Below are 56,530 nucleotides of genomic sequence, written 5' to 3' on the forward strand. Positions count from 1 at the left end.
CCCCTTCTGTATCTTCCCCCCAAAATCTTCGATTTTAGGGGGAAGAATGGCCTGTACGGGAAGAGGGATCGGGCCGGGAGGGCGAGCGTCCTCGCGAGCCGAAAGAACGTGCCAGGCAGGAGCCTGGCGTTCCGATACAGCGGGCGTGGAGGAAGCGAAGAGGGCCGGCGGGGACGCCGGCGGTACTTTGGGGGCGCTAGGCAGGCACGAGGCTTGACCTTACGATGAAAGCCCGGTCAGCTGCACGATCAGCACGGTCGCGTTGTCGCTGCCGCCGTTGGCCAGGGCGCGGTCGATCAACTTCCAGGCGGCTTCGGACGGGCCGTATTCGGTCAGCGTTTGCGCCAGTTCTGTATCCTCTATGTGTTCGTTGACCCCATCGGAGCAGAGAAGGAAGGTCTCCGCGCCCGTCAACTCATAGGTTGCGACGTGAGGTTCGACGCCGGCTTGGACGCCCAGGGCTTGGTGCAGCGCGTTGCGATAGGGGTGGGTTTTGGCCTGTTCCTCGGTGATCGTGCCTTGTTTGACCCATTCGTGCACGATGGTGTGGTCCTCGGTCAGCATTTCGAACGCCCCGTCCAAAAGGCGGTAGCATCGGCTGTCGCCGACGTGGGCGATAATCGCTTTGTCTTGGCACAGGATGAGGGCGGTCAGCGTGGTGCCCATGCCGTTGCGAGAGGGGATGGTTTGCCCCATGCGGTAAATCTGGCTGTTGGCTTCCAGCACGGCTTGTCGGGCGGCGGTTTCGGGCGATCCGGAGCCGTGATAGTATTGGTAGAGGAAGGTTTTGCAGGCCAGTTCGCTCGCTATCTGTCCGGCTTCGTGCCCGCCCATGCCGTCGCACACTACAAAGACCGATCCTCGCGCCGCGAGCGCGGGCTCTTCTGTCGGAATGAAGAACTCGTACTTGTCTTCGTTGTTCTCGCGGGCTTTGCCGATGTCGGTTTTGGCGGCTATTTGGAAGATGGGCACAACGCGGAGCGGCGGCGCCTCGATCGGGTCGATCTCGGGTCGTGCAAGCTCCATGGTGATCTCTTCTGGCATGGGTTAAGCCTCGATGACGATGGGGATGACCATGGGCCGGCGGCTGAGCTTCTTTCGGCAGAAGATCTTGAGGGCGTTGGCCAGTTCGGAGCGCACGGCGTCCCAGTCGCGCTGTTCTTCTCGCACCAGTTCGTTTACCGTGGCGCGGGCGACCTCGATAGCGGCCTCTTGGTCGGTCTCGCTGTTCCAATCAAAGCCTCTCGCGATCACCTCCGGGCCGTATTGGATGCCGCCGCGCTCGGCGCTCAGCCCCACCGTAACGATCAGGATGCCGTCCTCCGCCATATGCCGCCGGTGGTGGATGACGGTTTCCGAAACGCCGTCGGGGGCGCCTTCTTCGATCAGCAGTCTTCCCGCGTGGACGGGTTCGGCCATTCGCGCGCCCTGTTCGTCAATGACAAGCCGACTGCCATTCTCAGGCACGAACATCTTTTCGGCGGCGTAGCCCATTTTTTTGGCGAGTTCCAGGTAGAGCAATTGGTGTCTGGGCTCTCCGTGCACGGGGGCGATGTATTCGGGCTTGGTGAGGGCGATCATCAGTTTCAGCTCTTCCTGTTGCGCGTGGCCAGAGACGTGCACGGGTTCGATTCGGTCGTAATAGACCTTGACGCCCAGGCGGGTGAGGCGATTGACCGTGCGCCAGACGAGGCTTTCGTTGCCGGGGATGGGCGTGGCGGCGATGATGACGCTGTCGCCCGCCTTGAGTTTGAGCTTCGAGTACTCTTCTTGCGACATGAGGGTAAGGGCCGAGAGCGGTTCGCCTTGGCTGCCGGTGGTGACGACCACGATCTCGTTGTCGGGGTAATCGTCGATGCGTTTGAAGTTGGTGTAGACGCCAGGTTTGGGCTTGATGTAGCCCAGCTCAATGGCGGCCTGCACGTTCTGCTCCATGCGCCGCCCCAGCACGAACACTTTGCGGTCGTAGACTTCGGCGACTTCGAACACTTGCTGAACGCGATGGATGTTGGAGGCGAAACTGGTTACGAGGATGCGTCCGGGGCATTCGTTGAAAAGCCAGAAGAGGGCTTCGCCGACTTTGCTTTCCGATTCGCCCCATCCGGGTCGCTCGACATTGGTGGAGTCGCTTAGGAGCAGTTTGACGCCGTCCGCGCCGATCCGCGCCAATCGAGTCCAATCGGTGATGGCGCCGTCCACAGGTGTGTGGTCGAACTTAAAATCGCCGGTAAAGAAGACCGTGCCTTCGGGCGTGTGCACGGCGATGGCCAGCGATTCGGGGATGCTGTGCGTAACTCGCACCGGCTCGATGCGAAAGACGCCGAGTTGGAACGGCTCGGCGGGATCGATCTCGATCAGTTCGGCTTTGACGCCCTTTTCGGCCAGTTTGTTGCGCACCAGGGCCAGCGTCATCTTAGAGCCATAGATCGGGCATGTTATCTTCTTTAGAAGGAAGGGCAGCGCGCCGGTGTGGTCTTCGTGCCCGTGGGTCAGCACGATGCCTTCGATCTCGTTTTTGCGCTCGATCAGGTAGGTGGCGTCGGGCGTTACAATGTCCACGCCGTGCATATCTTCTGTCGGGAACGATAGACCGGCGTCGACCACTACGATGCGATCTTGGCAACGAACGACGTTCATGTTCTTGCCGATTTCGCCGCATCCGCCGAGCGGGATGAATTCAATGGCCAATGGCCGCCTCCTTGAACTGCGTTAGGTAGCGAGAGCGCGAATCGACGCCGACATCGGCATCGGCGCCAGGGTCGATCCCGTGGAGCATCGCGCCCTGGCCGCGAGAAAGGTGGGTGATTTCCGTCGGTCGGTCTTCGGGGTCGCGGACTTGGATCAGGAGCGTGGTTCGCGCTTCGTCCGATCTATTGACGCCGGAGCCGTGAATGGTCAGATAGGTAAAGAAGAGCGCGTCGCCTGCGGACGCGGGGCAGGGGACAGCCGACTCGAGCGGGTATCGATCCACCGGCAGATGCCATCCGCCGTCAGAGTTGTGCTGCAGCGGGCCCAATTTGTGCGAGCCGGGCACAACGCGCACGCAGCCTTTCTCTTCGGTCGCTTCGTCAAAGTGGACGATGGCGGCCATCATGGTGTGCCGCTCGTGCGGAAAGAAGGGGCAATCCTGGTGCAACGGAAACGGCGCTCCCTTCTCCGGCGGTTTGACAAAGAGCTTGGCGTGATGGAGCTGGACGTTCGGTCCGATCAGTTGAGAGAAGGCTGCGGCCAGTTTCGGACTGAAAATCAGTTGCTGAAGGCTGGCCGAGTGGTATTGCGGATTGTGGCAATGGAGCAGCGCTCGCGGTTGATCGGTGATCTTTGCGCCGCTGCCCCAGCCTTCGTTGGCCGCGTTTTGAACCCTAGAAAAGAGCGCGTGAGCCTCCCGCCGCCATTCTTCGGCCTGCGCGGACGAGAAGAACCCTTTGGCTAGTACCCAGCCCTCTTCGTGGTACTGTTCGATCTGCTCGGGGCTCAAAGGCGATGGGGGTTCGGTCATGTTTGAGGTCCCCTATTATAGACCAAGCCGATCCCAGATCGAATCGATGCGACTTTTGACTTCGGGCGACATTGTGATCACGTCCGGCCATTCGCGCTGAAAGCCCTCTCCAGGCCATTTGTGCGTGGCGTCCAGGCCCAGCTTGCCGCCCAAACCCATGATGGGGCTAGTGTGATCGAGCACGTCGACCGGCCCCTTCACGATGCAGGAGTCGCGGGCAGGATCGACGTTCGCGCCCAGCCGCCAGATCGCCTCGTTCAGATCCTGCACGTTCACGTCCTCGTCAAAGACGAAAATGAACTTGCTGAACATCAACTGCCCCAACCCCCACAGCCCGTGCATCACCTTAAAGGCGTGCCCCGGATACCGCTTTTTGATAGAGACCAAGCAGACGTTGTGAAAGCAGCCGTGCACGGGCAGGTGCATGTCGATGATCTCGGGCATGGTGGTTTTGACCAAGGGCAGGAAGATGCGTTCGACCGCTTTGCCGATCCAGCCGTCCTCCATGGGCGGGATGCCGACGATGGTGGCGGGATAGACCGGCTTCGCTCGATGCGTTACCGCCGTTATGTGAAATACGGGGTACTCATCGGCGAGGCTGTAGTATCCCGTGTGGTCGCCGAACGGGCCTTCGGTGCATCGCTCGCCGGGGTTGACGATGCCTTCGATCACGATCTCGGCGTCGGCGGGCACCATCAGATCGACGGTTTTCGCCTTGACCATTTGGACGGGCTTTTTTCGGACAAATCCGGCGAACATCAGCTCGTCGATGGCGGGCGGCAAGGGTGCGACGGCGGCGAAAGTAAGAGCCGGATCGCCTCCGAGGGCGACGGCGACATGGATCGGTTGATTGCGCTCTTCGGCGCGGCGATAATGCTCGGCGCCCACCTTGTGCGCCTGCCAATGCATGGCGGTTTTGGCCTTTTCCAACACCTGAATCCGGTACATCCCGACGTTGCGCTTGCCGGTGTTGGGATCGTGCGTGAAGACCAAGGGCAGGGTGATATAGCGCCCGCCGTCCAGCGGCCAGCAGTGCAGGTGGGGGAACTCGAAAAGGTCGATCTGATCGCCCGTCTTGACGACCTCTTGAGAGATCGCCGAAGTCAGCAACTCGGGCGGCAACGACTTGGCGACGTTGAAGAGTTTGCCCAATTGAGGCAGGACTTGGGGGATGGAGAGCGCTTTGCCGAGGAGGCCTGGCCGCGGCTCGGGCAGCTCCGGCTTTAGCAGGTCGTCGATTTCCGCTGCGATCTCTTCAAAGTCGTCTACGCCCAAGGCCATGCTCATGCGCCGCCTGGAGCCAAAGGCGTTGATGCAAAGCGGGTATTGCGACCCGACGGGATTTTCGATCAGCAGCGCCGGCCCGTCGCTCTTCATCGCGCGGTCGGCCACTTCGGTGATTTCGAGATAGGGATCGAGGGGATGGGTTATGCGTTTGAGTTCGCCCTCTTGCTCCAAGCGCGCCAAGAATTGCTGATAGTCGGAATAAGCCATCGGGCAGAGTCTACCTGCCAGGGCTTTATGGGATTAGGGTTACCGGCGCGATGCGCTGGGCGGTGTCGAATCCGCCGAGCCGCATCAGGTGGGGGATGTTGCAGCGCTTGACGAGCTCTTCCGGGCTTCCGTTGCCGACTCCGACAAAGCGCGAGGGCAGCAGGCGCTCGAAGCCGACCGCGCCGATCAGGGCGCAGACCGCGTCCTCGCCTTCGGCCAGGACGCCGACTTCGCGATCGCCGTGCTCGGCCGATAGAAAGCGCAGAACGGCATGAACGGCGCGCGCTTTGTGCGCGGCGGGCGTCCAGTTGTAGGCGTCGTAATATTTGGAGGGTTGGACGGGAGGGGCGTGGAACTCCAGAACTCGGTAGATCGCGGCGTTCCGGGGTCGCATGCCCCCGATTGCGAGCGCCATTCTTTCGGCCAGGGCGCCGCCGGGTTCCCTTTCGCAGATGAGGACGGGGGCGCCGGGCCGGTCGTCGGCGACGACGATGATTCGCCGCCCTTCTTTGTGCATGGAGGCGCCCACGCCTGCGCCGACCAGGGCTCGAAAGGCGGCTCTGCCGTCTCTGCCGGCGTTGGGTTGCTCGCGGGCTCGGATGTTGGCGCGAGCGGCTTCCATTTTCCACTGTTCGAAGGCTTGATCGACCGACGAAACTCCAGCTGGACGCCGGAAGTCGTCCTTCCACACTCGATAAGCGCTCAGTTCAAACTCCGGCTCCTTGTCGATAAAGGGCTGATCGGGCGGGCCGAACTGCTTTGTAAGGAATTGATAGTAGGCGGCGCGGGCGGGCGGGCCGAACTGATGGCCTTCGTCGCAATGCGCATGGGCGAAGTTGGCCTCGGCGCCCAGAGTGCGGTAGACGGCGCGCGCCATGGGGACGATCTCCTTGGGGTTGTCCTTCGTCCAGTCGCCTGTGTCCGAGATCAGGAGCATTGGTCTAGGCGCGGCGAGCGCGGCGATCTCTCCGTTGCCGGCGAAGGTTCTTAAGGACGGCGCGTTTTCGCAAATGCATCCGCCCTGCATATGGGCCGAGACCATCTTGACGGGCACGCTGAGGGAGAGCCGCTCCTCGATGGCGGCCAGGATGAAGGTTTGCGTGCCGCCTCCCGAGATTCCGCTCATGCCGACGCGCTTGGGATCGACGTTGGGCAGCGAAAGGACAAAGTCCAGCGCGCGGCGCGAGTGCAGGGTCTGGAGCGCCATCTGGCTGAAGCCATAGAGCTTCTGTAGGTCGCTCGCTTCCCAATTGTGCGGAATCTGGTCGCAATCGTTGTATCCGACCATATCCCAAGCGAAGACGATATAGCCCGATCGGGCTAGCGTTTCGGCGCGGATCAGGTCGGCCTTGTTCAGGCGGCCTTCCTGAAAGTGGCCGTGCGCTTGGAGCATGGCGGGCCGTTTGCCGTTTTTTTTGGGCAGCCAGAGGCTGCCGGTTACGAACAGTCCTGCGAGGCTCTCGATGGCGACCCGCTCGAGCGTATAGTCGGCGGTTTCGCCAGCGGTCTGGCGCATGGGCGCTCGATAGTCGCGGTCGAGCATGGGGAAAAGGCTCGTCGCCAAGCCCGTTTGCGTTTTGAGGATTCGGGCGCGGGAGACCCACTCGGCCTTGTTGCTCGGCGGCAGAGGGATCATAGGCGTTTCGAGCGTTCTGGGTTGCACGTTCTAAGGTTCACCTACGGGGTCTGTGAATCCTTCCTCGCTGGTATAATTGTGGGCGTGAGCCACGAACCGCAGCTAACGCGTCGAGGTTTCCTCGCGATATCTGGATTGCTGGCTGTTGGCGCCCTCGGCTCACCAACCGCACATGGGAGGTCTCATCATATGCCCGACATCGTTCAGGTAACTGCAAAGCCTCTGCCCGAGAAGATCTTTGATACCGAAAAGGTCGGCATCTCGCGCAAGACTCACGAAGAGCATCATAAGCTTTACCAAGGATACGTCAACAAGACCAACGAGATTCGCAAGGCTTTGTCCGAATTGACCAGCGACGACTTTGGCAAGGCGAATCAGTCGTACAGTCTGATTCGCTCGCTCAAGGTGGATTACACGTTCGCTTTGGGCGGCGTCAAGAACCACGAGCTTTACTTTGACAATCTGGGCGGCGGCACGAGCGAGCCCAGCGCCGAGCTGAACGCGGCGATCGTAAAGGCCTTTGGTTCGTTCGATCGTTGGGCAGCCGATCTGAAGGCGACGGGCATTGCCGCGCGCGGATGGGTGTGGCTGGGCTACGATCACGAGGATGGCAGCCTGTTCAACTACATTGGCGACGCGCAAAACACGTTTCCTATTTGGAACGCCTCGGCCCTGTTGGCAATGGATACCTATGAGCACGCCTACTATCTGGACTTTCAGACGGCTCGCGCAAAGTATTTGGACGCTTTCGTCCAGATGATCGATTGGCAGACGGTGAACGCTCGGTTTGCCAACGCTCGAAAGTAGGTTTTTGGCCGTTCTGCTCGGTTTAGAGGCGTCCGCACAGCGGGCGCCTCTTTGTTACCGGTACAATATCCCTTGGGGAATCGCATGTTTGAAGATTTGGTGCCGTTGGTAGCCGTCGTTCTGATCTTTGGGCCGGTGCTCTTCAATAGTTGGGCAAGGCACAGGAGGGAGATGGCCCAGATTCAGGCTGCGAACGTTAAGGCGAATGAGACGGACAGGGCCGAGATCGAGCGGCTGCGAAGGGAATTGGCCGAGTTGAGACAGACCTCTACGGAGTTCGATTTGAGCCTTCAGGACAACATGGAGCAGCTTCGGCAGCGGTTGGAGCATTTGGAAGGTCAGCGGGCCAGCGTCGAGAATAGGTTGCCATAACGAAACATGGGATGCGAGATTGGCACGGTCATCATCGTCGGCATCGTTTTTGGCTCGATATTCGGCTCGCAAATCATCAGCGCCTACTTCAACAGTCGGGCCAAGATGCTGGAATTGGACGTGCGCCGGCGCGAATTGGAGGCGCAGTCGGGCTTGAAGGGCGACAAGAGCCTGGGACGGGACGCCAAATCAGTTTTAGAGCAGATTCAAAGAGAGTTGAGCGAACTGCGCCAGACATCGGGCGAGTTTGACATGAGCATCAACGCGAACATGGAGCACATTCAGGAGCGATTGCGCGACATGGAGCGCCGGATGCAAGAGATCGAACAGCAACAGCAGTTGAGGGGTTAGGCGTTGGGTTTCAAGACGATTATCGAGCCATTCCGCATCAAGGTCGTCGAACCGATCAAAATCACCGACCGCGCGCAGCGCGAGAAGGTCTTGGAAGAGGCGCATTACAACCTCTTTTTGATCAAGTCCGACGATGTGATGATCGATCTGCTGACCGACTCGGGCACTTCGGCGCTCAGCGCGGATCAATGGTCGGCGATGATGAAGGGAGACGAATCGTACGCTGGGAGCAGGAGTTGGGTGCGGTTTGAGCAGAGCGTCAAGGAGATATTTGGCTTTAAGAATGTAATCCCCGTCCACCAGGGCCGGGCTGCCGAGCGCATCCTCTTTGCCTCGGTCGTCAAGCCGGGCAACGTTGTGCCGAACAATGCTCACTTTGACACCACCCGCGCGAACATCGAGTATTTGGGAGGCGTCGCAATCGACCTTCCTTGCGCGGAATCTCGCGATGCGCAGGCGCGGCATCCCTTCAAAGGCAACATGGATGCAGAGGCTTTAGAGCGATTGATCCAGAAGGAAGGGCCGGACAACGTGCCTTTGGTGATGCTGACGATCACCAACAATTCCGGCGGCGGGCAGCCGGTCTCTATGGCCAATATTAAGGATGTCCGAACGATCTGCGATCGATACGGGCTGCCGCTCTATCTGGATGCCTGTCGGTTTGCCGAAAACGCTTACTTTATCAAATTGGGAGAGCGAGGATATGCCGATCAGTCGCCGCTAGAGATCGCTCGGGAGATGTTCAGTCTGGCCGACGGCTGCACGATGTCGGCCAAGAAGGACGGAATCAGCAACATTGGCGGGTTTCTTTGCAGCAACGATGATCGGTTGGCTCAGCAGGAGAAGGAGCTGCTGATACTGACCGAGGGTTTTCCGACCTATGGCGGTTTGGCGGGACGGGACTTAGAATCGATGAGCGTTGGGCTGTACGAGGCGTTGGACGAGCAGTACTTGCAGTACCGCTTTGCCTCCACCCGGTATTTGGGCGAACACATCTCGTCGCAGGGGGTTCCGATCATTCAGCCGCCGGGCGGACATGCGATCTACATCGATGCGGGCGCGATGCTGCCGCAGATTCCGGCGCATTGCTATCCGGGCCAGTCGCTAGCGGTCGAACTGTATCGCGAAGGCGGCATTCGATCGTGCGAAATTGGGACGGTGATGTTTGGAAAGCCCGATCCGGCTACGGGGCGCGAAACGCCTGCAAATCGCGAGTTAGTGCGGTTGGCCATTCCGCGCCGTGTCTACACGCAGAGCCATGTTGACTACACGGTGGAGGCGATACTGGCCGTTTACGAACGCCGCAGCGAATTGAAAGGATATCGGATTGCCCAACAGCCCGAGTTTTTGCGCCACTTTTCCGCATGGTTCGAGCCGATTCCTTAAGTCTGTTAGACGGGCTCTATCCTCGCCGCTGCTCTGGTTGCAGGGGATTCTCTCTAGATGGATTCTGCGAGCTCTGTCGTTCGGTATTGCCAGAGATCCGAGGGATCGCCTGTCGGCGGTGCGGCGCGCCGATAGAAGAAGAGGCCTGTTTGCATTGTTTCGGCGCCAGTTGGGCATTTGATACGGCTCGGGCGCCTTACGAGCATGAAGGTCCCGCACGTCGGGCAGTGCTCATGCTCAAATACGACCGATGGCAAAGAGCGTCGATTCCGCTTGGCAGGGCCATGGCCGAAGCGCACAAGGGTCGTTGGGGCGCTCCGATGAACTATGTCGATGCGATCGTGCCGATTCCCATCCATCCCAAACGCTTTCGCGATCGCGGCTTTAATCAGGCGGTCTTGCTGGCGAGGGAAGTTTCAGGCGCGATCGGAACGCCGATCATGGAGTCTGCGGTACGAATTCGCCATACGCCCGCTCAGGCAAGGATCTCGGCGGCAGAGCGATGGCGCAATCTTCAAGACGCGTTTCAAGTTCCTGATCGTGCGAGCGTCGAGGGTGCGAGGCTGTTGTTGATCGACGATGTTCTGACCAGCGGGAGCACGGCTCACCACTGCGCCGAGGCTTTGAAAGGGGCGGGTGCAAGGGAAGTGAGCGTGTTGACGGCTACCCGCGAACTGGCCAAAGACGTTGGGAACCTATCGCCGGTCGATGCGGTCTAAGGGTTTGTTGCTACCTCAAGGAAGGAAGGTTGGGTCCACAAGGACACAGCAAAAAAACTAAGCGGTCAACCATGGATCGCCCTCCAATGCAGGCGGCTCGTCTTGTTCCTTTGGCGAGCCGCTTTTGCCATGTATCGGGTATTATTACATCCCTAAACGGGGCGTGGCGCAGTATGGCTAGCGCGCTTGCATGGGGTGCAAGAGGTCCCCGGTTCAAGTCCGGGCGCCCCGACCACAAAGTGCGCCCGTAGCTCAATGGATAGAGCACCAGACTTCGGATCTGGGGGTTGGGGGTTCGAGTCCCTCCGGGCGCGCCATCAACTCATTTCGACGGTCCAGACCGACTTCGACGCGGCAATTGGAATGCTTGGACGGGCGCTCTGCGCAACATTCACGATCAAGTACGGCGTGGTATAACAAAGGCGGAGCGGGAACTCAGGGAGGCAGGCGATGAGGCCGCGAGCCAAGCCGTTGCGCGATACCGTGCCCGAAGCGCCGAAAGGCTTCGACGAACTACTCAACCAGGAGATGTTGCGAGGTATGGAACGCGCGAAGTTGGAAGAGCTGCAAAGGGCGAAGCTGAGAGGTTGGTCGACCGAGGACAAAGAAAGTCCGGATTCTGGGACCGATTAGTATCGCAGTGGAAGGCGAACAAGACGGTCTACAATCCGCCTTCGACCATTCGCAACTTCTATCAGAACTTCATCTTGCGCTATCTGTCGGGCGAGGATCTGACCGGGGTGCCGCAGGCCGCGCTCAAACTGATACGGGATCCTGCGCTTAGGCGGCGTCTGATGGCCGAGGGTCGCGTGGCCGGGGATCGGGCCAGCGACATCGGCGAGACGTTCCTCAAGAAACTTGACGAGAAGGCGGTCGAGGTCTATTCGGACGCCGATCGGCTTGCGGCCGCTATCATGAGCGAGGCGACCGGGAAACCGCCAGTTCGACGGTGATCATTTTGGCCATCGAGCTGTCCACGGCGACCTGTGCCATTCCGATCTGAAGCACGACGGTCGGCCACCGCTGGACTACAGTGATCTCGGCCCCGGGCGAGAGGCCGAGCGCGAACAGTTTTCTCCAATGGCCCAATTCGTCTCGCATGACCTCTGCGACGACAGCCGTTTGGCCTTTTTTGACCTCAGTTAGGTTCATGTTGAGCCTTTGACCCAAACCAGGATCGAATTCGCTTGAGCCAGTCCGGCTCTCGCGCTTGTTCGTAGCCGCATCGCGGGCACTTGACCAGTTTACAACCGCCAAAAGCGCCGCAACCGCTACAGGCCTTAGCGACCTGTTCTTCTTCCAACTCTAGCCCGCAGAAGCCACAAAGGGTTTTCATACCGTTATTCCAAGCGCGTTCAGCGCGATGCTCGTCAACCAGCCGACCGCTACTGCGATCAGGAGCGTAAAGGCCAGCATTCCAAAGGCCATTTTACTGCCTCGCTCGCGGAAAGTGATGAGAAACTGTGCGATGCAAGGCACGAAGAGGGTCAAAGTGATCGAAGCGACCAGGAGTTGGTTGCCTGTCAGAAGGTTGTTCTCTTGAAGTTGGAAAAGCCCGGCAGCGCCGTAGTCGCGTCTGAAGAACCCAAATAGAAACGCGACGGCGGCTTCGGAGGGCAGTTCCAAGAGTCTCACCAGGGGTTGAATCGCCGCGATTGCGAGGTCGAACAGCCCAATTATCTGTCCTAGCCAGACGACCGCGCTGGCGATGACGAACAGCGGGAACACTTCCATAAAGTACCATTGCAGGCGCGATAAGGTCTTGGCGATCACGTTGCCAATGTTGGGGAAGCGCATAGGCGGAATGTCCATGTAGAACGGCGCCGATTGTCCAGGCAGCGCCTTGGCCGCCAAGAACCCTGCAAACAGAAAGACCAGGCAAAGCACTCCCGCCCAGATCGCTAAGCCTGTCGGATGTTTGCTGAGCAGAGCCAGCACGACGCCTAACTGAGCGGAGCATGGGATGGTGAGGCTTAAAAGCATGGTCGTTATAACCCGTTCGCGGCGAGTCTCTAAGACTCGGGTTACGACGGTCGCCATGGTATCGCATCCAAAACCCAGCACTATCGGGATCACAGCGCGACCGTTGAGGCCCATTTTCTTGAATGCGCGGTCGATCAAGAGCGCTAGGCGGGGCAGATAGCCCGAATCCTCTAAGAGAGCGAACACGAGGAAGAAGAAAGTTACGATTGGCAACACCAGCGCTATGGCATAGGTAACGCCCAGAGTCCAGACGCCGTACTCGCCGACAAGCAGTTCCTGGATCGGGGCGAAGGGAATCAGGCGTTCGACCCAGCCCGAAACCCAAGGGTTGACGTACTCGCCGAACAGCCCGCTCTCGATCAGCTCGACCACTGTGCCCGCGCCGAAAATGCCTACGAACTGATAGAGGCCAAAATAGAGCGCCGCAAAAAGAAAAGGCAAGCCGTAGATGGGATGCATACAGACCCTGCCGAGCCAGTCTGCGAACGTCCTTTGCTTGCGCTCTTCTGTGCCGATTGCGATGCCGTCCGAGACGCTTTTGGCCCATGCTTGTCTGGCTTGGGCGATGATCCAGTCGGCGGGCATATCGAGGTCGGCGCGGATTCGATCGATCTGGGGTGCGACAGTGTGGGGAAGTTCTTTGGCAAGTTCCTCGTCGCCTTGAAGCAGCAAGATGGCTTTTGCTCTGCCGGTAGCCGATTCATCGCCGATGGCTCGTTCGATCTCTATGATCGCGCTCTCGATCCGCGGATCGTAGTCGACCGGTCGTTCAGCGATTGAAGAAGCCATGAATCTCCTGGCGGATTTCGCTTACGCCTCGATTTTGAAGGCAAGCGGCGCAGATAACGGGTATCCGCAATCGGGATTGAAGGGCGGCCTGGTCGATGCGCTGGTTTCGTTTTTCTAATTCGTCCACCATGTTGACGATAAGGACGATGGGAAGGTTGGCCTCGATCAGTTCGCCCGTCAGCGGCAACATTCGGTCTAGGCATTTGGCATCGACGATGTGGAGCACGAGGGCGTCCTTGGATTTCAGGAGCATGTTTCTTGCCACGCGCTCTTCGTCGGTAATCGGGTTGAGCGAGTACATTCCCGGCGTGTCGATGATTCGATAGGTCTGTCCGCGATGCCGCATGACGCCTTTTGAGATCTCAACCGTGGTGCCCGGGTAGTTGGAAACGGTAACGTATCGACCGGTGAGGCGATGGAAGAGCAGGCTCTTGCCCACGTTGGGATTGCCAACGATCAGCACGGTGCGCTCTGATGCGCTTTCGTCCTTGGCGCGCCGCTTAGCCCTCAGCATCTTGCCTATGTTCATTCGGGTTCGTCAAGATTATATTGTTTAGCATGGCTAAATGTCAAGCCTCGTCGAACGGTTCGATGTGGATCAGCGCTTCGACGACCCTTGGTTGCGCCGCTCGGATAGCGTCTTTCACATCGTGAGCGATCTGGTGGCCGGACGAAACGCTGAGACTGCCGTCCACCTCGACGTGCAGATCGACATAGTAATCCAAGCCCATTTTTCGGACGAAGCATTTATCGGTACCGAGCACGCCGGGCACGTTTTCTGCCGCTTGTCGGACGGCGGCCTCAATGGCTGGATCGGGCGCGACATCGGTCAGTTCGTCGATCGCTGGGCGGCCCAATCGATAGGCGTTGTAGGCGATGACGCCCGCGGCGACCAGCGCCGCCCAATCGTCCGCCGCTTCGTAGCCCGGCCCGAAGTAGAGGGCGATCAAGATTCCAAAGAAGACCGCCAAGGATGTGATGGCGTCGCCTCGATGATGCCAAGCGTCTAACATGACCGCGCCTGATCCGATCTTCTTGCCCGCCCTATGGACGATTCGGTACATCGTTTCTTTGATCGCCACGACGCCGATCAAAACGAATATGGTGAAAGGCTCTGGCAGGGCGTGGGGAGTTAGGATGTGTTTGATGCTTTGATAAACGATGATGGCTGCCGAAAGAAGCAGCGCTGCCGAGACGACGACCGAGGCGAGCGGTTCGGCCTTGCCATGGCCATAAGGATGATTGTCGTCCGGCGGTTTGGCCGCATATCGCAGTCCTGCCCAAACGACCAGCCCCGTTACCAGGTCGCCTCCGCTTTCGATCGCATCGGCGACAAGGGCGAAACTGTTGCCAATGGCTCCTGCAGTCCCCTTTGCCAGCGCAAGCACAGCATTGATCGCAAAGGCCAACATCACCAGACGGGCAGTGTGTTTGAGGACCTGGTTCATTATGCGGGAGCCACTCTGACCGCGGTTACCTTGTATTCCGGCGCAAGGGTCTGTTTGTCGCGAACATCGCTAGTGAGCAGATTGATGAGAGGCTCGGCGGAATGGAACGTAGAGAAGGCCTGTCCCTTGGCTACTTGGTCGGTGATTCGGACTGCGAGTTTGATCTGGCCTCGGCGGCTTTTAATCACGGCGAATTGGCCGTCGCTCAGGCCGAGGGCGCTGGCGTCTTCCGGGTGGAGGTCGAGGGTGTCGTTAGGTCTCAGTCGGGCGTTGGGCGTGCGCATGGTCATTGTGCCGGCGTTGAAGTGGTAGAGCGCGCGTCCCGTTACCAGGAGAATCGGATAATCTTCGTCGGTTGTTTCTTCGGTCGGCTCGTATTCGATACATCTGAATCGGGCTTTTTGGCCGTGCGCAAATTGATCCTTGTGGACGATCTGGGTGCCGGGATGTTCCTCGCTGGGGCAGGGCCACTGCAGGGATCGCTGGTCGAGGCGAGCATAAGCGATGCCAGCGCCGCCTGGCCAGACCTTGCGGATTTCGTTCCAAATCTCTTCGGCGGACGCATAGTCGAGCGCAACGCTTTTGCCCATGGCTTTGGCCACATCGCAGAACGGCTGCCAGTCGGGTTTAGAGTCGCCTTGAAGCGGTATGGCGGCGCGAACTCTTTGGATGTGCCGGTCGCCGTTCATGAATGTGCCGTCTTTCTCGTAAGACGAAGCGGCCGGGAAAAAGACCGATCCAAACTCGCGCGCCGTTTCGGTCATGAAGAGGTCCTGGATTATTATGAACGGGATGCGATTAAGGGCTTGGCGAGTGCGCTGCACGTTGGGGTTGGTCATCAGGATGTCATAACCGAACGCCCACAGCGCTTGCAAGCGTCCGTGTTCGGCGGCGTCCATCATTTCCAGCAGATTCATGCCCATTGTGCGGGGGATTGGATGGTTCCAGATTTTTTCGAACTGGTCGGCCTTATCGAGCAGCGGCGCGAATCCGGTCAGGTGGTTCGGTTCGCATCCCATGTGGGCAGAGCCTTGAACGTTGTTCTGGCCTCTTAACGGGTTGACGCCGGTACCGGGCTTGCCGATGTTTCCGGTCAACAGGGCGAGATTGATGAGCGACATGACCGTTTCGGAGCCTTGATGGTGCTCGGTGAGTCCCAGACCGTGGAAGGAGATTGCGGGCTTGTGGCAGGCGTAAAGTTCGGCGGCGCGACGGATGTCTTGGGCAGGCAGTCCGCAGATTCCAGAGGCTTTCTCTGGCGAGAATTGTCGAACAAAGGCAAGGTAGGTCTGAAGGTCTTCCGTGCGCTCGCGCACGAAAGCTTCATCGATAGCGCCGAGGTCGGCGATGGCGCAGGCGATGGCGTGGAACAGCGGTATGTTCGTGCCCGGAACCGGCCGCAGGTGGATATCGGCGATGGCGGCCAGCTCGGTGCGCCGGGGATCGATCACGATGAGGCGAGCGCCGTTCAGTTTTCGTTGCCGTATTCTGGCGCCGACGATCGGATGGTTTTCGGTTGGATTGGCGCCGCAGACGAGGATCGTTTCAGCCTGTTCGATGTCGGCGAAGCTGTTGGTAGCGGCTCCCGTGCCCAGCATTTCTCGCAAAGCATAGGCGCTGGGGGCGTGGCAGACGCGGGCGCAGCAATCGACGTTGTTGGTCCCGATCACGGCGCGGGCGAACTTTTGGGCGACGTAGTTCTCTTCGTTCGTGGCTCTTGCCGATCCAAGAATGCCGATCGAATCGGGCCCGTGGTCGTCTAGAATGCGGGTCAGCGCGTCTGCGGCGTGTTCGATCGCCTGCTCCCAATCAACTTCTTCCCATCGATCGTTCGTTCGAATCATCGGTCGGATAATCCTGTCTGGCGCGGTTACGTATTGAAACGCATACCGACCCTTGACGCAAAGGTGTCCCCGATTGACCGGGGCATCGAGCGCTGGGCGGATGTTGACGATGCGGCCGTTGTGGGTTCCGACCCTCATCTCGCAGCCGACGCCGCAATAGGGACAGGTCGTGCGCGTCCATTGATCGGCTCGGCCCGACTCTTTGTCCGTCAATGCGCCCGATGGGCAGGCATCGACGCACGCGCCGCAACTGACGCAACTGCTGTCGGCCATTTTGCCATGCGAATCGGGAACGATGCGAGTGAGTTCTCCCCGACCGACGACTTGCCAGACGAATTGGCCTTGAACCTCGTCGCAGATGCGGACGCAACGGTTGCAATGGATGCATCGATCCATGTCTACTCGGAGGTAGGTGTGCGATTCGTCCGGTTGCTCTCGCCGTTTGCCAGCCGGTTTGATGTCGTAGCGATCCAAACACATTTCAAACTGTGAATTCCCATCGCCTGGCGGAAAGTTCTCGGCAAGGAGGCTGAGAATCGTTCGCCGCTGTGCCTCAATATCGCTAGGATGGGTTTCGATCGTATCGCCTTCGAGCAGTTCGGTCGTGCAGGCTGCAACCGCTCTGCCGTTGGCTTTGACCATGCACAATCGGCAGGCGCCATACGGCTTGAGCCGCGGGTCGTGGCAGAGGGAAGGGAGTTCGATGCCCGCCTGAGAGACCGCGCTTAAGATCGATGCCCCCTGTTCGACCGATACGTCCAGGCCATTGATGCGGGCGGCTATCATGCGGCGAATTCCTCTGGGTATTTGTGCAGCACGGAGAGCAAAAAGTCGCCCAGTCCGCCGCCGTGCCCGCAAAGGCTGGCCTGTTTGAGCGCTTCGGCCAGTTCCATGAGGCGAGCGCGGCTTGCACCGTTGGCGAGCTCCCTAGCGGCGGCAGGGGCGCCTAAATGGCACGGAAGGCACTTGCCGCACGACTCGTCCGCGCCGAACCGCATTATGTGGAGCGCAAGGTCTCGTATGGAGGTCCTATCGTCGAACGCGATCATGCCTCCGTGGCCGACCGATGCGCCGATAGCGGCGAGTTCCTCAAATCCAAGCGGCGTTTCCAGTTCGTCCGGATGAACGACGCCTGCAAGCGGTCCGCCGATCAGCGCGCCTTTAAGATTAGGGACGCCGCCCGCAGAAGCGATGATCTTGGATACGGGTGCGCCGAACTCGACTTCGTAGAGGCCCGGCTTGCCAAAGAGCGAGTTGAGCGAGAGGAGCTTGGTTCCGCGGCTTTTGTTGAGCCCTCTCTGGGCATAGGCCTCGCCGCCATGCTGCGCGATCCAGGGCAGGTTATAGAGCGTCTCGACGTTGTTGACCAGGGTCGGCGCGCCCCAAAGCCCGTATTGACCGGGGAAGGGCGGGCGGACTCGGACTTCCGGTCGTTTGCCTTCGATGGAGTTGAGCATGGCGGTTTCTTCGCCACAGATGTAGCTGCCTTTGCCCATTACGATCTCGATTTGGAAGTCCGATTGGCTGTCGATCGCTGATTGCAGGGGAGTTTGGCACTGGGGATATTCGGCGCGAAGATAGACGAAGCCTTTGGTCGCTCCGACAGCGCGCATGGCGAGGATCAGGCCGTCGATGAAGCCGAAAGGGTCGCGCTCCATAATCGTTCGGTCGATGTAGGCGCCGGAGTCGCCTTCGTCGGCATTGGCGACCACGTATTTGACGGACGTCGGAGCGTCTCGGACGAGCCTCATTTTGCGCCCTGTCGGGAAGCCCGCGCCGCCTCTGCCGCGCAGTTGGGAGGCTTCGACCTCGCCAATTATCTGCTCAGGAGACAGGTCGAACGGTTGAAGCGATTGGGCGGGGTTTAGAAGCGCAGGGGTCACAATCGGGTCGTCGCAAAGCGTGTAGATCGCAGGCTCTGATGCAGTTTGGGCGGATGCAGGAGCCGCATAGCACTTGCCGAGGCAATGGACTTTGGAGGCTTCGCCTTTGTGCCAAATCTTAAGATCGCGATGTCTGGCGACAAAGCAGGCCGTGCCGCAACAGGCGGTTTCCAGCGCCGCTGCCTCTTCAAGATGATAGAATCCTTCGCTTGTGCCTGGCATGGCTTTTGAGTCTTTCTACCTATTCTACCTGTCAGGTTTATCGGCGATCTTTGCCGCCTGTTTGCCGAGATAGACGAGTTCGATCGTTGCGGCCGCTACAAACGAGACCGTGCCGACCAGTATCCCGGGCAGGCCGAACAGGACCCCCGCAACCAGCATCGCGCCGTTGGAACCAATGTTGATGGCCATACCGGTGTAGACTTTTGGGGTGCGTTGGGTTGCCACAAGGGCGCCGCGCGCCCAACTGCCTAGCGAGGTAATAAGCGGCAAAGCGATACAGATTTCGCAGCCTTGGACGACCAGAGGCCGCAGTTCGGGCGCCACTTTGAGAACGTGCTCCAGATAGGCGGGCAGGATGGGCGTAAAGGCCAACAATGCCAGGACGCCCGTCGCGCCTAAGCCGACCAGCCACGAAAACTGCCGCAATCGTCCGCTCGAAGTTTCGTACAATGCGACCGTTATCTCTTGCACGGCAAAGCACCAGCCTCGAATCACCAGCAGCGTCGAGAATATTACAGGCCAGGCGGCCAGGGTCATTTTGGGGTCGTCCAGGCGAGAGAGCGCCGCGGCGGTCATCGGCTGCGCTAAGAGAGTTAACAGCGTCGTGCCGGCCAAAGGCAAGTGGAATTTCAGGATGGCGCGCTGGCTGAGCGGCTGCCCCTCGACTTTGCCTGCAAAGTGTGTACGAACAAGGGGTCGGGCAAAGAGCGTGGTAACGAGCGCCTCAGAGATTACGGCAGCCATCAGCACGATGCCGAACACCTCCGAGCCTGTCAGGTGAGGCGCAAAGCGAATCAGCAGGAGCGCGGTTATCGCGGCAGAGCCTAAGCGGATGGCCGTGCCCCAAGAGACCAAGGACGACCGGCCCATCTTGACCAGAACGCCTTGATAGAATCGCCGCCAGCCGATGGCTGCCGTCCAGAGCAGCATGATCTGGAGCGCGGGCCGGGCCGAATCGCCAATGGGCCGTGGGGCATCCAATAGACTGAACACAACGACATTGTAAAGGGGGGTGAACGCCAAGAGAGCGGTCAACACGGTCAGCCAGAAGCAGAGCGAAACGGTGAATCGTCTGAGCGCCAGGAACGTGCCGCCGTCTTTCACCAACGCAATGCTCGTCGCTAACAGCATGATGACGGGGCTTTCGATGACCAGCGAAAGCGCCAGCGCGATGTTGCTGGCCGCCAAGTGGAGCGCGGGTTCGGGCAATCGGCCCAGGACTCCGTGCAGCAGAGGCCCTTCGAGCATCATGAAGGTGTAACTGAGGCCCAGCGGGAACCACTGCGAGGCGATTTTCGACAGGCTGTTAATCGCCGCCCACCGCTATGTCCAGAAACTTCTCATGCTCCGTCTCCCAAAGGTCGCCGTTCATCGGCGAGTATTCCCTTGCTGGGAAGGAGTTCGTTACAATGCTTCGGATTTCGGCGAGCGAGTTCAGTCGCCCGAGCGCAGCGTGCTGCAAGAGTCCGTTGCCGATCGCCGTGGCTTCCGACGGACCGGCAAATACCGGACGACCGGTCGCGTTAGCCGTCCATTGGCAAAGCAGCTCGTTCTTGCTGCCGCCGCCGACCATTCGTATGGAAGCCAGCCTGCGGCTCGTCAGCTTTTCGAGCCTATCGATCGTCCATCTGAATCGAAGCGCGAGGCTCTTAAGGATCGTTGCGGCTAAGACATCCGGCCCGTGCATCGTGCCATTCAGACGGTTGATCGCCTCAATCATAGAACTGGGCGCGAGCAAGGAGGGATGGTCGGGATCGATCAACGGAGCGGTCTGGCAGCAGGCTTCTGCGCCGGAGAGCAACGAGTCGTACTCGATTCCCGATTCCGACTTCAGCCGCTGCAACAGCCATAGACCCATGACATTTCGCAGCAGCCGATTCGTCCCAAACGCGCCCGCTTCGTTGGTAACGTTAGCGTTTAGCGCATCGTCGTTGATCACAGGACGCTCGGTTTCGATGCCGACCAGCGCCCAGGTGCCGCAACTGATGTAGGCATCGTCCGCCGCTATCGGGGCGGCGGCCACGGCGCAGGCCGTATCGTGTCCGGCGGGCAAGGCAACGTCCAAGCCAAACTCGACGCTCCTACCAAGGATCGATGCGGGCTGCTTGGTTTCTGGGAAGATCGCCGGATCGACGCCGACGGCTCTAAGCAATTCTGAGCATGGTTTTCCATCTGGGCTGTAGCACTGGCTTGTCGAGGCAATGGTTCTTTCGTTTGCCGCTATTCCAGATAGCCAATAGTTCATCAGATCGCTCATGAAGAGCAGGCGGGAATCGGGTTGTGGCGGATCGGCGGCCAATTGATAGAGGGTGTTGATCCGCATGAGTTGGATACCCGTTTGGCGGTAGATTCTCTCTCGTCCGAGCGTTTCCACGACCCTGTCAAAGGTCTTGACCGTTCTTTCGTCTCGATAGTGATAGGGGTTGCCGATCAGTTTGCCCTTTGGATCGATCAGACCGTAATCGACGCCCCATCCGTCAACGCCGACCGAATCGGCCAACTCGATCGATTGTGCCTTTCGGATACCCTCCGAAACATCGTAAAACAGGCGCAGCGCGTCCCAATGGAGCGATCCGGCAACAAAGACGGGCTGATTGACGAAACGGGCGACCTGTTGCAATCGAGCCTGACCGCCGTCAAACCCCACAAGACAGACTCGACCGCTCTCGGCCCCCAGATCGACGGCGATTGCGCTCCCCACGATGCGTCAGATTATACTTAGGTATACTCACCAGGACGATGCCCGCTCACGAATCCAACGAAACCGTCGTCATGGATGCCGAGGATGTTCGACGCGCTATCACCCGGATCGCGCACGAGATTTTGGAGCGAAACAAGGGCGGCAAGCAGCTAGCGGTCGTGGGCATTCTAAAGCGAGGAGCTCCTGTAGGCAAGCGATTGGCCTTTCAGCTTTCGCAGATTGAGGGTTGCGCGATACCGAACGGTTCGATCGATGTCTCTGCCTTTCGGGACGACGTAAAGCGGTCGCTGACGCCTGTCGGTCGCAATCAGAGCGACATCACGTTCGACTTGACCGGTCGAAGCCTTATCTTGGTGGACGAGGTGATTTACACCGGTCGCACGGTGCGCGCGGCGATGGATGCGGTGATGACGCTTGGGCGTCCCGCCAACGTACAATTGGCCGTTCTGATCGATCGCGGTCATAGAGAACTGCCGATAAGGCCCGATTATGTAGGCAAGAACTTGCCGACGGGGAGAAACGACTTTGTGCTGGTGAAGATGGCTGAGTTGGAGGGCGAGGATCGCGTGATCGTCGTCAAGAGCCGACCAGGATCGGAGCGCTGATGCCGAGCCTGGTTTCCATCGCGGATTGCCCGGTCGAGACGATTATCGAGCGGGCAGAGCATTGGGAGAAGAACACGCAGAATCCCGATCCTGCATTGAAGGATCAGACGGTCTGCCTGCTTTTCTACGAACCCAGTACCCGCACGAGGGTCGCCTTTGAACATGCGGCGCATAAGCTCAAGATGCGTCCGATCGCCATCGCGAGCGATTCCAGCAGCATTCAGAAGGGCGAATCGCTGAAGGACACGATCCTGACCCTTTGCGCCGAGGGCATGGATCTGATCGTGCTGAGGCACCATCAAGCGGGCGCCGCCGCCGAGGCGGCCGGTTTTGCGAGCGTGCCGGTGATCAATGCCGGCGACGGCGGAAACGAGCATCCGACACAGGCGCTGCTCGATTTGATGACAATAATGAAGCACAAAGGCAGGGTAGACGGCTTGAAGGTGGCGATTGTGGGGGATGTTCGGCATAGTCGGGTCGCTCGGTCGAACTTTCTTTGTTTGTTGCCTAGGGGAGCGCGCGTGGTTGCTTGCGCGCCGGAGTCGATGCTGCCGGACGCCGCGCCCGAGGGCCTGGAGATTACGACCAGTCTGGCCAAAGCGTTGGACGGCGCAGACGTCGTCATGGCGCTGAGAATCCAAACCGAGCGGCAGGACAGGGAAGCGATCGATTTGGCCGAATATGTGCAGAGCTACCAAATCCGCGCTCAGTCGCTCGCTTGGGCAAAGCCCGATGCGATTTTGATGCATCCTGGGCCGATGAACCGGGGCGTCGAGCTGACGGACGAGGTTGCGGACGGTCCAAGGTCGGTCATCGTCGAGCAGGTTCGCAATGGGCTTTTTATACGGATTGCAGCGACCGAATACGCTCTTGGTCGCTATTAGGCGTCAAGAAAGGACGAAGATGTGGAACAATAGACATTGGGTATCCTTGTCTAACGCTTAGCCAGCGACCCGCCCGTAATCGGGCGAGCCCAGAGCAAAATGGGAGATTGTAGCAAGAACATGAAGACAGACGCTGATGCGCCTCGATTGGAATCGGAGGTCGGACGATCTCCGTATGCCAAATCGCGCACGTCCGGCTCGTGCGTCTACCGAATTTACTACTCCTTCATTTTCTATGCTCGCGGTCGCAAGCCCATCCTCACCGATCCGCTTTCCTCTCGACTTAGGGAGTTCGTCGGCAACATCTGCGAGAAGTACGAGTACGAGCTGATCTCCTTCAATCAAAAGGATAACCAGGTTATTGTGATCTTGGGGGCAAAGCCGGTCAACAATCCGTCCGACATCGTCGGAAACCTCAAGCGGGGCGTCGCGCATTTGGCTTTCGAGGCTTTTCCCGAGCTTGAAAGTCAGCTGGGCAAGCGAAGTCTCTGGGCCGAAGGCTATCTGGTCGACACCATCAATTGGCGGCAATTAGAAGGCATCGTCGCCGCACGGGGCGGGGGCGAGCCAACGACCAAGTCGCCGCTGAAGAACGCGCAGGTCGAGGCATTGGTCGATAAGCTTCCATTGCCTCATCGAGAGGTCGTCGGTCTGCTTTATGGGCTGAAAGGCGAGAAGCCGCGCACGCACGAACAGGTTGCGTTGGCGCTCGGGATGACCCACGAAGAAGTCGTCAACGCCGAGCGGGCTGGATTGGCCAAGTTGAAGGCTTGGGCAAAGAACGGACCCGTCCACGATTGATCGCGTAGTACACTTATAGGCATCGTCCTTCTTAGGAGAGGTCTATGAGTCAGATTGCTCGAAATCTTTTGATCGTTACCTTTGCCGCTCTGGGAGTCTTCATCAGCGGCAATCTTTGGCTGTCGCACGCCAAGATTATTCAGTTGCCTTGCGGAGGCGGCGGGTGCAGCATGGTGTCGGCGTCCATCTATAGCGAATGGGCCGGCATTCCGACCGCGGCGCTGGGTCTGGTCTACTTTGCGGTGTTGGCCGCGATCGGTCTCAGCCGCGCTCAATATCCCGAGAGTTGGCTGTCGCATAGGATGTTCCTGAAGATCGCTTCGTTAATGGGCTTTGCAGGCTTCGCTTTCTTTACTTACATTCAGTTTGCGGTGTTGAAGGTGCCGTCGCCTTGCTGGTGGTGCCTGAGCGCGGCGGTTACCAATCTGGTCGCTACGTTGCTCGCCTGGACCGAGCGCGGATCGCCGCCCGCTATCGAGCGGCACAAGACGGCCCGTTTAGGCGCAGCGCTCCTGTCGGCGGCTCTGGTTTTGGCCGCTGGATCGGGCTACACCTACACACAGTACGTCCGACAGTTCAAGTCGACCACCCGCACACTGGACCCGGAGCGGGTTCGTCTGTTGACCGAGCGCGGCTGGATCAAGGGCAACCCGAACGCCGAGTTGACCGTGATCGAGTTTAGCGACTTCCAATGCCCCTCTTGCCAAGGCGCGTTCAACTATGTAGAGAACGACCTGTTGGGCGCTTTTCCAAGCAAGATCAAGTTCGTTTTTCGCCATTTTCCGCTCGTCGATCTGCATAAATTGGCCTGGCCGATGGCGACGCTGAGCGAGGAGGCCGGTCGAAAAGGCAAGTTTTGGGAGATTCACAAGCACATCTATGAGAATCAGATCAGTCTGACCGATTTGGACAAGGTACTGGACATTGCGCCTTCTTACGGACTGGACCGAGAGGAGATCAAGAAAGCCATCGGAGAGGATCGGCATTTCCAGAATATCTATCAGGATCACCAAGAAGGCGCAAAGTTAGGAGTCGATTCGACGCCCTACTTCTTTGTGCTGTTTCGAGGCAAGGAGTACGTTGCGCCCGGCATTCCTGCGTTCAAGCGCGTGATGGAGAAGCCTGAGATTAGGGAGTACTTGATCAGTCCATGAAGGGACGCTATCAGGCGCCCAAGGGCGCGCGTGACATTCTGCCGTCGGAGAGCCACAAATGGCGGTTTGTGGAGGATGCCTTCCGCGCCGTCTGCCGGGATTACGGCTATCGCGAGATTCGGACTCCGGTTTTCGAGCACAGCGATCTCTTTACCAGAAGCTTGGGCGATACGGCGGACATCGTCACGAAAGAGACGTACACGTTTGAGGATCGAAGCGGCCGGTCGCTGACCCTGCGCCCCGAGGGCACCGCGCCGATCGCGCGGGCCTATTTGGAACACAGCCTTGGCGCAGAGTCGGACTGTCTGAAGCTTTTCTACGCGATCAGCATCTTTCGGTACGAGCGGCCTCAAAAAGGGCGACAGCGCCAGGCGCACCAACTGGGCCTGGAGGTGATTGGACCGGAGAGTCCGACGGCCGATGCCGAGATCATCGCGCTGACGATGGACTTTTTCAAGCGTCTTGGTCTGCCCGACGATGCGTTGAGCTTGCAGATCAACAGCGTTGGGGATGCAACGTGCAGACCGGCCTACCGACAGGCGCTGTTGGAATATGCGCGGTCGAAGGAAAATCTGCTGTGCGGTCTTTGCTTGGACCGGATGGAGAAGAATCCTTTGCGTCTGTTGGATTGCAAGAACCCGGCTTGTCAAGAGGCAATGGCCGATGCGCCCGCGATCGATCCCTTTCTTTGCGACCAATGCCGAGCGAAGTTTGACGAGGTTCAGGCTCGTTTGAACGATCTGGGCGTCGCTTATCGGCGCAATCATCGTTTGGTGCGAGGCTTGGATTACTATACGAATACGGCTTTCGAGGTGTTGGGCGGGGCATTGGGCGCTCAGAATGCGCTTTGCGGCGGCGGTCGATATGACGGTCTGATTGAAGAGTTGGGCGGTCCTGCAACTCCGGCGGTCGGGGTTGCGATCGGGATTGAGCGGCTGCTGATTATGATAGAAGAGTTGGGAGTCTCGGTATCAGAAGAGCCTCGACCAGATCTGTTCATCATCCACATGGGCGCCGCGGCCAAGGCAAAGGGGTTTGAGATCGCCTCGTCGCTGAGACGAAAGGGCCTGGCGGTCGAGTTCGACCATAACGATCGGAGCTTAAAGGCCCAGATGCGTTTGGCGGACAAGTCAAAGGCTCGATTCGCGGCCATTCTCGGCGATGACGAGTTGGCTGCGGGCGCCATAACCCTCAAAAATCTTGACGCAAACGAGCAAGAAAGCGTCGCCCTGGCAGAACTCGCCCGACGATTGCAAAGGTAAACTTGGCCATGTTCCGAGCCAACGAGCCTAATCTTCGCAATATCCGGCAACTGACCTTTGGCGGCGAAAACGCCGAGGCTTACTTTTCGGCGGACGGACGCCGAATCATCTTTCAGTCGACCCGCCCGCCCTTCGATGCCGACCAGATGTTTACGATGAACGCCGATGGAAGCCATGTAAACCTGGTATCGACCGGCAAAGGGCGATGCACGTGCGGCTTTTTCTCGCCGGACGGCAAGAAGATCATCTATAGCAGCACGGATTGGAAAGACCCAAAACCGCCGCCGCCGGCCGATCGGTCTCAGGGCTATGTCTGGCCGTTGCATCCCTATCGCCTGTTTATGGCCAATGCGGACGGAAGCAACCGAGAGGCTTTGTCCGACGGCGATGCCTATTGTGCCGAGGCGTCGTTTTCTCCCGACGGCAAGAAGATTCTGCTGACCTCCAACCGCGACGGCGATTTGGATTTGTGGGAGATCGAACTGCGGACCAAGAAGTGGACGAAGCTGACCGATCAGCAGGGCTACGATGGCGGCGCGTTTTACAGCTGGGACGGCAAGAAGATCGTCTATCGCGCCTATCATCCTCGGAACCCAACGGAGATCGAGGAGTATAAGAGTCTGTTGGCCAAGAACCTGGTGCGGCCTAGTCAGATGGAGCTTTGGATCATGGATTCGGATGGACGGAACCGGCGGCAGATCACGCAGTTGGGCGGCGCGAACTTTGCGCCTTTCATGCGTCCGGGCAATCGCCAGATCATCTTTTCTAGCAACCACACAAACCCGCGGGGCCGAGAGTTCGATCTTTTCATGATCAATGTCGATGGTTCGGGTTTGAGCCAGGTTACAACGACGCCCGACTTTGACGGTTTTCCGATGTTCTCTAAGAATGGACGAAAGCTGCTGTTCTCGTCCAATCGCAATGCCAAGACCCCGGGAGAGACGAACGTGTTTATCGCCGATTGGGTCGATGTGAAGAGGTAATCCATGAAAAAAGCTTTTGTGCTTGTTTCTCTTAGTTTGCTCGCCGCGCTCGTATTTTCCAATCGCGAGCTGACGGCGTCCAACATCCGTCGGCACGTCGAGCATCTGGCTTCGCCGGCTTTGGCCGGTCGCTTTGCGCCGTCCGAGGGTTCCTACAAGGCGTCGCTCTACGTTGCCGAGGAGTTCAAGAAGGCGGGCCTAAAGCCAATGGGCAACGTCGAGGGCGGCTATCTCTACGAGTTCAACTTGGCGCCTCGGAGCATCCCTAGCCCAGACAGTTCGTTTGCCGTTAACAGCAGAGGGGAGTGGAAGAGCGTTGCAGGCACGGATTTTGTGCCTGTCGGCTTTACCGTGCAGGAGCCTGTGGAAGGCGAGTGCGTCTTCGTCGGATCGGGCATTGTGAACGACGAGCAGGACGACTATGCCGGAATCGACGTGAACGGGAAGATCGCTGTTATTCTGCGAACTGCGCCGGGACGGGCGGGACAGACCAATCTAAGAAACCGGGCCAGAGTTGCAAACGAAAAGGGCGCCAAGGGCGCGATCTTTGTGGATGTCGGCACAGGCAGTTTTGCGGCCTTCCAGCGCGGCTCTGCGTTGTTGCCTGCGATCATGGCCCGAGCCTCTGCGTTCGAATCGTCCGAGTGGCAGGAGGCGTTCAAGGCGGGCAAGGGAACTCCGCCAGCAATACGAGTTCGGTTTCATGCCAAGGTGGAGACTAAGACCGACAAGGCGCACAATGTGGTCGGGATGTTGGAAGGGAGCGATCCGAAGCTGAAAGACGAGGTGATTGTGATCGGAGCGCACCACGATCACTTGGGATACGGCGAGACGGGCGCAATGGATTTTGGCAACACCGACGCCCATCTGGGCGCCGACGACAACGCTTCGGGCACCTCTGTCATGATCGAGCTGGCGCATACGCTGGCCGCCCAAACCCCGCCGTTGAAGAGGAGCGTGCTCTTTATGGCCTTTAACGCGGAGGAGTTGGGGTTGGTGGGTTCTGCGCGCTATGTCGCCAATCCGACCGTGCCGGTCGAGAAGATGGTAGCCATGATCAACTTAGACATGGTCGGTCGTTTGAAGCGAGACATGGTGTTGGTGGGCGGCGTCGGAACGTCTCCCGATTGGCGCAGCATCGTTGACAAAGCCAATAGCGAAGGTCTGCAATTTCGCTATGACGAAGCCGGACTTGGGCCGAGCGATCACTCGAGTTTCTTCCAGAAGAACATCCCCGTGCTCTTCTTCTTCACCGGGTTGCACGACGATTACCATCGCGCAAGCGATACGCCGGACAAGGTGAATTACGACGGCGCCGCACGCATTGCCAAGGTAACCAAGAACGTAGTCGTCGCCTTGGACGAGCGCAAAGAGAAGCTCGCATTCAACAAGACGTCCGGATTCTTGACCGACCTGATGTGGTCGGGCGGCAGTCAGGAAGCCTCGCGACAACCAGAACCTCAACCGACGGCCGGTCGAGCAGGTTCGCGAGTCAGAATCGGCTTTGTGCCGGACTATGGCGATGGCGGCGGTCAGGGTCTGCTGTTGTCGGGCGTATCGGACAACTCTCCTGCCGAGCGAGCAGGATTGAAGGCGGGCGATCGGGTGATCGAGTTGGCCGGTACTAAGATTACAGGCATCGAGGATTTGGCCGAAGCGTTTCAGGGCTTATCGCCAGGAAAGGCGATCAAGGTCAAGATTATTCGCGAAGGCAAAACCTTAGAGATCGATCTGACGCCCGAAGCGCCGGGGGCATGAAGCCGCAACGCATCGTCTCGCTGACGCCGAGCAACACGGAGATTCTGTTCGCCCTTGGCGTTGGCGGGCGCATGGTAGGCGTTACCGAGTTTTGCGACTACCCGCCCGAGACTAAGAAGATCGCCAAGATCGGCGATAGCAAGACCCGGGTCGAGACCGTCGTCGCGCTCAAGCCGGACTTGGTCGTCGCCCACACGTTTCTGAATGCTCAAGCAATCCAGGCGCTCAAGAGGCTTAAGCTGAACGTTTTGCACGGCGATGCCAAAACGATCGGCGAACTTCGACAGTTCATCAAGAAGGTTGCAACGGCGGTCGGCGCCTCGGCTCAGGCGATCGACCAGCAATTCGAAGCAAGCATTGCGTCCGCCAAGCGCAATCGTCCCAAGACGCCCCCAGCGTGTCTGTTCGCACTGGGAGCCGATCCCATCTGGGCTGCAGCGAAGGATTGTTATGCGCACGAACTGATCGAATTGGCCGGCGGTCGAAACGTGCTGGCCAAGACCGCTGGGCAGTTTGTGTCGGTCAATATGGAGCGGATCGTGAGCGCAAAGCCTCAGGTCATCCTGACGACGACAGGAGGCGCAAAATCGATCCGAGGCGATCGTCGCTGGCGCAATGTGCCCGCGGTCGTCAACAGGCGGGTCCATGCGGTCGATGCGGACGTCTTCACGCGCGCTGGCCCGCGCATCGCGCTTGCGCTGAGCCTGGCCTCCCGAATAATCTCCCGCGGTTGAAGGATATAGCCCGCGCTGCGAAGAATAGTGGCCTGAATGGGACTGAAAGTCATCGAGCATCCGCTCTCCAAGCACATCCTGACCGAGCTGAGAGACGCCCGCACGGAGCCTGCGCGATTTCGCGGTCTGGCCAGGCAATTGACGACCATCCTGGCCATCGAAGCGACGAGAGACCTGGGTCTAAAGCCAACCTCAGTGCGCACCCCATTGGAAAGTTGCGAGGGCTTTGCGTTGGCAAAATCGCTTGTGATCGTGCCGATCCTAAGAGCCGGTTTGGCCATGGTCGAGCCGATCGTGCAGCTCTTTTCCGACGTAGCGGTCGGCTACATCGGCTTGGAGCGGGACGAACGAACGGCGGTGGCCAGAAACTACTATTGCAAGCTCCCGCCGTTGGCCGGACGGAAAACGCTCTTGCTCGATCCGATGCTGGCGACGGGCGGCAGCGCCGAGCAGGCCATCGCAGCGCTTTACGAGCATGGCGCCGACGACGTCTCCAAAATCTGCGTGGTGGCCGCACCGCAAGGGGTTAGCCGCGTGCTCGACCGATTTCCGAACATTGATGTCTATACCGCCTCCCTCGATCGCGACTTGAACGACCTGAAGTACATACTGCCGGGCTTAGGCGATTTTGGCGATCGACTCTATGGAACCCAATAAATGCAGGTATAATTTTCAGAGTTATTCGGACCTATCTCTTACGAAAGGAAGGCAGTTGGCTATGGATGGCAATCGGGCGTTGGTCGTTGAAGACGATTCGTCGATCAGTTCGCTATTTGTGGCGGCGCTTCAGCGAGAAGGGTTTGAGGCCGATAGGCGCTCGACCTGTCGCGGAGCCGAATCGGCCTGCTCCGAAGGGTGTTACGACCTCATCATATGCGACCTCCGTTTGCCCGACGGATTGGGAGGAGCGTTGCTTTCCCGGCTCAAGTCCCTTTGCCCCAATGCTCGAGCCATTGCCGTAACGGCCTATTTTTCCGACGACAAGGCGCTGGGGTTTCCGCTCGATCTGGTCGATGCGGTGCTTTACAAACCATTTGACCTCGCGACGCTGATTGCCACCGTAAGGGCGGCTATGGGCATGAGCAGCAACCCCATGTGCGCCAGCACGGAGCGTCGGCGCCACCCAAGGTTCGAGGCGGAAGGCAGCGTGCGCATGGCGACTATGGACGAACGTGCGCTGAGAATCTTGCAAGGCGACTTAGAGCAGATCAGCGAGGGCGGCTTGCTGATGAAGGCGGCCGAATCGCTTCGATGCGGCTCGAAGTTGCGGTTAGCGATCGACATTCAGGACGTTACTATCGAAGGCACCGGTGAGATCGTGAGGACGCAAGGAACCATCGACGAAGGGCAGATCGCTCATCTGATGGGGATGCAGCTGCTATCGGTCGAGCCGGAATCGCATCCACAACTGGTCGGATACATCAGTAGGCTCAAAAGTTAGTCCGCGCCGATTAGAGCGTCGGCAAACTCGGTTGCATCAAAGACCTGCAAATCGTCGGCGCTTTCGCCTGTTCCAATGAGTTTAACCGGCGCTCCCAGATCGCTCACAATTGATAGGGCGGCGCCGCCCTTCGACGCGCCGTCCATTTTTGCCAAAGCGATACCGGTAACCCCGGCCGATTTTGAAAACGCCTCGGCCTGACGAATGGCGTTCTGGCCGGCTGCGCCGTCCAAGACGAGAACGACCTCGTCGGCGGGTCTGCCAAGGGCCTTCTCGGTTACACGGGCAATTTTGGCCAACTCTTCCATCAGATTATGCTTGGTGTGCTGTCGCCCGGCGGTATCGGCCAACACAAAGTCGATGCCTCGCGCTTTGGCCGCCTCGATCGCATCGAAGATTACGGCGGACGGATCGGCGCCGTCTTGATGGCGAACCATCTCGGCGCCCACGCGATCCGCCCAAATCTGAAGCTGCTCGATGGCCGCCGCTCGAAAAGTGTCGCCCGCCGCAACCAGGCATCGCTTGCCGCGCTTTCTAAGCATTTGGGCGCATTTGGCAATGGTCGTGGTCTTTCCTGCGCCGTTGACGCCAACGAACAGCCAGACCGACGGTCGGCCTGGCCCTTCCCGCAAGGGAGTCGGCTCCCCAAGCATCTCGATCAAACGACCCTTCAGCAAGTCTCTAAGGTCGCTGGCTTCTCGAATGCGATTCGCCTTGGCTTCGATGCGCAGGTCTTCGACCAAAGATTCTGCCAATCTGGGCGAAACATCGGCGGTTATCAGCGTTTCTTCCAGTTCGTCCAACAACGCTTCATCTAATGTCCTTCCAAAGGAGAGCGCGCTGCCCGCTTTCTTCAGCCAATCTCGTATTCCCCCCAGCCGCATAGAGAGATTCTACCTGTCAGGGTTTTTGCGTAGAAATCGACAGCCATGTGGGGTATTATAGGCACAACAAATAGCGTGGAGGAACCTTGTATGCCGCAAGTAGACGATCGCAGGAGCTATCTCTCCAGTTTGTTGAAGCAGTTCAAGGAGGGTCAACTATCCATGGATGAGGCGTTGAATGCTATCCGCAAGCGTAAGCCCAATCAGGCAAAAATGGACGGCGCCAAGCAGTTCGCCAAGATGATTGCCGATGGGAAATTCGACGAGGCATTTGCCAAGTATCGCTTCGGACTTAAAAACGTTCGAGGCCCTCGCCGCAAGAAAAAGAGCGCCTAACGGCCTCTGCTATTGTGGAGAGGGTGTCTATGACACCAAGGCATCGGCCGGGCTCGCCCGGCCGATGCCATAACAAGGGTACATATTCTCGCGAATGGTCAGTGCTCGGAGTCGTCGGGTCGTTGCCGTGATCCGCAGTAACGATCAGCTCGCAATCTTTCGGCATTGCCTGTAGAAAGTCGGCCAGGCGGGCGTCGAACTCTTCGAGCGCTTTTGCAAAGCCTTGCGGATCGTTTCGATGGCCGTACAACATATCAAAGTCTTCGAAGTTGACAAAGATGAACGGCTCGTCTCTTTCTAACGCTCGACAGAGCGCATCCCAATGCTCTGGATTTGATTGCGTCCGCTCCGTATAGGCAAAACCGCGTCCAGCAAAGAGTTCTGGCACAACCCCAAGTCCGCAGACCTTGACTCCCGCTTCTGCCAGGTCGTCTAACAGATTGCGAGGCGGCGGAAGCGGAAAGTCCTTTCTGCGCTCGGTTCTTCCAAATCCGCCGTTCGGATTGTCTTCAAAGGGTCGCGCGATGACGCGGCCCACGCCGTGTTCGCCCACCAGCAGGCCCCTTGCAATTTGGCAATATTCGTAAAGTTTGTCGATGGGCACGATCGCTTCGTGGCAGGCGACTTGAAAGACGCTATCGGCGCTGGTATAGACGATTGGGAAACCGGTTTCGACGTGCAACTGGCCCATCTGCGCGATGATCTCGGTGCCGCTGGCCGGACGGTTTCCCAAGGTCTGCGTGCCGATGCGCTTCTCGTACTCGCGGATGAGGGCGGTCGGAAATCCGTTCGGATAGGTGGGCAACGGTCGATCCAAGATAACGCCCATCATTTCCCAATGTCCGGTTACGCTGTCCTTGCCTATCGATCTGAAGCCGCATTTTCCGTAGTCTGCAATCGGGTTTTCGACGGGATCGACGCCCAAGATAGGTTCAATATTGCCAAGCCCCATCGATCCAAGAGTCGGCAGATCAAGACCCCCGACGGCCCTTGCCGTATTCGGCAGCGTGCTGCCTTCGTTTTCGCCCGCGTCGCCGAACGATGGCGCATCGGGCATGGGGCCGATGCCGCAGCCGTCAAGAACCATCAGGATCGTCCGGGGCATGGGGTCGATTCTACCCGGTAGAATGGGGGTATGAATCCCCGTCGCGGCGCGCTGGCTGCAGTTGCGTTTGCGGCTTTTTTCGATACGTTTGCTCTGGCGCCTGTCCTGTCAAAGTATGCACAGTCGATCGGAGCGGACGGCTTTTGGATCGGTCTGATTCTGAGCGTCTACTCGCTGGCCAATCTTGGTTTCAGCTTTGTCAGCGGGCCGTTGATCGATCGATTTGGCCGGCAAAGACCGATGTGGATCAGCCTTGCGCTGACCGCGCCCATTCTCTTCGGTTACGGCTTGTGCGATGCGCCTTGGCAACTCCTAATCCTTCGCATTCTGCATGGTGCGGCAGGCGCCGTGTTTCTGCCTTCGCTCTTTACTTATGCCATGGACAGAGGATCGCCCGCGAAGGCAGCCGGCCGACTGGGGGCGGTCATAGCGGCGGTAGCCGTCGTCGCGCCGCCCATCTCGGGCCAATTGGCGGCAAGGTATGGCTATCAAGCATCGTTTGCTCTGGCGGGCGGAATGATGCTAGTCGGGGCCGTCGCGGCTTTGGCCTGGGTGTCCGAACCACGAGAGCCGAGAGAAAAGGCAACGGTTTCGATCCTGAGTCTTAAGGCTGCGATCAGCGTCGCCCTCATGACGTTCTCGATGACTTGCGCTTTGAGCATGCTCCCGTATCGATTGCCTTTGGTCATGGCGGACGCGCGCGCGGCGGGGCAGGCGTTCGGAATATATGCACTGGCGGCGTTCATCGTCATGTGGCGATATCGCAACGGGAGCATGGCGGCAGCGGTCGCCGGGGTATTGGTCGCGATGCTGGCTACCGGCGCTATTGCCTTCTTGACTGCCGACGCGAGCCTTTATCTTGCGATGGGATGGGCGGGATTCGGCTTCGGTCTCGCGTTTCCCAGTCTCAATAGTTTGGCTCACTCATCTGCGCCCGACGCCGCAAAGGGAAGGGCTATGGCGCTTTTTTATGGGGCATACTCGCTGGGCTACGGAGCCGGGCCTTTGATCTACTCGAAGCATGGGATCGCCGGTTCGCTCGTTTTGTCGGGTTTTTCCCTCTTGCTGGCCGGGACAATTTTTTCCAAAAGTAGCAGGAATCTTGAAAAAGGCCGTGTATAATGGGTAATAGCGGCGAGTAGGCGCAACGAGGAAAGCATGCGCGCCGCGAACTGACAACCCAAGGAGGGATGCGCAATGCGCAAAATTGCATGGAGTTTGACGTTGGTCGCGGCGACGAGCATAGTCGCCTTGGCCTTTGACCCACAGATCAAGCTTGGCGGCTGGATGGTCAACGAACTGAAGTCGTCTCGGACGACGGGCATGACGTCTGGCAACATCGACACGCTGGATTTTCTGACTCGAAACGTTCGGATCAATCTGGATGCGACCGTCAGCGAGAAGTCGACCGTCCGGATTTCTTCGGATGTCGATAGCTCTTCGTTTCTCGGTTCGTTTGTGCTGCAAGACGCTTACCTGGACAAACAGTGGAGCGAGACTTTTCGTCTCCAGGCTGGCCAGCACCTCGTTCCTTTTAGCCAAGACGCGCTGACCGACGAAGTGGATCGCTGGAGCTTTGACCGCAACATTATCACGGATCGGACTTTGGGCGGCAATCCCCGAGACATTGGGGTAACGCTCACCGGTACCGGGATGAACGGTGAAGATCGCGGCACGTTCTACTATGGCGCGGGCGTCTACAACGGCAGCGGGCCGAACGCTCCTAACGACAACGACGAGATGGACTTTCTTGGTTTCGTCGGGTACAACGCCAGCAATTGGCGGATCGGCGGCTCCTTCATGACCGGCGATCATAATGTCGCAGGCAACAATCGAAAGCGCGACCGATGGAGCGTGGACGGAAATTGGAACTGGAACAACATCTGGGTTCGCGGTCAGTATGCTGCCGGCCAGGGCGATATGCCCACGCCAGGCTTTATCACCACGACCGACGTTCGCGGCTACTTTGGCGAGATCGGTACCACAGGCGACGACGGCAAGTGGGCCGCATGGGCTCGGTTCAGCAGTTGGGATCCGGACACCAGCGCCGGCTCCAATAACATCGAGCAGTTCCAACTTGGCTTTGGCTATCAGTGCGCGCCGAACATCCGCACATCGATAGCCTGGGAGCGATACGACGACAAGGCATCCCCGGGACACATGACCTGGATCGCTGGTCGGATCACTTCTGACTTTCGTTAAGTGCATCACTACCGCGGCGAGGCATTCGCCTCGCCGCGGTCTTTCATAAGGACACTCTCGCTAAAGGAGGCGAACCCGTGTTAAAGCTGCGGTTAATCAGCTTGCTTGTTGTTGCGCTTGCAGCGTCTGCCTGGTCTCAAACGGTCATGGCGGGTACCGACTATCTCATGTCTTCCAACGGAAGCCGATTTCTGTTTCCAGCTCCGTTCAACCAGATGGTTAACTTTATGGGCAATCCGACCGCGATCGATCCAACTTCGGCCGGCCTGCCGCCCAGCACGTTCCTGGGGGCTACCGACACGATCGTGCGCCGATTACAGGACATCGATCTCTCCAGCGGCTCTGGCGTAACGCAGTTGCGAATGCTGGACCTGGCTCTGCAAAGCGTCAACCCAGTGTTCGGATTCGGCACGTCGTTTCACGTGTTCGTCTCGCTCAACCCCTCTATCCCATCGTTGGGACAGATGACTGTTCGTGCGAACCGTACGTTCGACTCGGATATTTTGGTCAACTTTCGCGCGCTGTTCGTGGATGTCAACAATCCTAACATCCGATTTACCAATGATTTTGAAAAGCGGTTTACGGCGACCAACGCGACATGGACCGAACACGAGGTGCCCGGTATGCCTCGCATCGTGTTCGACTATCCCGATGCTCGCGCCAACGTTCACTCGAACGCACCGGCCAATCATTTCGATTTCTTCGTGCCCGATTTTGTGCTGCACGATGCGGGCGATGGGCGGCATGTAGTGAAGACGACGCCAGAGCCGGGCAGTTTGATGGCGCTGGGCTTAGGCTTGGTTTCGTTGATTCGGCGAAGAAAGTAGCAGGAAAGGGGCGCCTAACGCCGAAACTGCATCTCGATGTCCCATGCGAGCGATAACTGGTGGTTGACCGGCTTCGTGCTGGCCATCTGCGCCGGTATATTGCTTCGCATTGCAACGGGATTGCAGGGCAAGGCGCCTTTTATCCGCCGGATTGCCGGTCTGAACGCGATCGATGAGGCCGTAGGCCGCGCGACCGAGATGGGGCGACCGATCTTAATGGTGCCCGGCATCGGCGTATTTAGCATCATCCAGCTCCAAGCGCTCAACATCTTTACCTACGTTATCTCATTGGCCTGCAAGATGGCGACGCCTATACGCCTTTGCGTTGCCACCGCGCCGCTCTTTGCCTTGGCGCGCGATGCCGTTCAACGCGCCTATTCCGCCGCCGGCCGTCCCGATCAATACGATCCGACCGATGTGCGCTTCTTGACCGAGGAGCAGTTCGCGTTTGCCGCCAGCGTTTCGGGCCTGATCTTGCGCGAACAGGTCGCCGCCACCTTTCTAATGGGCGAGTTTTACGCCGAATCGCTCATCTTTGCCGAGACGGCCAACAGGGTCGGCGCGATACAGATCGCTTCGTCCACCCAGATCACGCAAACGCCCTTCTTTATTGCGGCGTGCGACTACGTGCTCATCGGCGACGAGTTTTATGCCGCCAGCGCCTACCTGAGCCGCGAACCCGTTGCAATGGGCAGCCTAATCGGGCAGGACTACGGTAAGATCGCTTTCGTCTTGTTGATTTTGCTGGGGAGCCTCATCTTAACGGCGACCGGCAACTTGCACGTTAGCGATACGCCTCTATTGACCGACCTCTTGAGGCTTAAGCAGTGACCTGGTACAGGCTCGAGTCGCCTTGGAACTGGGTCGGCGCGGCGGGGGCCATCCTCGTCGGGTTTCTGGCTCTCTGGCTGATCAGCAAGACGCCGAACAAGTTTCGACGGCCATTGCTCGCCTTCGTCGTCTTCTTTAGCGGCCTGTTCTACGTCCTAGAGTTTTATCTGCCGGCCAACAGCAGCGACGGCGCGAACTTCCTGACGCCGGTGATCTCGTCGGTCGTTTCGCCGCTCAATCAGACTTTGGGCGCGATCCTTTTGGGTCTTGGCCTATTTAGCCTGGCTGGGATGCACGTTCGAAACGCGGTGCAGCGAAGGGAGAACTGGCCCTACTCGGTGGCTTTGCTGTTCGGCGCGGCGCTAATGCTGACGTTTGGGCTCTTTGTAGAGGACGGAGGCCTGCCAACGGACAACAAGGCAGCGCCCGCTTGGGCAGTCAACGGATACCAGTGGCTTTTCTACGGCCTTTATCAGAACCTGGACGCCACGATGTTCTCGCTCATTGCCTTTTATATCTTGTCGGCGGCTTATCGGGCCTTTCGCATCAAGACGATGGAAGCCGCGCTAATGATGGTAGCAGCCTTTGCCGTCCTGTTAGCCGTTACCGCCGGTCCGTTGCTCACTTCAGGATTGCCGAGCGAAGGCATTGCTTCGAACTTGAGAGCAGAGAACGTCGGCGTATGGCTTTTGACCACCGTCTCGTCCCCCGCGCTGAGGGCGATCGATTTTGGCATCGGGTTGGGTCTGCTGGCGATGGGCTTGCGCATGTGGCTGGGGCTTGAGCGCGGCGCCCTGTTCGGCGAGGGGGCGTCCCAATGAGCCCGCGGATCGCTCAGAAACTGCTTGACCTGGATCGGCGCTGGCTCTATCTGTTGCTGTTCCTGGTCGTTACGATCTCGCACCTGTTGCCTATCAAAACGCCCGCCGTGCCGCTGCCCTGGTCTCAAAAGGCTTGGGATGCGGTCGAAGCCGTGCCGGACGACAAGATCATCATTATCAACTCCTCTTGGGGATTGGGCAGCCGAGGCGAAAACATGCCTCAGTTAACTGCCTTGCTGACCCATGTGATGGCCAAGCGCAAGAAGTTTGTGCTGGCGACTTTCTATCCGACCGGCCTGCCCGTGGCGCAATCGGTTTTGGGGCCAAAGGTGGCGGAGTACGGATATCGCTATGGTGAGGACTATCTGACCGGCAAATACAGTCCTCAGGCCGACAACTTTGTCAAGGCATTTGCCGCGAACCCGATCGAGGCTTTGGGAAACGACGGCGTTCAGAAGCGATCGATGACCAGCTTCCCAATGATGCAGAACATAAAGTCGCTCGATGACATCGCCCTCGTCATCGAGGTTTCTGCGTCGGGATTTCACGAACCGTGGATTCGCTATCTGCCGCAGAAACCGGTCATCTTTTTCCCAACCTCTATCATGGCGCCCGAAGCGCTGCCTTACCTTGACGCGGGACAGTTAGAGGCGATCGTTTGGGGCGTCAAGGGCGCGTACGACTATGAACTGCTGAACGAGAAAGCCGGTATCGGCCGTTTGGGAATCGGTTCGAGATACGCCGCGCCTCTATCGGCGGGGATTGGGCTGATGGTCTTGGCAGTCGTTATCGGCAACATCGCGGCGGTCGTCGTCAAGCGAGGCGAGAAGTGAAACGCTCCAATCTCTTCTATCTGCTTCTATTCGTTGCGACCGTGGTTTTGGGTTCGGGCGCTTATTCGCGCTATGGGATGCCCGGCTTGGTAACTTTTGCCGGAGCGTTCGGCACCTTGGCGATCTATTCAATTTTGTACAAAGAGAACCCGGTGTTTCGCCTGGTCGAGCATGTTTACCTAGGCTTGGCGGCTGGCTATGTGGTCGTAGCGGCGGTCAATCTGCAATTGGTGCCCGACTACTTCATGAAGATCAAAGACGGCTACTGGATGTGGGGATTCGTGATCCCTGTCGGAATGCTGGCCTACTTTACCAACCACAAGCAGATGGGCTGGATGAGCCGCACGCCTATCTTGATCATGGGCGGCTTTCTGGCCGGGTTAGTGTTTCAGGCGTTCTCCAACAAGTATCTGCCTCAACTGAAGGCATCGATGGTCAGCCTGCAACCGACCGTTATGACCCTCTCGACCGACAATCCGGCAGAATTGAGCATTTCCGGTGCGATTAACAACGCGATCTTCCTCATCACCCTCTGTTCGGCGATCATCTACTTCTTGTTCTCGTTCGAGCAGAAGAACAAAGGCATCCAAAGTACCGCGCGAGTCGGGCGGTTGCTGATTATGGTGGCGTTCGGGGCGATCTTTGGGTCTACCGTGATGACGCGGTTTGCGTTCTTTGTCGATCGGATGTACTTCTTACTCTTCGAGTGGCTCCGCATCCCCAACTGACGCGCCATCCACCTCAAGCTCGGCGTGGAGTTCGTCGCCCCAGTAGGCAGTTGCGACCGACGCCACAGCGCCAAAGCCAAAGTCGTGCGGCAAGCGAAAGTCGATTCGATAGGGTCTCACCGCGCCCAGCCTCTTATCAGCCCGACGAAGACTAATGCTCGCGACGCCTGTTTCTCCCGGTATACGGCTTATCGCAATCTCTTCGGACTTCGCCTTGTTAGGCGCGAACCAGGCGGTGTAGGCGCAAAGCATCATCTCTTCTTCGCTCGGCAAACCGGGCCAAGCGTCAGGATATGGGCTGCCCATCTCGTCGCCCGCAGTTAGCACGGGCTTGCCAAACCAGCAGAGCTTGGCCTGAAAGACGTAGTCAACGCCTGGGTCAAGGTCCAGCCGCCACGTAAACGGTGCATAGAGCGCGCCGAACCCCCAAAGCCTGGCAATGGCGATGCGGCCCCGACCCCATGCTTGAACCTTGCACGGGCGACTAGCGGGTTTTGCAGGCGGTTTGGGGCGAACCTGTAGGCCAGCGTATGCGATTGCGGTCAATCCGACCAAAGCCCCCAACAGTCGCTTGATCCTTCTCATACTCGAAACAGCACCGATTCGCGCCTAAACATGCGGGCCGATATGTAGAGCGCTCCAAGCGCCAGCGCGCTCATACTGCCCATGGTCAGACCAAAAATCTGCCAATCCATCTGCTGAGACAGCGCGTCGCGCAAGGTCTTGAAAACGTTGATCACTGGGATCAGACCAATGTACCATTTGTTAGCAAAGTCGAAGAACGCTAGGAACTGTCCAAAGATGATCGGGATCATAAAGATGAAACTGACCGCCGTAACGTAGCCTTGCGCTTCGCGCTGATTGCGCGCAAAGGTCGAAAGCGCGAACAGGATGCTGGAGGTAAGCACGCTATAGGGAAGGATCAAGACAAAGGCCAGCGCCAAGGTCTCTGGGTTTAGTTGAAGGCCGCCCATCGCCGAAGCGCCGGCGCCTTTTGGCATCAGTGCCCAACCAATGCCCAACCCGACCACTTGAAGCAACAGCCCCAGCCAAGCTTGAGACATCAGCGCCAGAAATTTGCCGATCACGACCTCGTTGCGCGTTACTGGGCTGGTCAGCAGCGTCTCCAGCGTGCCGCGCTCCTTTTCGCCTGCCACCAAGTCGGATGCGATGGTCATCCCGCCCATCAGCGACCAGAGCATCAGAAAGTACGGAATCAGGGTGACGATAAAGTTCTCGGTTCGGCCTTCGAGCGGCTTCGATTCGGCTTTGATCGGTTCGGCCAGATTAGGGCTGAGCGACCGAGCGGCCAGCCGCTTCTTGACGATCTCCCGATTCATAGCGGCGACTTGCTCCTCGATCACGCGCTTGGCAATCTCGGACTTGGTCTCTGAGGGGTCGAAACGAACGGAGAACCGGGCCGTCTGCTCCGACATGATCTGAAGCTGCGCATCGGCATCGAAGAGCAAAAGCAGTTTGGCCTTGCGGTCCTTCAATATCTGTTCGCCTTCGTCGGGGCTCTTGACTTCGGTTACTTTGAAGCGTCCCGTCTTCTTGAGCGGCTCCAAGATGGGCGCGCCGTTTTGCGGCTGGTAGACCGCAAGCGCGATCACGTCTTCTTTGGCGGTCTTGCCCACGCTTTCGATGGTTTTGCCCAAAAACATGAAGATCAGCACGGTGAAAGCCAACGGGCCGATAAAGACGCCGAAAATGACGCGCTGGTCGCGCAACATCTCGCGCCACTCTTTGAAGAAGATTCGCTGAGCGCGCTTCATTTTATGCCGCCTCGATCAGCTTAAGGAACGCCGCTTCCATCCGTTGCTCTCCAGTACCGGCGATCAACTCTCTGACCTGGCCTTGCGCAACGACGCGCCCTTCGTGAATAACGATGGCGCGATCGCACAGCCGTTCGATTTCGCTCATGATGTGCGAAGAAAAGAGGATCGTCTTGCCCCGAGCGCGATGGTCGTCGATGTATTGGGCGATGGCTCGGGAGGCCAGCACGTCCAGACCCGCGGTCGGCTCGTCCAAAATCAGTACAGGCGGGTCGTTGAGCAGCGTGCGTGCAAGAGAAACTCGCTGTTTTTGTCCTGTCGAAAGGCGGTCGCACAGCCGGTTGGCGAACGGCTCGATCTCTAGGGCAGCCATCAGTTCGTCCGTGCGCCGTCTGGCTTCGGACGGCGACATATCGTGCAGGCTGGCGAAGTAGAGCAGCAGTTCGCGAGGCTTCAGCTTGCCATACAGTGCGGTTGTGGAAGAGAGAAACCCAAGGTTCTTGCGAACTTCCAACGGTTGTGCCGAAACATCGTATCCGGCCACCGTGGCTCGCCCCGAGGTCGGCTCCAATAGGGTTGCCAACATGCGCAGCGTGGTGGTTTTGCCCGCACCGTTCACTCCCAAAATACCGAGCGATTCGCCCGGTCGCGCTTCGAAAGAGACGTTTTGCGCTGCGCGCACGTCGCCGGATTTATCGCGGTAGATTTTCGTGAGGCCTTCGGCGACGATCATGGGTCGCCAATGATACCCCGCGCCGGATCGGCAAGTCGATAGCGCAGATAGAGTTCGCCCGACTCTTCATAAGCCGAGACGAGAGCGGCCTGCGCATAGCCTTCGAGGCCAATGCCGTCGATTCCCGTGGGACCGCGGCCTCCTTTGATCTTGGGCGCAAGGGTAACGAATATCTCGTCCACCAGTCCAAAGCGCAGCATCTGGTCGTTCAGACGGCCCCCGCCTTCACAGACCATGCGATCGATCTTTGACTTCAAGGCCGGTATGGCGGCTTCCAGATCGACCGCGGATTGTCCCGGTTCGGGTCTTACCACAATGGCCTCTCCGGGCGCTGTCAGAAACTCGTTCGGCACATCGCCCGAGGCTGTTACAACGATTCGAACAATCTCCGGGCTGTATCGCGATCTATCGATCCTCAAGGCAGCCGCGCCCGTGATCACGGCGCCCATAGCGCGGCGAATGGCAAGCAGCAATTTGAGATCGGTCTCGCTCCCCAATCCCCGCGACCCTTTATCGCTCAGCGAGGTCTTGCCGTCCAAGGTCATCGCGTAGTTGATGGCGACATAGGGGCGGCCTATCGGCGGCGCAGGGAAGATCAGACGCTCGTAACCGTTGGTCAGACCCTCCGGGTCATACAAGCAGTTCAGCATCGACCTCCTCCGGCTGAACTTGGCTGCCCTTGCGATGATCGTAGCTCACTCGGATCGCGCGGTCGGACGCGTGAATGATCTCCTCGATGTGCGAGATGATGATAATTTGGGAGAACACCTCGCGCAGGGCCGAAAGGGCGTTGAGCACGCTGCTCCGCCGCTCGGAGTCGAGTTGTCCGAACGTTTCGTCCAGCGCCAGCAGGCTCATGGGCTGACCGGCGCGCTCCGTGATCAGGCGAGAAAGCGCCAGTCGAAGGCTGAGGTTCAACACATCCTCCTCGCCGCCAGAAATGACCGCTTTCGCCAGGTCTCCATCGTCCAGCAAGGTAGCGTTCAAGTCTTCGTCCAATTGGATGCTCGCGTATCTCCCCTCGGTCATTTCGCTCAAAAACTCCGAGGCATACTGTCGGAGCGCAGGGAGCATCTCGGCATTGAGCTGCTCCCGAAAGGCGACAAGCCCATTGTTTGTATGCTGCATAACGGCGAACTCCTTTTGCGCGGCGTCCAATCGGGCTTTGCGGGCTTCGATCTCGTTCAGGCTTTGTTCGGCGTTTTTGAGGCTTGCTTCGGCGCTCTGCGCCTTCTGTATGGCCACCTGAAGCCGAGTATGAGCCTGGTTATAGGCTTGCTCTAGCGCTCGGACTTCCTTCTGTAAAATTTCGTCTGCAACCGGGTCGTATCCGATCTCGGACTTTCGCTTTTCAAGCGACTCTTGCCGTTCGGCGATCGATTTGAGATCGGCCTCCGATTGGCGCAAGCGAGACTCAACCTCGCTCAAGCCCTGAATCTGTCCCGTCAGCGCGATCGACCGTTCGTACATCGGCTTCAATCGATCAGCCTTTTCATGTAAGGCTTTTCGCTCGCTTTCGTCCAGCCCGCTCGGCATCCGAGCGATCTGTTCCGTGTATTGGGCTTTGTCGGTTTTGAGCTTACTGATGCTGGTTTGGCGCTGGACGATCTCCTTCTGAATCTCGGCGGCTTTCTGGGAGTCCGTAAGTCGGGCTCTTAGGCGAACGATTTCTGGCGGTTCGCCTTGGTCTGCGACCTTGATTTCGAGGGTCTTGATTTTGGCTTTCAACCCCGCCAGTTCCGCCTCTCGCTGCTCTTTGACGGTTTTGTACTGATCTCCCAAAGGCCGAGCACAGACGGGGCACGGCGCCTCTGCGCCCATCTCGTGGATGGCGGCGAGACGATCGCTGACGCTTTCGAGATCGGATTGCGCTTGCTTCAGTTCGGCTGCCAGCCGTCCGCGTTCAGATTGCCATGCGCTTTGCTCTTTTTCCAATGCCTGCGTTGCCGCTTCCAGCGGATCGGCCTTGAGCGCGCTGAGTTCAGATTGAAGCTGCGCGATTTCCTTCTCAAGACTCTCGATTTGCGTTTCGATCTGTGCGAGTTGCGCCTCTACGACCGCTTGCTGCTTCATGATTTCGGCCAAAGAGTTCAGATGATTGAGACGCTCTGTCGCCTGACGATACTCTTCAACGTCCGCCTTAAGGCTCTCGAACTCGTCGACTGCACCCTGCATGTCTTGCAACTGTTTTCTTAAGGTTTGCTGCGCGCCCATTAAGTTTTGTCTGCGGTTGGTCAGCTCTGACAGTTCCTTTTCGACCTGTTCGCTCTCGGTACGCTTCTTGGACACAACTTCGACTTCCGGCGCTTTCTTATCCAAGGCGTTCTTGGCCGACATTTCTGAACCTGCGGCAGCCTTCTGCTCTTCTTTCGATGCTTCAAATGCGGCCTTGGCTTCTTTTGCCTGTTCCTTCGCGTCGTCAAGGCTGCCCATGCCTTGCTCAAGACCTTTGATCTCTCCCTTCAGCGCTTTGCCGTCGTCTTTAAGTTTATCTATTGCCGTTGAAACTTTATCATATCCAAGCATCTTGGCGATCTCGTCCCGCCGCTTCTCCTTCTGATAATTCATAAATTCCAGCTCTTTCTGGCGAGCAAAGAAGCTGGTCATAAATTGATTGCAGGTCATCCCTAGCAGGCGCTCGACTTCCTGTTCTACGGCGGTAATGCCGGTGGCGATCGCCTTGTTGTTCGTTAGATCGATCAGACTTGCGCTTTGGAGCACGCGCTCGATGCGATAGCCTCGGTCACCGAGCGCAAAATCGAGCACAACGCGCACTTGCTGCTTAGCGTCGTCCGACCAGAGCCAGCGAACGTCGGCGTTCTTGCCTCGCATCGCGGTCGAGCCATAGAGCGCCCAACCGATCGCCTCCAAGATCGTCGTCTTGCCCGACCCGTTGGGCCCGATAATCGCTGTAATCCCCGGATAAAACTCCAATTCGGAGTCGACATGCTGTCGAAAGTTCTCCAAGCGCAATCGATGGAGAATCACTCCAGATGCTCCTTGAGCGCGTCCAGGAACGCTTGGTTCTGCTCCGGCAGGCCCGTGTTGACCCGAATCCAGTTATCCAGTCCAAGTCCGGCTCGGACCAGAACGCCCTTGTGCGCTATTGCCTGGGCGATCGGACGAGCGTCTTTTCCAAGATCGATGAAGGCAAAGTTCGCGTGAGAATCGGTATGTCTTAGCCCATAAGCGGCGCAAAACGCATGAAAAGTCCGAAGCCCTTCGTCGTTCAGCGTCCGGGTTTTCGCGAGATGCTCTTGATCCTGCAAAGCGGCAAGGGCGGCGGCCTGAGCAATGCTACCGACGTTGAACGGCTCTCGCGCTCGATTGATAGCGTCGATAATGTCTGGCCGGGCAAAACCGACGCCGATGCGAAGCCCCGCCAGCCCGTACGCTTTGGAGAAAGTCCTCAAGACCATCGCGTTCCGTCCTTCTCGCACCCAATCAAGTCCGCGACTATAAGGCGCGCCAACGTACTCGAAATAAGCCTCGTCCAGAACCAGCAGCGCTGGATCGGGAAGGCGATCCAATAGCGTTTCAAGATCATCCGCGCCGACCAACGTGCCGGTCGGATTGTTAGGATTGGCCACAAACACCAAGCGCGTAGCGTGATCAAAGCATTCGGCCATAGAATCCAAGTCGTGCTTCAAGTCGACGTCCAGAGGTGTGCGATGGAGGGTCGCGCCGGCCAAAGGGGGCGCGGCGTAGTAGCGCACGAACGAAGGATCGGCAGCGATCGCCGATACGCCTGGCTGAAGGAAGAGCAGCCCTAGAAGGTGAATCAACTCGTCCGAACCGTTGCCAACGACGATACAATTCTCGTCGATCTCGTGCATTTTGGCCAATGCCGAGCGTAGTTTGGAGCACCCAGCATCCGGGTATCGATTGGAGTCGGCTGCGGCCTTGACAATGGCTTCGACAGCGAGCGGCGAAGGGCCGAGCGGATTTTCGTTGGCATGAAGCCGAATCGCATCGGCGGGCGGCGCCGCGCCATGCCCATAGGGTTGCAGCTGCCAAACCTCGCCGCGTATTCCCGGGTGCGCCATGCCTGAATCTTACCCATTGGAAAAGAAGCCGTCCGATATCGACTATCCGTTCGAGAATTGCCCCTCAGAATGCTTCGAAAGAACGACTGCGACGACATCGAAAATCAGGTAAGCCACATCCGATTCTTTATGAAGGACGGTCCTTTCTTAGACATTCCTGCGCCCGAATAGCAAAAAGAAGCCAAAGACCTAGTAAAAGCGCTGAACGATTGGCTGGGCCAGCCTGCGATTCGTGGGCTATAATATCTAAGTCCATATCACTAACTTCTGAAAGGAGCGGGCAACCAACCATGACTCTTCTACGCACAGCCGTAATTCTCGCCTTAGGCAGCGCGCTGGCCGTGAGCGCATTAGCAGACCATCTTGCATTCTGGGACTTTAACGCCGTTGGAACGACGGGCACAAGCGGAACCACCCTTCCGATCGGCGGTGTCTATGCCGCAACAAGTTCGCTTGAATTGGTCGGCGGCGCCACTGCTACGTTTGCCGCCGGATCGCCTCAGGACGACCCGATTACCGACACCAAGAACATTTTCCGCAACCCTGGCCACAACAATCGCGGATACAACACGACGACCTATCCCGCACAGGGAACGGGCAGCGGCACCCGCGGCGTTCAGTTCAATGTGCCCACCGTCGCCATGTCCGAGGTGATGGTCAAGTTCGACGTTCGAGCTAGCAACACCGGCTCTCGGTTTATTCAGTTCCTGTACACCCTGGATCGAACTGCCGGCGTACCGGTTTGGAGCAACGGTCCCATTTTCGAACTGACCCTCGGCGGCGAGCAATGGCATCAGAACCAGTTAGTCGATGTATCGGCTTTGGACGCAGGCGTGGAGAACAACGCGAACTTTGCGTTCCGATTGGTGGCCGTGTTCGACCCGGCCGGCACCGGCTATCGCGCCGCCAACCCGACCAGCACCTATGGCACCACGGGCACTCTGCGATACGACCTGGTTCAAGTGATGGCCGTTCCCGAGCCAGCCAGCATGATCGCTCTGGGTATTGGCGTGGTCGGCTTGATCGCGCGACGGCGAAAGTAGTTGTTCTCGCTCCCCGCTATTGCTGGCGGGGAGCCTCTCCTCAAGTTTAACCTCGCCTTAACCTGTTGCCGCCCTGCTTCCAGATAGACTGTAAGCGCAGGACAAACTATATCTTTTGAAAGGAGCGAGCAACAGACTATGACTTTACTTCGCACGGCTTTACTTCTGGCATTGACCAGCGCGCTGACCGGGAGCGCGCTAGCCACCTCGACCCACTTGGCGCTGTGGGATTTTAACGCCGTTGGCACGACAAGCGCCAGCGGTACCGACCTGCCCATCGGCGGCGAATATGCCGCCGTCAGCTCTCTCGAACTGGTCGGCGGCACAACGCGCACCTTCGCCGCAGGATCGCCTCAAGACGATCCGATCACCGACACCAAGAATATCTATCGAAATCAAACGCACAACAACCGAGGTTATAACACGACGAGTTATGCCCCCCAGGGCACAGGCAGCGGAACTCGAGGCGTTCAGTTTAACGTGCCTACGATTGGGAAGACGGAAATCGTCGCCAAGTTGGACATGCGCCACAGCAATACGGCCTCCCGGTATGTGCAGTTTCTCTACACTCTGGATCGAACCGCGACAACGCCAGTTTGGTTGGATGGCCCGATTTTCGAGGCCGACCGAGGCGGCGACCAATGGTATCTCAACCGAACGATCGACGTTTCGGCCCTGAATGCCGGCGTGGAAAACAACGCCAACTTTGCCTTCCGCGTAGTGGCGGTCTTTGCGCCTGGTACAGGCAATTATGTGGCGTCGACTACGACCAGTACCTATGCGACCACCGGTACGCTGCGATACGACCTGGTGCAGGTTACGGCAGTTCCCGAACCGGCCAGCCTCATCGCGCTCGGCGTCGGATTGGCCGGACTAATCGCCCGACGACGCCGTTAATACTCCCACCCTCCCCCCGTCCTAACAAGCGGGGGGATTCTCCTTTGTAACCCTCTGTCTTTTCGATACCCCACATCCGCCGTTTGGTGCGGAGGCATGGAAACTTGAACAACCCGATTTTAGACGATCGATGCCCATCGAGAAGCGGGGATGCTCCAGCCAAGAAGGCCTCTGCGCGAACGGGATTCTTTGCAAATGTAGCACAAAATCGAGTACGAATCGAACTATGGATCAAAGAGATAGGCCTCGAGCAGAGAGCGGCAGGATGGCGGCGATGAACGGCGAATCTCTCAACCATGAAAGGTCTGCACAATCTCGCTCTTTGCGGTCTCCTGACAGTCGGCGCTTCGGCGCAGGACTTGATGTTCGGCGCGGCGGCGCGAAAGATCACGCCCACAACGCCGCAGTACATTGCGGGCTACTCGTCCAACCGAATGAGCACGGGAGTTCATGACGACATCTGGGCACGGGCGTTCGTCGTCCAGATAGGCAGCGAGCGGTTGGCCATGGTCTCGTGCGATCTGATCGGCATCTTTCGGCCAGACGTTCAGAAGATCCGCGCATTGGTGCCCGACATCCCGCCGCATCGCATTCAGGTTTCCAGCACCCATGTGCATTCTGGCCCGGACGTTCTGGGGCTTTGGGGCGCTCCAGGGAAGTCCGGCGTCGATCCCGCATATCTCTCATTCATGATCCGGGAGACCGCGCAGGCCATCAACGACGCCCTGGCAAACATGAAGCCCGCCGTGATCCACTTTGCCTCAACCTCCGACGTCAAGGGCGTATCAAAAAACAGCCGGGCGCGCATATTGGACACGGAACTGAGCGCGATGTTGGCGATCGAGAAGGGCACCGGCAAGACAATCGCAACCGTGATCAACTATGCCTGCCACCCCGAGGCGATGAACACGAACGAGATCACCTCGGATTTTGTCCATTACACCCGCGAGCGAATGGAAAAGGCGATGGGCGGCCTTTCGATCTATCTGCAAGGCGCGTGCGGCGGCATGGTTACGGTCGAGTTCGAGGGTTCTGGCGATCGGGGGAAGGATAATTGGGCGAAGACCGAAGAAACTGGAGTCGCCTTGGCCGAGGCGGCCCTCAAGGCGCTCGGCTCGGCCAAAACCGCCGAGAATCCAAAGTTAGAACATCGGTGGACCGAGCTCATCACGCCGATGGAGAACGACGGTTTCAAGGCCGCTATGGCTTTAGGAATCATCCCATCCGCGGGCGAGTTTCGGGATGGAAAATTGGTAACCGAGGCGCACTGGTTTAAGATCGGGCCTGCAGAGTTCTACACAATGCCAGGCGAAGTGTTGCCCAATATCGGCTTTCGATTAAAAAAACTGATGGGCGGCCAGCCCAACTTCCTGATCGGGCTGTGCAACGATGAACTGGGGTATATCTTGGCAGAAGCCGATTATGGAATCGAGTTGTACAAGTACGAAACCAGCATGTCGGTCGGACCGTATATCGGTGACGACTTAGTGCTGTCGTTGCGAAAACTGCTGGACAAACCGCGACCAGGCATAGCCGAGGCGACGAAGACGGCGAGCAAAGCCGAGCAGGTCTTGCGCGACTACATGAAACGGTTCAAGCCCGACCGCGCAGGCGACGGCAAGGCAGTCTGGCGGTTCGAAGTATCCGGTTCGGACGGCGGAACTTATACTTTGGTGGTCGCGGGTGGAAAGGCGAACCTATTTTCCGGCGCTGGCGGCGAACAGGCAGGATGTACAATAAAACTGAACGCCAAAACGCTGGAAGAGGTGCTGACCGGCAAACGGAACGCCTTGGACGCCTATCAAGCGGGCGATGTGGTTGTGGAAGGCGATGTTAGCCTGGCGCAGTTTTTGCTGTACGTGTTCGAATAAACGAGATTAGGAGAATTAGGATGAAACTTTGGATAGCAATGATTTTGTGCGGCGCGATGGCCGTGGGCAATGTGCAGCAGCCTCCGACGCCCGGGCAGCCGGGCACCCCTCAGAAGCCCATCGTCGTTAAGGAGGCCGAGGAGACATTTCGAGAGCTCAAGGTCGAGGATTTGTTCCGCGGCCGAGAGTATTTCAAATCGATTAACGGTTACTTGGTATTGATGGGCGAGCAGGGCGCGCAACATTGGCAGGTTGCGTACAAAGTCGATTACATTCCGCCCGACAAGGTGCGGATAGAGCCGACTTTTGGCCACACCGTTTCGGCTCGACGCAACCGTATCGTATGCGACGGCAAGAACGTTCTGACGGTAGACATCAGCGGCAACCGGCCGAACACCAAGCCCTATGACAAAGATTCGCTGAAGAACATCGCCGCCTCAACGGTGAGTATACTGCTGCGCTGGCTGGTCGATCACGAGGGCTATGCAGAGAATCTTCGCAAGGAGATTCAGGAGAAAGACCAAAAGATCTTAGCTTCCAGCAAACGGGAGATGGTCGGCGGTCATGATTGCGAGCGGGTTACGATCAAAGCCGAAAAGGATCCTCTGAATCGCGAGCACGTCTTTTGGTTCGACAAGCAAGGCATTCCGCGCATGGCGATGCTAAAGGCCACCGCTGGCGGAGGCGGAGACCCCGAGAAGGCCATGAAGATCACTATCCGCGAATATTGGATCGACGGCAAGATCGATCCGGAGATCGACGAGAAGATCTTCGCGGTGGAACCAGCAGTGCAGGCGAGACCTTAGGCTTCGGGATCGTCCTGAAGGTTTTTCTCAACCTCTTCGATGGCCGATTCGCCCGCGGCCATCGCCGTTTCCAACATCTTCTCGCCTTCGTCTTGAGCGACGCGCAAGAGGCGGTTGACGGCGGCACGGCCTTGGTCCATCAGGCCTGTCAATTTGCCCGTTAGCCCGCTGGCTTTGCCCATCAGGTCGTGTCGAAGCTCTTCGCCTTTTTTCGGCGCGGTCAGCAAGCCGGCAGAAAGCCCTACGATCGTGCCAATGCCGATCCCAGCCAAAAGATTGAGCAGATTCTTGCGCTGATTCGAATCCATCGTCCCCTCCGAAGCTTACTGTTCGACGCAGGGAAGAAGATTCCTTTGGCGAAGCTTAAGGCGTGCGTAGATTGATTCCATTCTTGGTCGTTTTGGGCTTGGCGGGTTGTTCGTTTCGGTCGGCGGATGCGCCCGGCATCATCACCATAGAGGTCGCAGTGTTCGAGGGCGGTTTTGGCCTGGATTGGCATCGATCGGTCGCCAGGGAGTATGAGAAGCTGAACCCGAACATTCGCGTTAATCTGTGGGGCGATCCGAGGGTGGACGAGAAGATTCGCCCTCGCATTCTGCGGGGAAGCCCTCCCGATCTGGCCAGTTGCAGTCTGCCCATCTGGAAGCTGATCGTGGCCGAGAAGCTTGTGCCGTTGGACGCCGCGCTCGACAGCCCGGCTTACGGTCAGGGTCGCACTTGGCGGCAGACGCTCGCACCCGGGATTACGGCCGATTTTCAGCACGAGGGGCAGGTTTATGCGTTGCCTGCGGCTCGGGGCGCATGGGTCTGCTGGTACGATGCGAGGATGTTTCGCAAACATGGATGGAAGCCGCCAGAGACATGGGACGAGTTCATGGCGCTGTGCGACAAGATAAAGAAGGCCGGCGTGCATCCGATCGCGTTTCAAGGCAAGTATCCCAACTACGCTTGGTACACGCTTCAGTGCATCTATCAGCGTTTGGTTCCGTTCGATCAGTGGTACGAGATGCAAGATTTGAAGCCTGGGGCGTTCGTCCAGCCAGATTTCGTTCGCGCCGCCGAGATGCTGCAAGAGATGTCCAAGGCTTATCATCAGCCGGGCAGCGCCGCAATGAGCCACATGGAAAGCCAAATCGAATGGGCGAGCGGTCGCGCGGCGCTGGTGTTTTGCGGATTGTGGCTGAAGAACGAGATCAAAGCCTCGACCCCGGACGGGTTCGAGATGGCCTGCTTCCCAGTCCCAAGCGTGCTGGGCGGAAAGGGCGACCAGAAGGCTATCTATAGCGGCGGGGGCGAGAACTTCGTCGTCTTCTCAGAAGGCAAGCGATCGACCGAGGCTGCCGACTTTCTCAAGTTTATGATCAGCATGGAAAGCGCGCGAAAGTATGTGGGGATGCTGGACACGCTCTCGCCTGTGTTAGGTTCGGAGCAAGGCGTCGATATCTCGCCCGCATTAAAGAGCGCGGTCGCGGCGATCGAGAAGAGTTCGAGGTCGTTCAACGATCGACTCTCGACGCTTTATCTGGGCTTTTCAAAGGGGCCGCTGACGGCGTTGATGGGCGACTTGGTGAACGGTCGCATTTCGCCCAAGGAGTTTGGCCAGAAGATGGAGGCGGCGGCAGAGTCCGTGCGCAAAGACCCCGAAGTTTACAAACCACCAGCAAGAGGCGTGCCCTGGGCCAACCAGCCTCAATAGCGGCGCTGTTGGCGGTGTGCTGCGCGGCCGCTGGTTGTGCTCAGCCGACCCTTCCGCCCATTTCTGCCGAACCGCTCGAGATCTGGTTCGGACGCGCAAAGTACGTGGCGGCCGAACAACCTTCCATCGAGGCCTCGGGCGGCGTGCGTTTGCGCTATCAGGGTCGAACGATCGCGGCGTCCAGGCTTTTCATCGACATGGCCGCTCAGCGAGCAGCGGGTTCAGATGGATTGCGTCTCATCGATCCCCAAGGCGAGCTGACGGGCACGGCTTTCGAGTACTTCTATGAAGAAAAGAGAGGCTGGTTCGAAGGCGCCTATCTTGAGACCGGCCCTTACCGCGTTTGGGCAAAGCGATTGGAGATCAGCCCCGACGTTCGAAATCCTTCTCGGAACAACTACCGGGCGATCGATGCAGCCGTTACCACGTGCGAGCGAGAACATCCGCACTACCTGATCTCGACGGATCGCGCCAGCGTCAATGCTCGCTTTCGACTGACGGCAGGCCCGATACGGGTGAAGCTTCAAGATCGGACCTTGCTCACATTGCCTTTCTTCAATTACGGTTTGACCGGCAAAGGCGAGTTCAATCTGCCTTCGCCGGTCTACAGCAGTTTGACCGGAGTTGGGTTGACGTGGACGGAGCGGGCGCCCATACAGGATAGGGGCGAGTTTAGGGTGTCCGGCTCGGCGTTTGTGCTCTCCAGGCCCGAAACAGGAGCGCGATTCGCCTGGAACTTTGCCGAGCCGGATGTGCCGCCGAGCGACCGCGAAGAGACGGTGCGCTTTCAGCAGGGCTATTTCGAGACGTTGTTGGAGGAGTCGCCGTACGACGAGGTGGATCGATTGGCTGCCAAAAAGCTTTGGGTCGGGCTGAGCCGCGCGCTGAACGCGCGGGCTATCGGTCGCCGTCGGACCGATCTTTCAGTGAACAAGGAATGGGAGTTAGCGGCGGGGTTTCGAGTGGATTTGGGCTTTGGCGCGGGCGAGGCGATCCTGCGGGCCGGAAGCCTGAGCGAGCATTTTGGAACCGCCAACGTGCCTGCAAGACAGCGGTTGGCTTTAGAGAGCGAATGGGCAAACTTTGTTGGGCGGTATGACGAAGATAGAGTGAAAGGCTATGCTCGGGGCGAAACCAGACAAGCGGCTTTGCGGTTTCGGCTTCAAATGTCGGCCTATCTATACGAAGGGGGACAAGAGTATGCCTGGGCGAGGCCAGGCATAGAGATGATCCTGCCTGTGTCGCAAACTACGCGGTTCGGTATCAGTTTTTCTCGCGCGTTCGAGACGGGAAGCTCCCCGTTCTTATTCGATCGAATCGACGCGAGAAACGAGGTCAGGCTTCGGGCAGAGACGGTCCTGGGAAACTTCCGGCCCAGTTTGTTGGTCAAGTTCGATGCGGACCGAGGGGATTTTTACGATCTCCAACTCTCATTCGGGTTGACGCAGCACTGTCTGGAGCCGTTTGTCTTTTGGAGGAGGTCGCCGGGGCTGTTTCGGATCGGGGTAAAGCTGACCGCATTGAGGTAGGCGCGGGCCGAGAGCCTCGGCCCGCTGGTCTGTCTTACTTCTTCGAGATTCTGCGGCGGGCAAGACCGACCAGACCGACGCTCAGCGCGATCAGGCTGGCAGGCTCCGGCACAGGGGCGACGACGCTCTGCGTCAACGGGTCGCCGTGGCTGTTCAAGTTCGACTTGATATAGATGGCCAGATCGGTGCCGTTCGCTGCCAAGTAACTGTTGGCGGCGTTCACAATCGAACTTTCCAGAGGGTTGCCGTTCGTCCGTCTGGCGAAGAACGAACCAGCGGTAATGTCATAAACGTTCCCGGTTTCGAACAGAAGCTCCCAAACGACCAACTGCATGGCTTTGGCATCGTTGTCGTTGCCAGAAGCGCGAACGGTCGGGGCAAACTGATTAACAATGTCGCCAATGCGCATCCCGTTAGGGCTGAGCGAGGCGGTGTCGAGCACGTTGACGCCCTTGTGGCTGGTAGACATGCCAACGAACGGATCGACGCAGTAAGTGTAGAGGATCTCTTCTACCGAGCCGTACTTCAACTCGACTCGAAGCTCGCCGACGCGGCCTTCTCGGAAGTTGGCACCGCCGTCAAACGTGTACTTGACGCTGCCGCCCTTTTGGCCACCGCCGCCCAGGTACTTCATCGTGGCGGGAAAAGCCCATGCGCCGCTCAGACCGACGATTGCTGCTGCGACTGTCGAAAGTATTGCCTTGTTCATCCTTGTGTCCTCCCTGTCTCCGTGATTGTTTTGCGACACGGGAGAAGCGGCAAAGGACGTGCCAAATCAAGCGAGAGGAGGAGAAACCGGCAATCGGATCAGCGCTTCTTGCGGCCTAAGATGAAGTTGCTCAGAATAGGCCCCAAAGTGCGATTGGAGGCAACGTATGCGATGACTTTGTTGCGCCATCCTGGGATGACGATCTCTTTCTTGGTCGACAAAGCCTCGATCGAGATTTGCACAACACGACTGGCAGTCATCCAAAGCGGCTTGGGCACTTGTTCGCGGCTAAAGCGCTCGAACTCCGGCGTATCGTGGAACTCGGTATAGGTGAATCCCGGACAGAGCGCCTGCACATGGACGCCCGTGCCGCGCAGTTCCGCGTTCAGCGACCGAGAAAGCGCAACCATGTAGGCTTTGGTCGCAGAGTAGTTGGCCGAGCCCGGTCGAGCGATGAAGGCCGCGATCGAAGCCACGTTGATAATCGCGCCGCTCCCTCGGTCAATCATGGCGGGCAGCGCGGTTCGGGATAGGATGGCCGTCGCCATCCCGTGCACCATTACCATGTCGGCGATCTTGTATGGCTCGACATGATGGAACTTGCCCGTGGTGCCAAAGCCCGCATTGTTGACCAGCAGGTCGGGCGAATGGTCGTTTATCGCGGCTTCGACTTTGGCCATTCCCTCCTCGGTCGCAAGATCGGCCACAACGATCTCGACTTCGGCGTTCAATTGCGAGGCCAGCTGATGCAGCCTGTCCGCTCGTCGAGCGGCGAGGATGAGCCGGTAGCCCTTGTCGGCCAATTGCCGGGCGAACTCCTCGCCAATACCGCTGGAGGCACCGGTGATAAGGGCTGTGGGTTTTCGAGAGGCAGCGACATCGGCATCCGGTTGGGCCTCTATCGAAGTGGAGAGAACGGTTGCCAAGGAGCGAGTCTACCTATAGAGTCGAAAGCAACGATGGGAGTTCGTGCCACTGACAATAACAGGCGTCCGGGAACTTGGCCTTGGTTGCCTCTACTTTCTCAGGCGCGCCGCCCACAAAGATCAAGGGTTTTTCTCGCCGCTTCTTGGCTTCAACGATCCACTCAGCGATGGCTCGTCCATGGGACGGCAACCGATCGAGCGAGATGATCCAAGCGTCCGGCAGATAGCCCTTAAGGTCGAGAAGGACCTCTTGGCTCCAGTGCGAACGGACGTTGAATCCGGTCAACAGGGCGAGCTTTTCTTGCAATTCGGCCTCGTTCCAGTGCAAAAGGAACAGTTCCACAAGCCAAGTATACCTACAGTCAGGTAGAATGCGAGCGGCCACTCTACCGCCATGCAAAGCGCCTTAGACTTGCCCGAATCGGTCGCCAATGCCGCCTTTTCCGACGGAGAATCGCACTCATCGCCCCTCATTGCGGCTGTGGCCGACATGGATATGGACGGCAAGTTTGGCGAGACGTGGTTCATCGCCACTCCCGATACGATCATCATTGTCGGACGCGAACTGTCGTCCGAACGATCGACCGGTCGCCGATTGCCCTGGATGATCAAGAGCGATGAGAACGGACTTGAGGCCAGCGACGAGGCTGCGCTCATAGCGGCGATTCCCTTTTCCAGTTTGGCCGAGGTGCAGTTGGAGCGGCTCGTGGGCTGTTCGGCATTGACAGCGGTTACAACGGGCGGCAGCCGCATAGAACTGGCGCGGTTCACCAGCGCGCTCAACGACGCATTCTCCGATGTGGCGCTTCAGGTCAACGCTCTGATCGAAGGGAAGGAGCTTCTCCAGCCAGCCGGTCGTTCTGCCGCCTGTCCGCGATGCGGACGACCCTACCCGCCCGATTCCAGCTCGTGCCCGGCCTGCCGATCCAAAAAGCAGATTCTCGCCCGCACCATGATGCTAGCGCGGGACTACTGGCGGTGGATGTTCGTTTCAAGTTTGCTCGCGGCGATTTCTGCAGGAATCGAGCTGCTCCCGCCATTCTTGACGATGATGCTGATCGATAGAGTGCTGACGCCGAGAGCGAACTATCACCTTTTCCTGTGGCTGTTGGGCGCGTTGATCGTATCAAGGGTCGTTGGCGTTGGCATCAACATTCTGCGCGGACGGCTGTCGGC

The 56,530-nt window shown here is 58.4% G+C and carries 58 protein-coding genes and 2 tRNA genes (1 of these 60 cut by a window edge); 34 read left to right on the forward strand and 26 right to left on the reverse strand.

Going from position 1 to position 56,530, the window contains the following annotated elements:
* Positions 1-219: 219 nt before the first annotated feature.
* From HUU60_09020 to HUU60_09040, 5 genes are read right to left on the reverse strand one after another with little or no spacing between them, the layout of a single operon-like run.
* Positions 220-1,026, reverse strand: a complete 807-nt coding sequence (locus tag HUU60_09020) for a Stp1/IreP family PP2C-type Ser/Thr phosphatase (GenBank protein ID NUL82848.1) — start codon at positions 1,024-1,026, stop codon at positions 220-222.
* A gap of 21 nt (positions 1,027-1,047) precedes the next feature.
* Complete coding sequence (locus tag HUU60_09025; protein NUL82849.1) at positions 1,048-2,688, reverse strand: ribonuclease J; 1,641 nt, start codon at positions 2,686-2,688, stop codon at positions 1,048-1,050.
* A complete protein-coding gene (locus HUU60_09030) occupies positions 2,678-3,499 on the reverse strand; it encodes a phytanoyl-CoA dioxygenase family protein (protein ID NUL82850.1) in 822 nt (273 codons plus the stop codon). Before HUU60_09030 ends, HUU60_09025 begins: the two co-directional genes overlap by 11 nt.
* A 15-nt stretch (positions 3,500-3,514) precedes the next feature.
* Complete coding sequence (locus tag HUU60_09035) at positions 3,515-4,993, reverse strand: menaquinone biosynthesis decarboxylase (GenBank protein ID NUL82851.1); 1,479 nt, start codon at positions 4,991-4,993, stop codon at positions 3,515-3,517.
* A gap of 25 nt (positions 4,994-5,018) precedes the next feature.
* Positions 5,019-6,656 carry an acetylxylan esterase gene (locus HUU60_09040; protein NUL82852.1) on the reverse strand — a complete coding sequence of 546 codons (1,638 nt, stop codon included), beginning with the start codon at positions 6,654-6,656 and terminating at the stop codon, positions 5,019-5,021.
* Positions 6,657-6,818: 162 nt separating this feature from the next.
* On the opposite strand from HUU60_09040, the gene HUU60_09045 reads away from it, so the two are divergent.
* The 9 genes from HUU60_09045 to HUU60_09085 all read left to right on the forward strand — a co-directional run bounded on the left by HUU60_09045 (position 6,819) and on the right by HUU60_09085 (position 11,217).
* Positions 6,819-7,436 (forward strand): superoxide dismutase, encoded by a 618-nt coding sequence (locus tag HUU60_09045; GenBank protein ID NUL82853.1) that lies wholly within the window; start codon positions 6,819-6,821, stop codon positions 7,434-7,436.
* An 84-nt stretch (positions 7,437-7,520) separates the two neighbouring features.
* Positions 7,521-7,808, forward strand: coding sequence for a hypothetical protein (locus tag HUU60_09050; GenBank protein ID NUL82854.1), 288 nt, complete (start codon positions 7,521-7,523; stop codon positions 7,806-7,808).
* A 6-nt stretch (positions 7,809-7,814) separates the two neighbouring features.
* Positions 7,815-8,159: a hypothetical protein gene (locus tag HUU60_09055; GenBank protein NUL82855.1), complete on the forward strand. Its 345-nt coding sequence runs from the start codon at positions 7,815-7,817 to the stop codon at positions 8,157-8,159.
* A 3-nt stretch (positions 8,160-8,162) separates the two neighbouring features.
* Positions 8,163-9,545, forward strand: a complete 1,383-nt coding sequence (locus HUU60_09060) for a tryptophanase (protein NUL82856.1) — start codon at positions 8,163-8,165, stop codon at positions 9,543-9,545.
* A gap of 233 nt (positions 9,546-9,778) precedes the next feature.
* The gene (locus tag HUU60_09065) at positions 9,779-10,264 is read left to right on the forward strand and encodes a ComF family protein (protein ID NUL82857.1); all 486 of its coding nucleotides are present in this window, start codon (positions 9,779-9,781) and stop codon (positions 10,262-10,264) included.
* Between the two features lie 157 nt (positions 10,265-10,421).
* Positions 10,422-10,499, forward strand: a tRNA-Pro gene (locus HUU60_09070).
* 6 nt (positions 10,500-10,505) lie between these two features.
* Positions 10,506-10,581 (forward strand) — tRNA-Arg (locus HUU60_09075).
* Positions 10,582-10,714: 133 nt separating this feature from the next.
* On the forward strand, positions 10,715-10,897 hold the full coding sequence (locus tag HUU60_09080) for a hypothetical protein (GenBank protein ID NUL82858.1): 183 nt from the start codon (positions 10,715-10,717) through the stop codon (positions 10,895-10,897).
* Positions 10,852-11,217: a hypothetical protein gene (locus HUU60_09085; protein NUL82859.1), complete on the forward strand. Its 366-nt coding sequence runs from the start codon at positions 10,852-10,854 to the stop codon at positions 11,215-11,217. Before HUU60_09080 ends, HUU60_09085 begins: the two co-directional genes overlap by 46 nt.
* On the opposite strand, the gene HUU60_09090 is transcribed toward HUU60_09085, so the two are convergent.
* From HUU60_09090 to HUU60_09130, 9 genes are read right to left on the reverse strand one after another with little or no spacing between them, the layout of a single operon-like run.
* The gene (locus HUU60_09090) at positions 11,177-11,416 is read right to left on the reverse strand and encodes a ferrous iron transport protein A (protein NUL82860.1); all 240 of its coding nucleotides are present in this window, start codon (positions 11,414-11,416) and stop codon (positions 11,177-11,179) included. The two genes, HUU60_09085 and HUU60_09090, sit on opposite strands and share 41 nt — an antisense overlap.
* Complete coding sequence (locus HUU60_09095) at positions 11,403-11,600, reverse strand: hypothetical protein (protein NUL82861.1); 198 nt, start codon at positions 11,598-11,600, stop codon at positions 11,403-11,405. The genes HUU60_09090 and HUU60_09095 overlap by 14 nt, the downstream gene beginning before the upstream one ends.
* Positions 11,597-13,036, reverse strand: coding sequence for a ferrous iron transporter B (locus tag HUU60_09100; protein NUL82862.1), 1,440 nt, complete (start codon positions 13,034-13,036; stop codon positions 11,597-11,599). Before HUU60_09100 ends, HUU60_09095 begins: the two co-directional genes overlap by 4 nt.
* Positions 13,017-13,565, reverse strand: coding sequence for a 50S ribosome-binding GTPase (locus HUU60_09105; GenBank protein ID NUL82863.1), 549 nt, complete (start codon positions 13,563-13,565; stop codon positions 13,017-13,019). Before HUU60_09105 ends, HUU60_09100 begins: the two co-directional genes overlap by 20 nt.
* Before the next feature lie 40 nt (positions 13,566-13,605).
* Entirely contained in the window at positions 13,606-14,484 is an 879-nt protein-coding gene (locus HUU60_09110) for a cation transporter (protein ID NUL82864.1), read from the reverse strand.
* Positions 14,484-17,114 (reverse strand): formate dehydrogenase subunit alpha, encoded by a 2,631-nt coding sequence (gene fdhF, locus HUU60_09115; GenBank protein NUL82865.1) that lies wholly within the window; start codon positions 17,112-17,114, stop codon positions 14,484-14,486. The genes HUU60_09110 and fdhF overlap by 1 nt, the downstream gene beginning before the upstream one ends.
* The gene (locus HUU60_09120; protein ID NUL82866.1) at positions 17,111-18,433 is read right to left on the reverse strand and encodes an NADH-quinone oxidoreductase subunit D; all 1,323 of its coding nucleotides are present in this window, start codon (positions 18,431-18,433) and stop codon (positions 17,111-17,113) included. The genes fdhF and HUU60_09120 overlap by 4 nt, the downstream gene beginning before the upstream one ends.
* 24 nt (positions 18,434-18,457) lie before the next feature.
* Positions 18,458-19,684 carry a hypothetical protein gene (locus tag HUU60_09125; protein ID NUL82867.1) on the reverse strand — a complete coding sequence of 409 codons (1,227 nt, stop codon included), beginning with the start codon at positions 19,682-19,684 and terminating at the stop codon, positions 18,458-18,460.
* Between the two features lie 55 nt (positions 19,685-19,739).
* A complete protein-coding gene (locus HUU60_09130) occupies positions 19,740-21,134 on the reverse strand; it encodes a rhamnulokinase (protein ID NUL82868.1) in 1,395 nt (464 codons plus the stop codon).
* 38 nt (positions 21,135-21,172) lie between these two features.
* On the opposite strand from HUU60_09130, the gene pyrR reads away from it, so the two are divergent.
* From pyrR to HUU60_09180, 10 genes are all read left to right on the forward strand, one after another.
* Positions 21,173-21,739 (forward strand): bifunctional pyr operon transcriptional regulator/uracil phosphoribosyltransferase PyrR, encoded by a 567-nt coding sequence (pyrR, locus tag HUU60_09135; GenBank protein NUL82869.1) that lies wholly within the window; start codon positions 21,173-21,175, stop codon positions 21,737-21,739.
* Positions 21,739-22,623, forward strand: a complete 885-nt coding sequence (locus HUU60_09140; GenBank protein ID NUL82870.1) for an aspartate carbamoyltransferase catalytic subunit — start codon at positions 21,739-21,741, stop codon at positions 22,621-22,623. The genes pyrR and HUU60_09140 overlap by 1 nt, the downstream gene beginning before the upstream one ends.
* A gap of 120 nt (positions 22,624-22,743) precedes the next feature.
* A complete protein-coding gene (gene tnpA, locus HUU60_09145) occupies positions 22,744-23,424 on the forward strand; it encodes an IS200/IS605 family transposase (GenBank protein ID NUL82871.1) in 681 nt (226 codons plus the stop codon).
* A gap of 44 nt (positions 23,425-23,468) precedes the next feature.
* Positions 23,469-24,578, forward strand: coding sequence for a vitamin K epoxide reductase family protein (locus HUU60_09150; protein ID NUL82872.1), 1,110 nt, complete (start codon positions 23,469-23,471; stop codon positions 24,576-24,578).
* Entirely contained in the window at positions 24,575-25,840 is a 1,266-nt protein-coding gene (locus HUU60_09155) for a histidine--tRNA ligase (protein NUL82873.1), read from the forward strand. The genes HUU60_09150 and HUU60_09155 overlap by 4 nt, the downstream gene beginning before the upstream one ends.
* Before the next feature lie 8 nt (positions 25,841-25,848).
* Positions 25,849-26,823 (forward strand): PD40 domain-containing protein, encoded by a 975-nt coding sequence (locus tag HUU60_09160; GenBank protein NUL82874.1) that lies wholly within the window; start codon positions 25,849-25,851, stop codon positions 26,821-26,823.
* Between the two features lie 3 nt (positions 26,824-26,826).
* Positions 26,827-28,581 (forward strand): M28 family peptidase, encoded by a 1,755-nt coding sequence (locus HUU60_09165; GenBank protein NUL82875.1) that lies wholly within the window; start codon positions 26,827-26,829, stop codon positions 28,579-28,581.
* Positions 28,578-29,315 (forward strand): ABC transporter substrate-binding protein, encoded by a 738-nt coding sequence (locus tag HUU60_09170; protein ID NUL82876.1) that lies wholly within the window; start codon positions 28,578-28,580, stop codon positions 29,313-29,315. The genes HUU60_09165 and HUU60_09170 overlap by 4 nt, the downstream gene beginning before the upstream one ends.
* A gap of 36 nt (positions 29,316-29,351) precedes the next feature.
* Positions 29,352-29,972: a uracil phosphoribosyltransferase gene (gene upp / locus HUU60_09175; GenBank protein ID NUL82877.1), complete on the forward strand. Its 621-nt coding sequence runs from the start codon at positions 29,352-29,354 to the stop codon at positions 29,970-29,972.
* Positions 29,973-30,033: 61 nt separating this feature from the next.
* The gene (locus HUU60_09180) at positions 30,034-30,756 is read left to right on the forward strand and encodes a response regulator (protein NUL82878.1); all 723 of its coding nucleotides are present in this window, start codon (positions 30,034-30,036) and stop codon (positions 30,754-30,756) included.
* Here HUU60_09180 and ftsY read toward each other — a convergent pair.
* On the reverse strand, positions 30,753-31,640 hold the full coding sequence (gene ftsY, locus HUU60_09185) for a signal recognition particle-docking protein FtsY (GenBank protein ID NUL82879.1): 888 nt from the start codon (positions 31,638-31,640) through the stop codon (positions 30,753-30,755). The two genes, HUU60_09180 and ftsY, sit on opposite strands and share 4 nt — an antisense overlap.
* Before the next feature lie 90 nt (positions 31,641-31,730).
* Here ftsY and HUU60_09190 point away from each other — a divergent pair, with 90 nt between their 5' ends.
* The gene (locus HUU60_09190; protein ID NUL82880.1) at positions 31,731-31,976 is read left to right on the forward strand and encodes a hypothetical protein; all 246 of its coding nucleotides are present in this window, start codon (positions 31,731-31,733) and stop codon (positions 31,974-31,976) included.
* Here the strand turns inward: HUU60_09190 and HUU60_09195 are convergent.
* Positions 31,933-33,081 carry a phosphopentomutase gene (locus HUU60_09195; protein NUL82881.1) on the reverse strand — a complete coding sequence of 383 codons (1,149 nt, stop codon included), beginning with the start codon at positions 33,079-33,081 and terminating at the stop codon, positions 31,933-31,935. The genes HUU60_09190 and HUU60_09195 overlap by 44 nt on opposite strands.
* Before the next feature lie 30 nt (positions 33,082-33,111).
* Here HUU60_09195 and HUU60_09200 point away from each other — a divergent pair, with 30 nt between their 5' ends.
* From HUU60_09200 to HUU60_09230, 7 genes are all read left to right on the forward strand, one after another.
* Positions 33,112-34,203 (forward strand): MFS transporter, encoded by a 1,092-nt coding sequence (locus HUU60_09200; GenBank protein ID NUL82882.1) that lies wholly within the window; start codon positions 33,112-33,114, stop codon positions 34,201-34,203.
* 75 nt (positions 34,204-34,278) lie between these two features.
* Positions 34,279-35,283 carry a hypothetical protein gene (locus tag HUU60_09205; protein ID NUL82883.1) on the forward strand — a complete coding sequence of 335 codons (1,005 nt, stop codon included), beginning with the start codon at positions 34,279-34,281 and terminating at the stop codon, positions 35,281-35,283.
* 77 nt (positions 35,284-35,360) lie between these two features.
* The gene (locus tag HUU60_09210; GenBank protein NUL82884.1) at positions 35,361-36,110 is read left to right on the forward strand and encodes a PEP-CTERM sorting domain-containing protein; all 750 of its coding nucleotides are present in this window, start codon (positions 35,361-35,363) and stop codon (positions 36,108-36,110) included.
* Between the two features lie 36 nt (positions 36,111-36,146).
* On the forward strand, positions 36,147-36,941 hold the full coding sequence (locus tag HUU60_09215) for a hypothetical protein (GenBank protein NUL82885.1): 795 nt from the start codon (positions 36,147-36,149) through the stop codon (positions 36,939-36,941).
* Positions 36,938-37,762: a hypothetical protein gene (locus HUU60_09220; protein NUL82886.1), complete on the forward strand. Its 825-nt coding sequence runs from the start codon at positions 36,938-36,940 to the stop codon at positions 37,760-37,762. Before HUU60_09215 ends, HUU60_09220 begins: the two co-directional genes overlap by 4 nt.
* Positions 37,759-38,595, forward strand: a complete 837-nt coding sequence (locus HUU60_09225; GenBank protein NUL82887.1) for a hypothetical protein — start codon at positions 37,759-37,761, stop codon at positions 38,593-38,595. The genes HUU60_09220 and HUU60_09225 overlap by 4 nt, the downstream gene beginning before the upstream one ends.
* Entirely contained in the window at positions 38,592-39,323 is a 732-nt protein-coding gene (locus HUU60_09230) for a hypothetical protein (GenBank protein NUL82888.1), read from the forward strand. The genes HUU60_09225 and HUU60_09230 overlap by 4 nt, the downstream gene beginning before the upstream one ends.
* Here HUU60_09230 and HUU60_09235 read toward each other — a convergent pair.
* The 6 genes from HUU60_09235 to hisC are packed head-to-tail and all read right to left on the reverse strand — an operon-like array spanning position 39,291 to position 45,877.
* On the reverse strand, positions 39,291-39,908 hold the full coding sequence (locus HUU60_09235; GenBank protein ID NUL82889.1) for a hypothetical protein: 618 nt from the start codon (positions 39,906-39,908) through the stop codon (positions 39,291-39,293). The two genes, HUU60_09230 and HUU60_09235, sit on opposite strands and share 33 nt — an antisense overlap.
* Positions 39,905-41,098, reverse strand: coding sequence for an ABC transporter permease (locus HUU60_09240; GenBank protein NUL82890.1), 1,194 nt, complete (start codon positions 41,096-41,098; stop codon positions 39,905-39,907). The genes HUU60_09235 and HUU60_09240 overlap by 4 nt, the downstream gene beginning before the upstream one ends.
* Position 41,099: 1 nt before the next feature.
* Positions 41,100-41,831, reverse strand: a complete 732-nt coding sequence (locus HUU60_09245; GenBank protein NUL82891.1) for an ATP-binding cassette domain-containing protein — start codon at positions 41,829-41,831, stop codon at positions 41,100-41,102.
* Positions 41,828-42,481 (reverse strand): RibD family protein, encoded by a 654-nt coding sequence (locus tag HUU60_09250; protein NUL82892.1) that lies wholly within the window; start codon positions 42,479-42,481, stop codon positions 41,828-41,830. Before HUU60_09250 ends, HUU60_09245 begins: the two co-directional genes overlap by 4 nt.
* Positions 42,462-44,819 carry an SMC family ATPase gene (locus tag HUU60_09255; protein ID NUL82893.1) on the reverse strand — a complete coding sequence of 786 codons (2,358 nt, stop codon included), beginning with the start codon at positions 44,817-44,819 and terminating at the stop codon, positions 42,462-42,464. Before HUU60_09255 ends, HUU60_09250 begins: the two co-directional genes overlap by 20 nt.
* Complete coding sequence (gene hisC / locus HUU60_09260; protein ID NUL82894.1) at positions 44,816-45,877, reverse strand: histidinol-phosphate transaminase; 1,062 nt, start codon at positions 45,875-45,877, stop codon at positions 44,816-44,818. The genes HUU60_09255 and hisC overlap by 4 nt, the downstream gene beginning before the upstream one ends.
* Positions 45,878-46,167: 290 nt before the next feature.
* On the opposite strand from hisC, the gene HUU60_09265 reads away from it, so the two are divergent.
* The 4 genes from HUU60_09265 (at position 46,168) to HUU60_09280 (ending at position 50,494) form a co-directional block, all read left to right on the forward strand.
* Positions 46,168-46,920 (forward strand): PEP-CTERM sorting domain-containing protein, encoded by a 753-nt coding sequence (locus tag HUU60_09265; protein ID NUL82895.1) that lies wholly within the window; start codon positions 46,168-46,170, stop codon positions 46,918-46,920.
* Between the two features lie 138 nt (positions 46,921-47,058).
* On the forward strand, positions 47,059-47,817 hold the full coding sequence (locus tag HUU60_09270) for a PEP-CTERM sorting domain-containing protein (protein ID NUL82896.1): 759 nt from the start codon (positions 47,059-47,061) through the stop codon (positions 47,815-47,817).
* 296 nt (positions 47,818-48,113) lie between these two features.
* Positions 48,114-49,688, forward strand: a complete 1,575-nt coding sequence (locus HUU60_09275) for a neutral/alkaline non-lysosomal ceramidase N-terminal domain-containing protein (protein NUL82897.1) — start codon at positions 48,114-48,116, stop codon at positions 49,686-49,688.
* 20 nt (positions 49,689-49,708) lie between these two features.
* Positions 49,709-50,494 (forward strand): hypothetical protein, encoded by a 786-nt coding sequence (locus tag HUU60_09280; GenBank protein NUL82898.1) that lies wholly within the window; start codon positions 49,709-49,711, stop codon positions 50,492-50,494.
* On the opposite strand, the gene HUU60_09285 is transcribed toward HUU60_09280, so the two are convergent.
* Positions 50,491-50,802 (reverse strand): YtxH domain-containing protein, encoded by a 312-nt coding sequence (locus HUU60_09285; GenBank protein NUL82899.1) that lies wholly within the window; start codon positions 50,800-50,802, stop codon positions 50,491-50,493. The two genes, HUU60_09280 and HUU60_09285, sit on opposite strands and share 4 nt — an antisense overlap.
* A 62-nt stretch (positions 50,803-50,864) precedes the next feature.
* Here HUU60_09285 and HUU60_09290 point away from each other — a divergent pair, with 62 nt between their 5' ends.
* Both HUU60_09290 and HUU60_09295 read left to right on the forward strand, forming a co-directional pair.
* A complete protein-coding gene (locus HUU60_09290) occupies positions 50,865-52,190 on the forward strand; it encodes an extracellular solute-binding protein (protein ID NUL82900.1) in 1,326 nt (441 codons plus the stop codon).
* A gap of 8 nt (positions 52,191-52,198) precedes the next feature.
* On the forward strand, positions 52,199-53,719 hold the full coding sequence (locus HUU60_09295) for a DUF3769 domain-containing protein (protein NUL82901.1): 1,521 nt from the start codon (positions 52,199-52,201) through the stop codon (positions 53,717-53,719).
* 34 nt (positions 53,720-53,753) lie between these two features.
* Here the strand turns inward: HUU60_09295 and HUU60_09300 are convergent, their stop codons facing one another.
* From HUU60_09300 to HUU60_09310, 3 genes are all read right to left on the reverse strand, one after another.
* Positions 53,754-54,428, reverse strand: coding sequence for a PEP-CTERM sorting domain-containing protein (locus tag HUU60_09300; protein ID NUL82902.1), 675 nt, complete (start codon positions 54,426-54,428; stop codon positions 53,754-53,756).
* Between the two features lie 98 nt (positions 54,429-54,526).
* Complete coding sequence (locus tag HUU60_09305) at positions 54,527-55,354, reverse strand: SDR family oxidoreductase (protein NUL82903.1); 828 nt, start codon at positions 55,352-55,354, stop codon at positions 54,527-54,529.
* Between the two features lie 13 nt (positions 55,355-55,367).
* On the reverse strand, positions 55,368-55,697 hold the full coding sequence (locus tag HUU60_09310) for a hypothetical protein (protein NUL82904.1): 330 nt from the start codon (positions 55,695-55,697) through the stop codon (positions 55,368-55,370).
* Between the two features lie 51 nt (positions 55,698-55,748).
* Between HUU60_09310 and HUU60_09315 the strand changes: the two genes are divergently transcribed.
* Positions 55,749-56,530 carry the start of an ATP-binding cassette domain-containing protein gene (locus tag HUU60_09315; protein NUL82905.1) on the forward strand. It continues 1,504 nt past the right edge of the window, so the window shows 782 of its 2,286 coding nt (coding positions 1-782); the start codon lies at positions 55,749-55,751; its stop codon lies off the right edge, out of view.

Source organism: Armatimonadota bacterium, from assembly GCA_013359125.1.
GTDB lineage: Bacteria > Armatimonadota > Fimbriimonadia > Fimbriimonadales > GBS-DC > JABWCR01.

Excerpts from the sequence above, each read along its gene's own strand:
- HUU60_09240 (NUL82890.1), bottom strand. The coding sequence starts at position 41,098 with ATGAAGCGCGCTCAGCGAATCTTCTTCAAAGAGTGGCGCGAGATGTTG.
- tnpA (NUL82871.1), top strand. The coding sequence starts at position 22,744 with ATGAAGACAGACGCTGATGCGCCTCGATTGGAATCGGAGGTCGGACGA.
- HUU60_09195 (NUL82881.1), bottom strand. The coding sequence starts at position 33,081 with ATGCCCCGGACGATCCTGATGGTTCTTGACGGCTGCGGCATCGGCCCC.
- HUU60_09275 (NUL82897.1), top strand. The coding sequence starts at position 48,114 with ATGAAAGGTCTGCACAATCTCGCTCTTTGCGGTCTCCTGACAGTCGGC.
- HUU60_09155 (NUL82873.1), top strand. The coding sequence starts at position 24,575 with ATGAAGGGACGCTATCAGGCGCCCAAGGGCGCGCGTGACATTCTGCCG.
- HUU60_09250 (NUL82892.1), bottom strand. The coding sequence starts at position 42,481 with ATGCTGAACTGCTTGTATGACCCGGAGGGTCTGACCAACGGTTACGAG.
- HUU60_09165 (NUL82875.1), top strand. The coding sequence starts at position 26,827 with ATGAAAAAAGCTTTTGTGCTTGTTTCTCTTAGTTTGCTCGCCGCGCTC.
- pyrR (NUL82869.1), top strand. The coding sequence starts at position 21,173 with ATGCCCGCTCACGAATCCAACGAAACCGTCGTCATGGATGCCGAGGAT.
- HUU60_09235 (NUL82889.1), bottom strand. The coding sequence starts at position 39,908 with ATGAGAAGGATCAAGCGACTGTTGGGGGCTTTGGTCGGATTGACCGCA.
- HUU60_09095 (NUL82861.1), bottom strand. The coding sequence starts at position 11,600 with ATGAAAACCCTTTGTGGCTTCTGCGGGCTAGAGTTGGAAGAAGAACAG.
- HUU60_09280 (NUL82898.1), top strand. The coding sequence starts at position 49,709 with ATGAAACTTTGGATAGCAATGATTTTGTGCGGCGCGATGGCCGTGGGC.
- HUU60_09180 (NUL82878.1), top strand. The coding sequence starts at position 30,034 with ATGGATGGCAATCGGGCGTTGGTCGTTGAAGACGATTCGTCGATCAGT.
- HUU60_09150 (NUL82872.1), top strand. The coding sequence starts at position 23,469 with ATGAGTCAGATTGCTCGAAATCTTTTGATCGTTACCTTTGCCGCTCTG.
- hisC (NUL82894.1), bottom strand. The coding sequence starts at position 45,877 with ATGGCGCACCCGGGAATACGCGGCGAGGTTTGGCAGCTGCAACCCTAT.
- HUU60_09120 (NUL82866.1), bottom strand. The coding sequence starts at position 18,433 with ATGCCAGGCACAAGCGAAGGATTCTATCATCTTGAAGAGGCAGCGGCG.
- HUU60_09045 (NUL82853.1), top strand. The coding sequence starts at position 6,819 with ATGCCCGACATCGTTCAGGTAACTGCAAAGCCTCTGCCCGAGAAGATC.
- HUU60_09270 (NUL82896.1), top strand. The coding sequence starts at position 47,059 with ATGACTTTACTTCGCACGGCTTTACTTCTGGCATTGACCAGCGCGCTG.
- HUU60_09100 (NUL82862.1), bottom strand. The coding sequence starts at position 13,036 with ATGGCTTCTTCAATCGCTGAACGACCGGTCGACTACGATCCGCGGATC.
- HUU60_09285 (NUL82899.1), bottom strand. The coding sequence starts at position 50,802 with ATGGATTCGAATCAGCGCAAGAATCTGCTCAATCTTTTGGCTGGGATC.
- HUU60_09225 (NUL82887.1), top strand. The coding sequence starts at position 37,759 with ATGAGCCCGCGGATCGCTCAGAAACTGCTTGACCTGGATCGGCGCTGG.
- fdhF (NUL82865.1), bottom strand. The coding sequence starts at position 17,114 with ATGATAGCCGCCCGCATCAATGGCCTGGACGTATCGGTCGAACAGGGG.
- HUU60_09205 (NUL82883.1), top strand. The coding sequence starts at position 34,279 with ATGCGCAAAATTGCATGGAGTTTGACGTTGGTCGCGGCGACGAGCATA.
- HUU60_09170 (NUL82876.1), top strand. The coding sequence starts at position 28,578 with ATGAAGCCGCAACGCATCGTCTCGCTGACGCCGAGCAACACGGAGATT.
- HUU60_09300 (NUL82902.1), bottom strand. The coding sequence starts at position 54,428 with ATGAACAAGGCAATACTTTCGACAGTCGCAGCAGCAATCGTCGGTCTG.
- HUU60_09080 (NUL82858.1), top strand. The coding sequence starts at position 10,715 with ATGAGGCCGCGAGCCAAGCCGTTGCGCGATACCGTGCCCGAAGCGCCG.
- HUU60_09035 (NUL82851.1), bottom strand. The coding sequence starts at position 4,993 with ATGGCTTATTCCGACTATCAGCAATTCTTGGCGCGCTTGGAGCAAGAG.
- HUU60_09050 (NUL82854.1), top strand. The coding sequence starts at position 7,521 with ATGTTTGAAGATTTGGTGCCGTTGGTAGCCGTCGTTCTGATCTTTGGG.
- HUU60_09215 (NUL82885.1), top strand. The coding sequence starts at position 36,147 with ATGTCCCATGCGAGCGATAACTGGTGGTTGACCGGCTTCGTGCTGGCC.
- HUU60_09140 (NUL82870.1), top strand. The coding sequence starts at position 21,739 with ATGCCGAGCCTGGTTTCCATCGCGGATTGCCCGGTCGAGACGATTATC.
- HUU60_09065 (NUL82857.1), top strand. The coding sequence starts at position 9,779 with ATGCTCAAATACGACCGATGGCAAAGAGCGTCGATTCCGCTTGGCAGG.
- HUU60_09110 (NUL82864.1), bottom strand. The coding sequence starts at position 14,484 with ATGAACCAGGTCCTCAAACACACTGCCCGTCTGGTGATGTTGGCCTTT.
- HUU60_09020 (NUL82848.1), bottom strand. The coding sequence starts at position 1,026 with ATGGAGCTTGCACGACCCGAGATCGACCCGATCGAGGCGCCGCCGCTC.
- HUU60_09055 (NUL82855.1), top strand. The coding sequence starts at position 7,815 with ATGGGATGCGAGATTGGCACGGTCATCATCGTCGGCATCGTTTTTGGC.
- HUU60_09190 (NUL82880.1), top strand. The coding sequence starts at position 31,731 with ATGCCGCAAGTAGACGATCGCAGGAGCTATCTCTCCAGTTTGTTGAAG.
- HUU60_09030 (NUL82850.1), bottom strand. The coding sequence starts at position 3,499 with ATGACCGAACCCCCATCGCCTTTGAGCCCCGAGCAGATCGAACAGTAC.
- HUU60_09125 (NUL82867.1), bottom strand. The coding sequence starts at position 19,684 with ATGATGCTCGAAGGGCCTCTGCTGCACGGAGTCCTGGGCCGATTGCCC.
- HUU60_09090 (NUL82860.1), bottom strand. The coding sequence starts at position 11,416 with ATGAACCTAACTGAGGTCAAAAAAGGCCAAACGGCTGTCGTCGCAGAG.
- upp (NUL82877.1), top strand. The coding sequence starts at position 29,352 with ATGGGACTGAAAGTCATCGAGCATCCGCTCTCCAAGCACATCCTGACC.
- HUU60_09245 (NUL82891.1), bottom strand. The coding sequence starts at position 41,831 with ATGATCGTCGCCGAAGGCCTCACGAAAATCTACCGCGATAAATCCGGC.
- HUU60_09105 (NUL82863.1), bottom strand. The coding sequence starts at position 13,565 with ATGAACATAGGCAAGATGCTGAGGGCTAAGCGGCGCGCCAAGGACGAA.
- HUU60_09200 (NUL82882.1), top strand. The coding sequence starts at position 33,112 with ATGAATCCCCGTCGCGGCGCGCTGGCTGCAGTTGCGTTTGCGGCTTTT.
- HUU60_09160 (NUL82874.1), top strand. The coding sequence starts at position 25,849 with ATGTTCCGAGCCAACGAGCCTAATCTTCGCAATATCCGGCAACTGACC.
- HUU60_09265 (NUL82895.1), top strand. The coding sequence starts at position 46,168 with ATGACTCTTCTACGCACAGCCGTAATTCTCGCCTTAGGCAGCGCGCTG.
- ftsY (NUL82879.1), bottom strand. The coding sequence starts at position 31,640 with ATGCGGCTGGGGGGAATACGAGATTGGCTGAAGAAAGCGGGCAGCGCG.